Source organism: Luteibacter sahnii, from assembly GCF_034063545.1.
Classification (GTDB): Bacteria; Pseudomonadota; Gammaproteobacteria; order Xanthomonadales; family Rhodanobacteraceae; genus Luteibacter; species Luteibacter sahnii.
On the sequence record NZ_JAQLOK010000007.1, the window covers coordinates 114,991 to 162,942 of the forward strand.

Consider the following 47,952-nt stretch of genomic DNA (forward strand, 5'->3'; position numbering starts at 1 on the left):
GTCGACGCTTGCCGATCCCAGCCAGTGCAGGGGGACCGACGCGATACGACGTCCCCCGGTGGGTTCGAAGTCCCACGCCAGCACGAGGTCAAGGTGACCGTCGGCCAGCCGGTCCAGCAGCTCCGTATTGCGGGCGATGCGTCCTTCGATCCGTACCCGGGGGTGCGCCCGGGCGAACCGGCCCAGTACATCGGGCAGCAACGTCTCACCGAAGTCTTCCTGCAGGCCGAGGCGGATCCAGCCCTCCAGCGACACGCCACGCACGGCGCTGATCGCCTCGTCGTTGAGTTCGAGCAGGCGGCGCGCGTAAGACAGCAAGGCCTCGCCGCCGTCGGTCAACGACAGGCCTCGTCCCGCCTTGCGGAACAACGGCACGCCGGCCTGCGCCTCCAGCTTTTTCAGTTGCGCGCTCACCGCCGAGGTCGACCGGTGGAGGCGCTCGGCGGCACGGGTAAACGAACCGGCGTCGACACCGGTGACGAAGCCGCGCAGGGCATCGAGATCGAACTGGGTGGGTCGCATGATGATCCTGCTTTTCAGGATGATCCATCCTGAAGAATCCGATAGTCAGGATGATGGTGACGGTCGATAGTGACGCCCGTCAATCACCCAACGGAGTTTCGACCATGCCTTTCACCCGCATCAGCCTGCACGCCGGCAAATCGCCCGACTACCACCGCGCCATCGCCGACGCGCTGGACCGCGCGCTCGTGGAGGATTTCGAGGTGCCGGAGACCGACCGGTTCACCCTGTTCCACCCGCACCCGCCGGGCGACCTCATCTTCGACCGGACCTACCGGGGCGGCCCCCGCTCGGACGACTTCGTGCTGTTCCACGTCACCACGGGCCGGACGCGCACCGCCGCCACCAAGGCACGCTTCTTCAAGGGGCTGGTCGACCGGCTGGCCGTGTCGCCGGGCATCCGCCCCGAAGACGTCATGGTGGTGATCGCCAACTCGGCCCTGGAAGACTGGTCGTTCGCGTCCGGTGTGTCCGAGGCGCAGGGGTGACCGGCTGACGTACCCGCCGTACGCAAATCCCGCCTACCGGGCGAGCATCGCGTGGCGTTGTTCGTACCAACGCACGACGTCGTCGGGGAGCAGGTCGCGTGCGCGGATACCGACCGCGTCGTAGCGTTCGATGGCCAGGGCGAGGGTGGCCTCGAGCCGTCCGGCGGGGACACCGTAGACCTGCGCTTCGGCGATAGCGTCATACAGGCGCGCGGCCCAGTCGTAGACGCGGTCGGCATGATCGCTGAGCCGATCGGCGAGCCATGGACGCAGCGGCGCGATCACCGCATGGCCGCCATCCGCGGCGAGCGTGCGAGCCAGCGTAGCGGCCTCCGGCTCCACGCCCTCAAACCATTCGGTGTAACCCGCCGCCGCGTCGCGCACTTCGAGCGGCGCCACGGTGTGTGCCTCGGCGAAACGCCGGTGCAACGCGCGTTCGATGGCCCGCGCGTCGGCGACGGTGTCCACGGCCACCAGCAGGCCGCGGTCGAGATCGAAGAAGGCGTGGAAGCGCCGGTGGAGATCCATGAACCGCTTGAGCGGATCGCGCGCGAAGCCGAGTTTCACCCGATCGTGGTCACGGCAGGGCAGCACGTAGACGAACGCCCTGCCTCGCGAGGCAAACCGCGGCAGCGGCGCGTCAGCCCATTCGCCGGACGCTGCGTTCAAGGGGCCTTGCGTGGCGGCGCGTAGGGCACGAACGGCCCGAGGATCACAAAGCCGCGATAGCCACGGGTGTAACGGTCGATCAGGTCGACGCTGTCCATCTCGCAGAGCTGCGACCCGAACGTGCGGGTCACGAGGATGTCGTCGTCGTCGAGCGAGCTCGCGCCCGACTTCAGCTGGTTGACGTACCAGGTGTTACCCACGCGATAGGCGATGGTGGTCTTGTCGACGATCTGCGTATTGCTGCCCTGAAACAGGCTGATACAGCGCTGCGGGGTGCCCGCGACGCGGCCCTGGGTGATCCGGGCCAGGGAAGCGGCGGGATCGTCCTTCGCGGCCCACGCGGGACCGGCGAGGACGGCGGCCAGGGCGAGGGCGGGCAGGAAGCGCGTGGACAGGCTCATGGCGACAGACGCACGACGAGGAGGGGATGAGTGTAGAACGTCCCACGGCGTCGCGCGTTGTCATGACGGTGGCCGCGCGATCGCGGCCACCGTCATGCCGCTTACTTGGCGTCGGGAACGAGGTTGGCGAGCTTGCCCTTCTTGTCGAACTGGCAGGTGAAGTTCTTCTTGCCATCGATGCCCGCGTCGGCCGTGCCCGCGATCGCATAACCCGAGTCGGCTGCCTGGAGCGGCTGCAACTGGATGTAGTCGTTCTTGACGTCGAACTTCTTCGCCGCCGCGTCGAGGCAGCGATTGGTCAACTTGCCCGGGTCGGGCCGGTCGGACGCGGCGGCGCCGGTGGCGACGGCGAGACCGAGCGAGGCGGCAAGAATCAGGGCGGAATGGCGCATGGTTCTATCTCCGTACGGGGCACTGGGGCCGGGGGGACGTTGCGAGCGGGAGTCTGCCTAGCGATGCCTTGCGGCACGATGAATCGAGGGTTTTCGCCATGGTGTCGTCAACGCGGTGTGAGGACGCTACTGCGCCGGCCCGACCACGGTTTCCGTGGCAGAGCGCTGCGGCGAAAGGGCGGTCGATCGTCGTTACATGAGCATCGCGCGGGCGATCTCGGCCCGTTGCGGCGACGCCATGACCCCGCCACGGACGGGTCGCGGCGCGCTGGTCTCGGGGGCGACGCGTTGGAGCAGGGCTATCCAGTCCAGTACGCGACGCGCGGTGTCGCGGCCGTTGGCGTCGCCGGTGTGGATACCGGTGTTGCCGTGGCCGTAGGGGATGTAGACGTCCAGCACGGTGGCGCGGAACAGGCCGATCGTCGGCACCCCCGCCGCGACGGCCAGGTGCATCACGCCGCAGTCGGCGGTGATGAACACGTCCAGCGCGGCCAGCACGGCGGCCATGCGGCGGATGTCGGACGAGTAATAGCCGGGCCAGCGGGTGCCCAGCATCGACGTGCCATGGGCGGGGATGAGTTCGAGCGTTCGCGCCGTGGGCAACGCCGGGCCCAGGGTGCCCATGAACTCCGCCCACCACGGCGCACCGTAGCGCTTGCTGCCGGTGGCGTTACCGAAGATGCCGATGCGCAAGCCGGGCTCGTCACCGTTCGCCGGGGGAATCAGGGCGTCGACCACCCGGCGGCCTTCGGCCTTCTCCGCGCCGCTGAGGAACAGCCTGAGCGGCGGATGCGCGCGCGAGGTGTCGACCCCGGCCGCCCAGCGCACGAGGTTCACCGGTCGCTGCGCCATGTGCGCGCCCGCGATGGCGGTGGGCGCGGCGTGGGTGAGCACGTTGGTGGGCACGTCGCTGAAGCCAAGCTTGTAGCGCGCGGGCACCAGGCGGGTAAGCGTGCGGGAGAAGCCCGAGCGCAGCACCGGGTCGACGATCATGTCGTATCGGGTACGGCGTATCTTGCCGAGGGTGCGCAGGAACGCGATCGGGTGCTTGAAGCCGCGCCGCGGCAGGCAGAACACCTGGCGCACGTTGAACCAGTCCTCGAACACGTCGTGCGCGATGTCGCCTTCGCTGACGATGTCCACCTCCGCGCCCGGATAAAGCTGCCGCAGTTCGTCGATGAGCGGCGTCAGCAGCAGCGTATTGCCCAGGCGGTGGTTGGGTCGGCAGACAAGGATGCGATAGATGCCTGCCCTCGGCAGCGGTTGCGACGCGGTCATACGGTGCTCCTCGCGTGGCGGGCGAGGTCGGGCAGCACTTTCCTCAGCGCGTTGTCGACCATCGACGGCAGCACGCCGTTGATGCGGGCGAACAGGCTTTCGGGGAAGCCGAGGTAGGCCTCGCTGCGTTCGCGTTCGATCGCCCGGACGATGCTCGATGCCACCCACGCGGGCTCGTCCATGTGCATCATTTTCTTTTCCGCCATGAGGTGCACCGCCGGCGGGTTGAACGCCGTGCGCACGGCGCGCGGCGCGACATAGGTGACGCCGACGCCGGTGCCGTCGAGTTCGCGGCGCAGCGCCTGCGAAAAACCGCGCAGGGCGAACTTGCTGGCGGAGTAGGCGGCGAAGCCCGCGTAGCCGATGCTGCCGAAGGTCGAGCCGACGTTGACGATGCGTCCCGTGCCGCGATCAAGCAGGTCCGGCAGCACCTCGCGGACCATCTGCATCGGCGCCTCGACGTTGACCTGCAACGCCCGGGTGATCATCGCGGGATCCACCTCGTCGAAGAAGCGGAAGTCGAGCACGCCGGCGAGGTTGATCAGCACGTCGAGGCCGCCATAGGCCTGCGTCATGCGCGCCACCGCCGCGCGCCGGGCGGCCGCGTCGGTCAGGTCGGCCTGGATCACGACGGCGTCCATGCGTTGCGTGGCGACGAGGTGTTCGAGGCTGGCCACGGAGGCGTCGGTGCGGCCGAGCAGGCCCAGCCGTGCGCCGCGGGAGGCGAGTTCGCGGGCCAGCTCGCGGCCGATGCCGCCAGCCGCGCCGGTCAGGAGGATGCGTTGTGCGCGAAGGGAGAGGCTCATGGTCAGCGATCCGCGTGGATGGTGTCGATCAGCGTGCGCACCTGCGCCTGGCGCCCCTTGTCGGCGAGCGCCTGGTCGGGGCGGGGCGGGGCGGCGAGCGCCTTGTTCAGGTGCGCGAGGGCGCCGTTGCGGTCGCCGGTGCGGTAGAGGAAGTCGGCGTAGAAGTAATTCGCGTCGAGGCCGTCGGGGTCGATCTGCAAGGCTTTCTCGAGCAGTTCGCGCGCCTTGTCCTTGTCGCCGAAACCCACCGGCCATCCAGGCACCTGGTAATACAGGCTGCCGAGCGTCGTGTAGACCGACCCGTGCAGCACGTCGGGCTGGATCGCCTGGGCCTGCTGGAGCAGGTCACGCGCCCGCTTGGCCATGCCCAGCGCGCCGAGGCCGCCATGCTCGCCGGCATGCGTGGAAAGGATGATCGCCTCCCACACCCGTGGTTCGGCACGCTGCGGGTACTGCGCGGCCAGCGCCGCGCCACGCGCTTCGAGCGCGGTATAGGCGTCGTCCTGTTGCGCCTTGGGCAACGCATAGGTGACGCGCGACCAGTCCTGGGCGAGCGTGCGCAGGGACGTATCCAGGTCGTCCGCGCAGGCCATCGCCGGCAGGGCGGCGAGGCACGCGGCAGCGAGGAGGGCGGTGAACGGGCGCGATGTCATGGCGTGTCTCCCTGGGCGGTGACGGCGTCGATCTGGCGGAAGATGTCGCCGTAGAGGTCGTAGAAGCGGTTCGCGGCGTGGATGAGCGCGGCGCGGTCGTCGTCATCGGTCAGCCGGTCGACCAGGCGTTCGTAGAAGCCGACGTGCTGCACGTCGAGCGCGCCGTGCGAGGCGAGGTAGCGGAACGCGGTCTTGGGCAGGCCGAGCGCGGTCTGCAACGCGCCCGCCGCGCGGGTGGCGAGCGCGGCGCTCACGCCTTCCAGCACGAACACCATGCCCAGGAACGACACCGGGTTGCCACGCGCGATGCCGTCGTGGGCGTAGGCGATCATCATCTCGGTGGCGTGCATCGGCGCGGCTTGCCGATAGTGCTCTGCATCCGCACCGCACGCGGTGAGGTCGTCGAGGATCCATGCGTCGTGGCCGATCTCTTCCTCGATGTATTCCGCCACCGCGGGCATCATCCAGCGCAGCCGCTCGGGCAGGTGGTAGCCCATGCCCATCATCAGCGGCACGGTCTGGCGCACATGCTGGTAGGCCTGGCTGAGGAAGACGACGTATTCGTGCCGGGTCACCTCGCCACGCAGCGCGCGCTGGATGATCGGGATGGAAAGAAACCGTTGGCGGCTCGCGTCGGTGTCGCGGACAAGTCGGTCATGCGTGGACATGCGCGTGCTCTCTTTGGTGGATGGCGGCGAGGACGCCGGCGTAGCGGTGGGCGATCACCGGCCGGTCGAGCGCACCGCCGGGGCGTGCCTGTCCGTTGCCGGCGTGGAAGGGTTCGTCGGCCAGGCACCACGCGCGCAGCCGCGCATAATCGGGAAGCCGTGCGTTGGCCGCCGCGATCGCGGCGCCCACCTGTTCGGCCGACGCGCCGGGCATCGGCACCACGACGGCCACGTTGTAATCGAGACCTTCGCCGAACACCGCGGCCTGGAGTACCGCGCGCGTGGCGACGACCTCGCTCTCCACCCATTCCGGCGACACGTTGCGGCCGTACGCGGTGGCGAAGGCAGCCTTCTTGCGGCCGGTGACGTAGAGAAAGCCGTCGGCGTCCATCCAGCCGAGGTCGCCGGTGTGCCACGCCGTTGGGCGCGGTTCGTACGTGCCGAGGTAGCCGCCGGTGAGCGACCCCGCGACCACGATCTCGCCGTCGTCGGCGATGCGCACGCGCACGTGTGGCAGGGGCTTGCCTACGCTGCCGGGGCGGTCGTCGCCCGGCCGGTTCATGCTGACCACCGACGTCGCCTCGGAGAGGCCGTAACCTTCGTAGACAGGGATGCCCATGGCCCGCGCGCGCAGCACGAGCGGTTCGGAACAGGGTGCACCGCCGACGGCGACGAAGCGCAGCGAGGGCGGCAACGGCGCGCCCGCTTGGGCGGCTTCGACCACCAGCTTCAGCAACTGTGGCACGAGGATCGTCGCGGTGGGCGCGAAACGATGGAAGGCGGCGAGGAACGGGCCCGGGTCGACGCGGCTGGAGCCGCTGAACCCGCACGCCTCCAGCGGCGGCACGAAGGCGGTGGCGCCACGGCTCAGCGGCACGTAGAGGCCGCCGATGTTGGCCAGCAGCGTCGACAGCGGCAGCACGGTGAGGCTGCGGTCCGACGGCTGGGCCGACACCGCATCCGCGAGCGACTGCGTCACCGCGTCCAGCGCCTCGTGCGTGACGCACACGCCCTTCGGCTGGCCGGTGGTGCCGGAGGTGTAGGTGATCTTGCCGGTGTCGAACGGCAGCGTGCGCCGCGGCGGCGCATCGAGCGTGTAGAGGTGCAGTTCGACGTCCGCGACGCGGATCGCCAGGTGGTAGGTGGCGCCGTCCGGCAGCGCGCTGCCCGGTGCGCGGTCGCTGATGAGGAGGTCCGGTGCCGCATCGGCGAACAGGTGTGCCACCTGCGACGCGGTGAAGAAGGTCGGCACGGGAATGGCTACCACGCCGCACGCGGCGATGGCCAGATCGACCACCGCCCAGGCGATGCCGTTGTCCATCATCACCGCGATCCGCTCGCCGCCGATGCGCGCGCCCAGGGCGTCGATGGCCCGGTGCAGCTCGCGGTAGGTCAACGTACGGCGGCCGTCGTTGAGGGCGACCTGGTGCGGCGCCGTGAGCGCGTGGCGCAGGATCTGCTTGATCACGGTGCGCATCAGCCGATCCCCCCGCTCAGGGCACGCGAGGGCGCGTCGGGGTCCGCGCATTCGCGGCTGGCCGACATCAGCGCACGCAGGCGCGGTTGGGCTGTGCCGATGTGCCGGTGCAGCTTGCGATGGCCGGATTCCACGTTGCCCACGCAGACCACCGGCCGGGTGCGGTAGTAATCGCCCCACTGGCTGCCGCCGTCCGCCAGGCGCGAGGCCTGGGCGGGTGCCAGTTCGATCGGATGCAGGCCCAGGCGCCGGAACGCATTGACCAGGGCGCGCGTGGCCGTGAACAACACCCACCGGTAACCGCTCGCGTGCAGGTGTTGCGTGGTGGCGGCGATCACCCAGCGCGCGTCGCCCGCGTTCTCCAGCGCCAGATGACCCACCTCGACCAGTTCGTGACGGGCGATGTGTGCGCCCACGCGCTCGGCGATCAGCCGCTGGGCCGCGTCGGCGAGGTATTGCTCGGAAAACAGAGGGCCGTGGTCGCCGCCCCGGAAGCCGACCACGGCGCGATGCCGCGCGTGGTCGCCGAAGCTCAGCAGCGTGGGGTGGAAGCGCTCGACGGTGGCGCCATACCGGCGGGCGAACACCTGGCGGACGAAGGCCTCGGCGCGCTCGCGTTCCGCGCTCGCGCTCGACAGCACGCGGACCTGCACCGGTTGGCGCAGCTCGGCGAGCAGGGGTTCCACCGCGTCGACGACGCACGGATCGGACGGAGAGGGCGGCAGCGGCTGGGGCATGGGGCATCGCTCGCGAGGGGTGGGTAAGCCCTCTTGAGCGAGATTCGTGCCAGCGGCGCAAGTCTATGAAAGTGTTTCAAATAACGGCGTTTTTACGCCCGTTTCCCGGGCGCCGTTCTTTGCAGTGCGCAGCGATTGTCTGCAAAAAACGTAGGATCGCTCAGGGCGCCGCGTGGCCTGCGCAGGGGTCGGGCGCACCGCCGGTGAGCGGCCAGGGCAGGGCGAGCACCACGTGCACGCTCGCATCCACGTGGCACGAGGCCACATAGCCCACCGCACCGGGCGTGGTCGCCACGAAGCGCACCACGGCATCCTCCGAGCCGAGCACGTAGGGCGGGCTGACGCCCTGGAAGTATTGCTGGTCCCAGTACGCCTGCATGCGCTCGTCCGACATCCGCACGATCGTGCGCGCGAACGCCTCGCGCAGCGGCGACCCGGCCGGCAGGTTTACCGGCGTGAGCTTCACCCCGTCGGCGTCGACGAAGATGCGCTTGAGGTAGACGTTGCGCAGCACGTCCTTGTCGAAGGTCAGGCGCGGCGCACCGGGTGCCGTGATGACCACCAGCTGGAGCGACGCGGCGGTCGCCGGTCCGCCGGTGAGCACCAGCAGGCCGAGGGCGGCGATCCGTACGAGGAGACGACCGTGTCGCATGGCTCAGAACAGCACCGACACCGAGGCCAGCCAGCCGCCGGGCACGATGTCGCCGCCGTGGCCGTTGCGATGCTCCAGCTTGAGCACGAGCCCGGGGATGGGTCGGTAATTGAGCGCTTCGGTGCGCACCACCGTCGTCGTTTCCGGCGACGAGGTGTGATAGCGCTCCACGCGACCGATCAGGTAGAGCCTCGGCGCGATCGGCACGCCCGCCTCGACAAACCCGCCCCGCTCGCTCGACAGGGGCGACGCGCCGGTGCGGTAGATGGCTTCGCCGGTCAGTTCGAGATAACGCGTGGTCCAGGTGAAGTCGATGCCGGTGAGCTGGTAATCGTGTCGCGGCGCGTCCAGCTGGTAGCTGACGTACGACGCACCCACGGCGAGGCTGTCGCCGGCCAGGTGATAGAGCACGCGGCCGCCCAGGGCGTGGCGAAAGTTGTTGCGCGGGCTGCGGTCGCCCGTGTAGTCGGTGAACGCGTCGTCCGCGTCCTCGCCGATGCCCAGCGTCTTGCTGTCGTCGGCGAACACCCAGTAGTCGAGGTCGTTGCCCCGGACGCTCGTCGTGCCGAAGGCCATCGCGCCGGTCGCGTGGCGGGCGAACGCCGCCGACGTGGAGAGCGGCCGCGACACCGTCCAGGTGAGCGGGTCGGCGTGCACGAGGTTCCATTCGCCGATGGGCGTGAGGAACTTGCCCAGGCGCAGCGTCACGGCCGGTGTCGCGTGGAAATCGGCATACAGGCGCTCCACGTCGACCTTCGCCTCGCCGCCCTCCTTCTCCGCGCCGGTCACGTTCACGGTGCGCGAGGTGGCCACCTCGGTGAAGAGTTGCCAGCGGGTGCCGAGGTCCTTGGTGAGAAACAGGCTGACGTCGCGCAGGCTCGACGTGGTGCGCGAGCCGTCCAGGTCGAACAGGTGCACGTCGGCGTAGCCGCCCACGCGCAGGCCGAGCCCCGGGAAATACAGGCCCTGGCCCAGCGTGTACGGGGCGGGCTGCCAGGTCCCCGTGGCGTTGGCGTCGTCCGCCCAGGTGGGCGAGACGGCGCACAGCGCCGCGGCGAAGGCGACCACGCCGAGGCTCGGGAGACGACGCGGATGCCAGCTCATGGGCTTACCTTCAGGGACGAACGCGGACCGGCGAAGGATGGCATAACCCGCGCCCGATTCTGCGACACTGACGGCGGCATTCGACACGCTGACCCGCCTTGACGACCCGATCGGCCCTCTTCCGCCTCCTGTTCTGGACCATGCTCGGCACGATGACGGTCGTGGGCGCGCTGTCGTTCTTCCAGTTCCGCGGGGCCCTGCAAGCGGAGATCGGCGACAACCTCCGCTTCGGCGCCACGGCGATGATGCAGCGCATCGACACCTTCCTGTTCGCCCACGTGGAGAACATGCGCGTGTGGCGCGGCATCGAGGTGATGCAGGACATCCGCGTGAAGGACGTCGACAAGCGCCTGTCCAACTTCCTCGCCAACCTGCGCGCCGGGCAGGACACCGTCTACGACGTGCTCTATTGCACCGACACCCAGGGCCACATCGTGGCCGCGAGCGATGCCGCGTCCATCGGCGGGCAGGCGCCGGTGCTGTCGGACTGGCGGGTGGTACCCGGCGAGGGGTTCGACAACGTATCCGTCGCGCTGGCGCCGGGCGACAACGGCCCGCGCGCCGTCGTGCTGCGCAGCCCCATCCCCAACGCCTTCGGCGTCGGCCCCATCGGCTACCTCTACGCCGTGCTCGACTGGCGGGCCGTGCAGGATCTCCTCGACGCGGCCGTCAACCACGGCACCCGCAGCCTCCTGCTGACCGACCCCACCGGGCGCGTGCTCGGCGCGTCGGCCGCCCTGCGTTCGCGGCCCGTGCTGGCCCGCCTGCGTCTGGACCATTGGCGCCTGCCGGCGTCGGGCGCGGCGTCCTACGTGCAGACCGGCGACGCCCTCGGCGACGGCGACCTCCTCGTCGGCGTGGCTACCTCGGCGGGCTATCCGCCGTTCCAGGGCCTGGGCTGGCACACCCTGATGATCGAGCCGACCACCGTCTCGTTCGGGCCGATCTGGGCGCTGCTGTGGTCGATGGTCGGCGTGCTGCTCGTCACCCTGCTCACCGGCCTGTGGATCGCATCACGGCTGGCCGACCGCATCGCCTCGCCCATCGTCACGCTCACCGTGTTCACCCGGCGCTTCCGCCAGGGCCAGACCGAACCGCCCGCGCTGCCGTCGGGGGCCACCGCCGAGGTCGACGAGCTGCATCACGCCTACACCGACATGATCCACGCGCTGGAGCAGTCGCGCGAGCAGATCGTGCGCGCCGGCAAGCTCGCGGTGGTCGGCGAGATGGCGGCGATCATGGCGCACGAGGTGCGCACGCCCATGGGCATCCTGCGCAGTTCGGCGCAGCTGCTGCAACGCCAGGGCGATCTGGACGAGCGGCAGCGCGAACTGATCGGCTTCATCTTCAGCGAAACCGAACGGCTCAACCGCCTCGTCACCCTGCTGCTGGAATGCGCGCGCCCCAACCCGCCCGACATCATGTCGCACGATCTGGTCGAACTCGTCGACGGCGTGATCGCATTGCTGGCGCCGCGGGCGGAGCGGGCGAACGTGTCGCTTACCCGTGCCGCCGAAGACGGCGAGGTGATCCTGCGCTGCGACCGCGAGCAGATGATGCAGGTGTTCCTCAACCTCATCCTCAACGCGTTGTCGTTCGTGCCCGAGGGTGGGCGCGTGCGCATCAGCACCCATCGCGACGACGACGCTTTGTGGGTCAGCGTCTCCGACGACGGCCCCGGCGTGCCGGTGGAACTGCGCCAGCGCATCTTCGATCCGTTCTTCAGCCGGCGCGAAGGCGGCATCGGCCTGGGCCTCACCATCGTGCAGCAGATCGTACAGGCCCACGGCGGCACGCTGTCGGTCGGTGAAAGCGCGTGGGGCGGCGCTTCTTTCAATCTGCGCTTCGAGAGCGACGAACCGGCATGACGACGAAACGGATACTGGTGGTCGACAACGAGGCGAAGATGCGCCGCATCCTCGAATTGTCGCTCAAGGCCATGGGCCACGAGGTGGCGCAGGCCGCCGACGGCCAGGAAGCCCTCGGCATGATCGACGCCGGCGCCTTCGACCTCGTGCTGACCGACCTGCGCATGCCGCGCCTGGACGGCATCGGCTTGCTCACCGCGCTGCGTGACGCCGACAACGACGTGCCGGTGATCGTGATGACGGCCTACGGCACCATCGAGACCGCCGTCGCCGCGATGAAGGTGGGCGCGGCCGACTACATCATCCGGCCGTTCGAGATGGAGACCATCGAGATGGCGGTCACCCGCGCGCTGACCATGCAGGTCGTGCAGCGCGAAAACCGCTTCCTCAAGGAAGAAGTCTCGCGTGGCTGGGGCGACTTCATCGGCACCAGCGCGCCCATGCAGGCCCTTTACGACCTGCTGCGCCAGGCCGCGCCGGCACGCAGCAGCATCTTCATCGTGGGCGAAACGGGCACGGGCAAGGAACTCGTGGCCCGCGCCGTGCACGTGGCGTCGGGCCGGCGTGGCCTGTTCGTGCCGATCAACTGCGCGGCGATCCCCGCCGAGCTACTGGAGAGCGAGCTGTTCGGTCACGTCAAGGGCGCCTTCACCGGCGCCGTGCGCGACCGCATCGGCAAGTGCGAACTCGCCAGTGGCGGCACGCTGTTCCTCGACGAGATCACCGAGATGCCTGCGCCGTTGCAGGCCAAGCTGTTGCGCGTGTTGCAGGAAGGCGTCATCGAAAAGGTGGGCGGCAACGCCGCCACGCCGGTAGACCTGCGCGTGGTCGCCGCGACCAACCGCGATCCCCAGCAATCGGTCGACGCGGGCGTACTCCGGCGCGACCTCTATTTCCGCCTCAACGTCGTGCGCGTCGACGTGCCCCTGTTACGCGATCGCCGGGGCGACATCCCGTTGCTCGTGGACTACTTCGTGCACAAGTACGCGCTGGAACTCAGCCGCCCCGCCCCCACCCTCTCGCCCGAGGCATTGGCGGTGCTGGAGGCGTATCCGTGGCCGGGCAACGTGCGCGAGCTGGAAAACCTCGTCGAGCGCGCGATGGTGTTGTGCCGAGGGGACACGATCACGGTGGACCACTTACCGGCCGAACTGGCCCCCTCGCGCACGGTAGCTGTATCGGTCCCGCCGTCGCCGACCTCGCCCCCGGTCGACACCGACGATCTCGCCTTGCGTCCCCACATCGATGAACTGGAACGGCGTTTGATCGTGCAGGCGTTGGAAAAGGCAGGGCAGAACAAGTCCGCCGCCGCGCGGTTGCTGGAGATCAGCGAGCGGGCGCTCTGGTACAAGATCAAGCGGCATGGGTTGAGTTGAGGGACGTGCGGGTCGAACGATGCTGCCTTGTCCAAGAGTGCACTGCACGCAGTTGATTGTCAGCGGTAGACAGCTGCCCTAAATTGGCGCAATGCCCGCCCCAACCCCGAACGACCTGTTGACCCTGCTCGGCACCGGCCTGGCCCTCGCCGGGCAGGACGGCCGTATCCAATGGATCAACCCGGCGCTCGGCGAGGCCCTTGACGTCGGTCCGCGCTCGGCGGTCGGCCAGGACATCGACGCCCTCATGCGCGGTGCCGGCCTCGCCGCACATCTCGACCGGGTGCGCGCGGAGCATCGGGGGTTCCACCTGCGTGCCGTGACCCTCGGGTTGGCGCGGGGCCGCGAGTTGCTGGCCGACCTGCTGCTCCAGCCGCTGGACGACGGCCGGGTGATGGTGGAAGTCCACCCGCTCGCGACCGACCTGCATGCGGGTACCACGCCTCTGTCCGCCACGCTGCGTGGCTTCGCCCATGAGGTGAAGAACCCGCTGGCGGGGTTGCGCGGCGCGGCGCAGTTGCTGCAACGGCGCGTGCGCGACGACGACCTGCGGGGACTGGCGGCGATGGTGATCGCCGAGGCCGACCGGCTGGCGGCGCTGGCCGACGGGTTGCTGCGTCATGGCGGTTCGGCGCGCATCGCGCCGGTGAACGTGCACGAATTGCTCGAGCGGCTGGAGCAACTGCTGCTCGCCGAGCCCGATCCTTTGCAACTGCGGCACGACTACGACCCGAGCCTGCCCGACACGCGCGGCGACGGCGACCGGTTGTTGCAGGTGCTGCTCAACCTGGCCCGCAATGCCCGCGAAGCGGGCGCGTCGTCGCTGGTGCTGCGCACGCGGGTCGAGCACGGTGCGCGATTGGGCGAGCGCACCGTGCGCGCGGCGCTGCGTGTCGACGTCGTGGACGACGGACGCGGCGTGGCCGACGCGCTGCGCGATGCGCTGTTCCAGCCGCTGGTCTCCGGACGCCCGGACGGCAGTGGCCTCGGGTTGGCGCTGTCGCGCGAGATCGCGCTGGAGCATGGCGGCGACCTGCGTTACGTGAGTCGTCCGGGCGAGACCGTGTTCTCCCTTTACCTGCCGATGGAGCGCGCGCATGAGTGACATCTGGATTGCCGACGACGATCGCGGCGTGCGCTTCGTGCTGGCCGAGGCCCTGCGTGATGCGGGGCATGCCGTGCGTGAGTTCAGCGCGGGCGATGCGGTGCGGGCGGCGCTGCAGGACGCACGCCCCGCGCTGCTCGTGACCGATGTGCGCATGCCCGGCGAGGACGGCCTGGCGTTGTTGCAGGATCTCACCCGGCGCAACATCGGCCCGGTGATCGTGATGAGCGCCTTTACCGATGTGGCGACCACGGCGGCGGCGTACCGCGCGGGCGCGGCGGATTACCTCGCCAAGCCGTTCGATCTCGACCACGCGGTGGCGACGGTGGAACGCGCGCTGGCGGCGTCGCGCGAAGCCGTGGTGGTGCCGGAGCTGCACCGCGACGGCAGCGGCCTGCTCGGCGAAAGCGCCGCGATGCGCGAGGTGTTCCGGCTGATCGGCCGCGTGGCGGCCAGCGACCTCAACGTGCTGATCACCGGCGAGACCGGCACCGGCAAGGAACTGGTCGCGCGTGCGCTGCACGAGGAAAGCGCGCGCAGCGGCAAGCCCTACGTGGCCCTGAACACGGCGGCGATTCCCTCCGAACTGCTCGAGAGTGAACTGTTCGGGCATGAGGCCGGCGCGTTCACCGGCGCGACGCGACGCCATGTCGGTCGCTTCGAACAGGCCGAGGGCGGCACGCTGTTTCTCGACGAGATCGGCGACATGCCGGTGGCCTTGCAGACACGCCTGCTGCGCGTGTTGTCGGGGGGCGAGTTCTACCGGGTGGGCGGTCGCGAGCCGCTGCGCGGCAACGTGCGCATCGTCGCGGCCACGCACCAGGATCTCGACGCGCGTGTCGCCTCGGGCCAGTTCCGGGCCGACCTGAAACACCGTCTCGACGTGGTGCGCATCGCTTTGCCGCCGCTGCGCGAGCGGCGTGGCGACGTGCCGATGCTGGCGCGGCACTTTCTCGCCCACGCCGCGGCCGAACTCCACCTGCCGGCCAAGCGGTTCTCCCGTGGCGCCATGAAGCTGATCGAGCAGCGCGACTACCCGGGCAACGTGCGCGAGCTGGAAAACCTGTGCCGCCGCCTCGCGGTGATCGCCCCGGGCAGCGAAATCCTCGCCTCCGACCTCGGCGGGCTGCCCGGCCGCGAATCCCGCGGCACCGAGTGGACCGACGCGTTGCGCGCCTGGGCGCACGAGGCGCTGAGCCACGGCGAGCCGGACATCCACGCGCGCGCGCGCGAGGCACTGGACAAGACGCTGCTCGAAGTGGCCCTGGTCGCCAACGACGGCCACCGCCAGCACGCGGCCGCCGCGCTCGGCGTGGGCCGCAACACCCTCACCCGCAAACTCGGCGCGTCGCGCACGCGCCGCTCACCGTGACGGAGCCCGCATGACGCTGCAGATCCGCGCCGCCCGCGTCGACGACGCCGACGACATCGCCCGCTGGAACCTCGCCATGGCGTGGGAAACCGAAGGCAAACGGCTCGATCCGGAGACCCTCGCCCGAGGGGTGCGTGCCGTGTTCGCGGAGCCGCGCCGCGGGATCTACCTCGTGGCGGAGCAGGCAGGGGTGCCGGTGGGGTGCCTGATGATCACCTACGAGTGGAGCGACTGGCGCTGCGGCGACTTCTGGTGGATCCAGAGCGTCTACGTGGCGCCCGACGCCCGGCGAGGTGGTGTGTTTCGCGCGCTCTACGCCGAGGTGACGTCCATGGCCGAGCGCGCGGGCGCGGTCGGCGTGCGGCTTTACGTCGAAACCGGGAACGCGCGCGCGCAGGCGACCTACGCGGGGCTCGGCATGGCGCGTTGCCACTACGCGATGTACGAGGCGATGCGGGTGCCCTGATCGGACGTGGCGGGCGGTGCTCAGTCCGCGACGTGGATCGGGTCGCCCAGGTCGACCTCGGCGATACGCGCTTCGAAGTCTTTCGCCGACGTGGCCTTGCCGAAGAGAAAACCCTGCATCTGCGAGCAGCCGGCCTCGCCGAGGAACTGCGCCTGCTCTTGGCTTTCCACGCCTTCGGCGAGCACCTGCTTGTTCAGGCCACGGCCCATGGTGATGATCGCGCTGACGATGGCGGCGCTGTCGTTGTCCCAGGCCACGTCGCGGATGAAGGTGCGGTCGATCTTGAGCACGTCGACGGGGAAGTGCTTCAGGTACGACAGACTGCAATAGCCCGTGCCGAAGTCGTCGAGGCTGAGCGTGACGCCCAGCGACTTCACGCGCTTGAGCAGGTCGACGATGTGATCGCCGCCTTCCATGACGGTGCGCTCGGTCAGCTCGAGTTCGAGCAGGGTGGGATGCAGGCCCGTGTCGGCGAGAATGCCGCGCAACGCATCGAAGAAACGCGTGTGCTGGAACTGCAACGCGGAGACGTTCACCGACACGGTGAGCGGCCGGTAGAGCCGTGACCACGCCTCGGCCTGGCGGCAGGCTTCGCGCAGGGCCCACTCGCCGATGGGCACGATCAGGCCGCAGTCTTCCGCCACGGGGATGAACTGCTCGGGCGAGTAGACGTCCTGGCCGTCGACCTGCCAACGCAGCAAGGCCTCCGCACCCACCACGCTGCCCAGCTCCACGTCCACCTTCGGTTGGTAGTGCAGGATCAGCTCGTTGCGGGCGAGCGCCTTGCGCAGTTCGAGCTCGATGCGCAGCCGCGCGGTGTTGCGCTCGTTCATGGCGGGGTTGAAGAAACGGTAGCCGTTGCGGCCCTGCATCTTCGCTTCGTACATCGCGGTGTCGGCATGCCGCAACAGCGACTCGGCGACGCGCGCGTCGTCCGGATACAGGCTGATGCCGATGCTGAAACTGATCGCGAGCGCCGAGGCATCCACGCCCACCGCCTGGCGGCAGGCCTCCAGCACCTGCTCGGCCACCGCGGCCGCGTCGTGCGCCGCCTCGATGTGCGGCAGCAACACCACGAATTCGTCGCCGCCCAGGCGGCTCACGGTGTCGTCCGGGCGCACGGCGGCGCGGATGCGCCGGGCCACTTCCTGCAGCAGGGCGTCGCCGGCGGCGTGGCCCATGCTGTCGTTGATCTGCTTGAAGTGGTCGATGTCGACGAAGAGCAGGGCGGCGCGCTGGTTGCGCCGCGACGCCACGGTGATGGCGAACTCCATGCGTGATTGCAGCAGCGTGCGGTTGGGCAGGCCGGTCAGGGTGTCGTGGTGGGCGAGGTGGGCCATCTTCAGTGCGAGGGCGCGCGTCTCGCTCACGTCGTGGAACACCATCACGCCGCCGACCACGTTGCCCGCGTAGTCGTGGATCGGCGCGGCCGAATCCTCGATCGGGCTGTCGAAGCCGTTGCGGTGCAGGAGGATGGCGTCGGTGGCGATACCCACGATGGTGTTTTTCGCCACCGCCGTGCCCAGCGGATTGGCGAGGGGGCGGCGGGTCACCGCGTCGCGCAGCTGGAAGACCTCGTCCATCGGACGGCCCACCGCTTCGTGACCCGACCAGCCGGTCATCGCCTCGGCGATCGGATTGATCGAGGTGATGACCAGATCGGTGTCCGTGGTGATCACCGCGTCGCCGATGGACTTGAGCGTCACCTCGGCCAGTTCGCGTTCGCGAAACAGGGCGTCTTCGAACGCCTTGCGCTCGGTGATGTCCTGCACCTGCGAGATGAAGTAGAGCGGCTCGCCGTGATCGTCGCGTACCAGGGCCACGGTGAGCAGCGCATGCACCACGTGCCCGTCGCGGCGGACGTAGCGTTTCTCCATGTGGAACGACACGCGCTCGCCCGACAGCAGCGACTGTGTCAGCTCGAGATCGGCGGCGAGATCGTCCGGATGCGTGACCTCCTGGAAACCTGACGTGAGCAATTCGCTTTCGGCGTAGCCGAAGATCTCGCACAGCGCGGGGTTGACCTGCAGCCATCGCCCGTCGAGCGCGGCGATCGCCATGCCGATCGCCGCGTGGCGGAAGGCGAGCTCGAAACGGCGCTCGCTTTCTTTCAGTCGCGATTCCAGGCTGCGCTCGGTCGCGCCGTTCGTGGCCTTCGAGGGAGGGACCTGCGGATGCATGGGACGGCCGACGGAGCGATGGCGCTCACTCTAACCGTCCCGCCGGTCGCCGTACATTGGGCGAACGGCCTAAAATCGTCAGTGCAGGGCGGGCGCCGGTGCCGTCAGGTGGTATGCCGCGTCGAGCATCACCCGTCCCAGCGCGTGCACTTCGGCGGCGGCGCCGTAGCGTTCGGCCAGCGCGTCGAGCAAGGGACCGAGCGCGTCGGGCGCCAGGGGATAGCCGTGCGCAAGAATTCGCGCCTTGCCCGGCACCGGTTGGGCGACGGTGATCGCAGCCATGCCCAGGCCCGGCGCCTCGTGGGCGAACAGGGTGGCGCCGGGGAGGGTGGGGTCGGCATCGGCGAGATGCTCGATGAGAAAGGCCTCATCGCGGCGGGCGTCGCCGTCGAGTTGCAGCGGCACCCGATGCGCGTCGAGCAGGGCGGCGTACTGGCGCAATTCGAACAGCGTGCCCGCCAGTTCGTGCGCGGGGCGATCGCCGCGCGTGCCCGATTGGGCAAACCACTGAGCCGGCCCGGGCAGGGTGACCTTGCCCTGCGCATAGCGCAACGGCAGGCCGCGCGAACCGAGCGCGGTTTCTTCCTTGTAGGGCGTGAGCAGGGCCGCTTCGAGCATCGTCCACATCGGCGCGAGGTTGACGTGTTCGTACTGCACGCACGTCAGCGCGATGAGGTCGTCGCGGCTGAGGTAGCGGGCGTGCTCCAGGCGCATGCCGAGGGTGCGCATGAGGAAATCCGCCGTGCGCTCGCCCGCTTCGCCCCGTCCGACCAGTTCGGTTTCGATGGCGGTGGCGAGGTCGTCGGCCTGTTCGGCCGGCGCGAGCAGCATCCACGGGATCAGGCGCATCGGGCCCCCGGCGTAGCGCGCGTCGGGCACCAGCGGCTGCGCGGGCATGTGCCCCTCGTGGGTGCCGAAGGCCACCACGCCACCGGCCGTGGTCACGCGCGGGATGCGCCGGGCCAGTTCGTCGAGCGTGGCGAACACGGGAAACCCGGGGCGCAGGATCTCCACGCCGTCGAACAGCGCGCCGGCCACGGCGAAGCGAGCGGCCTCCACCCCCGGCAGCAGGGCGCGCAGGTCGGCGGCCATGAGGTCGGCCAGGGCCTGGGCCTCGTCACGGGTGAGCTCGAGGCGATCGGGCGCGTCGCCCTCGGCCAGTTCCAGCGCCAAAACGGCCGGGAAGGCGATCAACGGCTCGGTCACGAGGGGGATTCCACAACGGCAGGGGAACGTGATTCTACCATCGTGGCCGCAAAGGCTTTCGCCCGGGGCGGATGCGGGTTAGCCTTGCCGACACGCGTTTCGTCGGCGATCGTCGGCGTCCGTGACATCTTCGGCTTCGAACGGGCTTGCCCGGTCGGGCAAACCCCTTTCGGTTCCGGATAGTCCCTAAGAGCATGGAAAAGACGCAAAAGCGCGTGGGAGTGGTCGGCGGCGTCCGCATTCCCTTCTGCCGCAACAACACGGCCTACGCCGACGTCGGCAACTTCGGCATGTCGGTGAAGGTGCTGGGCTCGCTGGTCGAGAAATACGGCCTCCACGGCGTGGAACTGGGCGAAGTCGCGCTGGGCGCCGTGATCCGCCATTCCTCCGACTGGAACGTGGCCCGCGAGGCGGTGCTCTCGTCGGGGCTGGCGGCGACCACCCCGGGCATCACCACCGCGCGCGCCTGCGGCACCTCGCTCGACAACGCGATCCTCATCGCCAACAAGATCGCCACCGGGCAGATCGAGGCCGGCGTCGCGGGCGGGTCGGACACCACCAGCGACGTGCCCATCGTCTACGGCCAGAAGCTGCGCAAGCGCCTCCTGGCGCTGAACCGGGCCAAATCCCTCAAGGAGAAGTTCGCCGTCGCCACGCGCGGCTTCTCGCTGAAAGAACTCAAGCCCTCGTTCCCCGGCGTGGCCGAGCCGCGCACCGGCAAGTCCATGGGCGACCACTGCGAACTCATGGCGAAGCAGTGGCACATCGGCCGCGTCGAACAGGACCAACTCGCCCTGGCCAGCCACCACAAGCTCGCCGCCGCGTACGACGCGGGCTTCTTCGACGACCTCGTGGTGCCGTTCCGCGGCCTCAAACGCGACGGTTTCCTGCGTCCGGACAGCTCGCTCGACAAGCTAGCCGCGCTCAAGCCCGCGTTCGACAAGACCTCGGGCCAGGGCACGCTCACGGCGGGCAACGCCACCGGCCTGTCCGACGGCGCCGCCGCGGTGCTGTTGGCCAGCGACGAATGGGCGGCCGCCCGCGGCCTGTCGATCCAGGCCTACCTCACCCACGCCCAGGTGTCGGCGGTGGATTTCGTCCACGGCGAGGGGCTGCTCATGGCGCCGACCGTGGCCGTGCCGCGCATGCTCAAGCAGGCCGGGCTCACCCTGGGCGATTTCGACTTCTACGAGATCCACGAGGCGTTCGCCGCCCAGGTGTTGTGCACGCTGCGTGCATGGGAAAGCGACGACTATTGCCGCAACCGGCTGGGCCTGGACGGCCCGCTGGGATCGATCGACCCGTCGAAACTCAACGTCAACGGCTCCAGTCTCGCCACGGGACACCCGTTCGCGGCGACCGGCGCGCGCATCGTCGCCACCCTGGCGAAGATGCTCGAGCAGAAGGGGTCGGGCCGCGGCCTGATCTCGATCTGCACCGCGGGCGGCATGGGTGTGACGGCGATCCTCGAACGACCCTGATCCGTAAAGAGGGTGGCGTCCGCGCCGCCCGCGCAAGGCCCGCATGCTCGCACTTCGTACCAGCACCTCCCTCAGCGCCCTCGGCCTGGTGATCGGCATCGCCGGCACGAGCTGGCTCACCGCGCTCACGTACGAACGCGCGCCGGCCACCCGGCCGCTCGTGGACGTGGTGATGCCCTCGCTTGCGACGAAGCGGAGCGAACCCCGTCCGCCCGCGCCCGTTCGGGCCCCGTCCCGGCCCCGCCTGGAGGCATCACCGGCGCCGGTCGCCCAGGCCGAGGCGGCGCCCGAGCCGCTGCACCCGGTCTACATGCCCTCGCCCCGGTACCCGATGTCGGCGCTGCGCGCCCGTCGCGAAGGCCAGGTGGTGCTCAGCGTCACCGTCACGCCCGATGGCGACGTCACCGAGGTCGCCGTGGGCCGCTCCAGCGGCGATACCGACCTTGACCGCGCGGCCGAGGAGGCCGTGCGCCGCTGGCGCTTCGCCGCCGCGGACCGTCCGGCCCGCTTCACCGCCGAACTGCCGGTGCGCTTCGAACTCACCTCGACGATGTGATCGCACGCCGCGTCGCGTGGGAGCTCAAAGGATGCCCGAGGCTGACGAGCCGAACGCGGTGATCATGCGGGTGTAGATCAGCTTCAGCGAGACGTCCACCTCGGGGAAGTCGCCCACCGCCTCGTAGCATTCGTAAAACCGGGGATCGGTCCAGCGCATCGGGATGCAACCGGGCTTGAGCTCGTAGCTGGTCGCATAGCGGAACGGCCACAGGTCGAAGAAGGGCAGGCGTTCGGAGACGTCGCCGATGAACTCGTTGACCGACGACAGCACGGGGATCGTCTTGCGCCGCGGGCCGATGATCCACGCGTTGCCGGGCAGGGTGTCCTGCATGATCGAGCCGCGCAGCCGGTCGGCGAAGCGCTTGTCGTAGACGATGACGCCCGATTCGGTGTTGTAGTGGTCCGAGCGCGGATCGAAGTTGTGCGTGCCGACCATCGCGAAGGTGTCGTCCACCACGATCGACTTCGCGTGCAGGCCGAAGCGAACGCCTGCCGTCAGCAACGGCGCCGGCCGATGCCGCGCGCCGCGGCTGGCGCGGCTTCCCACCGCGAAGAAGCCCGAGGATTCCGACGGGCCGCCGCCGGGTGCGTAGGCGCCCCGTGAGCGGCCACGCGTCGAGCCCGAACCCGAACCGGCGAGCGCCGTGGGCGGCGGCGGTATCGCCACCTCGGTCGAGCGGCCTTCGAGGGCGTCCGGATCGGCGTTGGACGGATGGGGCTTGAGCTCGTAGATCTCGAAGCCGTAGTCGGTGAGGTAGCGCTTGCGATGCTTGTAGGACATCGCATACACCGCGAAGGCGTCGGTCGAGGCCAACGAGTTGGTCGAGACCACCACGCGGGGCGGATCGGGCCGCTCGTGCAGCGTGGCGAAAATCTTCTTCGCCGGACGGCTCATCACCAGGTAGGGCGTCTGCAGCACGACTTCTTTCTTCGCGTTGCGCACCAGCCCCATGATGTGCCGGGTGAGCGCGCGGGCTTCGCGGCGCTTGGGTTCGTCGGTCTTGCCCGGCATGTCGGAGAGGTATTCCACCCGGTTCAGGCGCAGGGTGGCGGCACCGATGTGTTCGGCCAGCCAGTCGGCGTCCTCCGACTCGGCGAGCAGGTTGGCGACGCGGTCGGGGTGCTCGTACACCGGGGGCGCCCACACGCGCTTGTCGTCGGTGTCGCCGACGATGGCGCGGTTGACGTCGCGCAGGTGGGTCAGCGGCACGGCGCGCTTGTGCTGCCAGAACTTCTCGAAGCTCTGGCTCATCGCCTTCGCGGCCGGTCCGCCCACCATGACGTCGCGATCGACGTAGTCGAAGGCGTCGTCCCAGTCGAAATAGCGGTCTTCGTAGTTGCGTCCGCCGGTGATGCCGATGAGGTCGTCCACCACCAGCAGCTTGTTGTGCATGCGCTGGTTGAAGTGGAAGAAGCAGCAGGCGATGCCGGCGGCGAACTCGATCGGCGTGGTACGCGCGCTCTGGAACGTTGGGTTGTAGAGGCGGATCTCCAGGTGGTCGCTGGCCCGGGCGAGGCCGGCGAGCACGTCGGGATCGCGGAACGAGAACAGCTGGTCGGCGAGGATGCGCACTCGCACCCCGCGACGCGCGGCGCGGATCAGCTCGTCGAGCACGAGCTTGCCTGCGTCGTCCATCTCCCAGATGTAGGTCTGTATGTCGATCTGGCTACGGGCCGCGCGGATCAGATTCACCCGCGCGGCGAGCGCGGACTCGCCGTCTTCCAGCAGCGTGGCCACGTGCACCGGGCGCGCCGCCGTCGACGCGGCATCGGCCTCGACGGCGGCCTCCCTGAGTGGCGACGGCTGCGCGCAGCGGTCGGCCTGTTGGCAGGTGGACTCGCGATCCACCGTCAGCGCCACCACGGCGTCCGCCCGCTGGATCCGCTTTTGCGACAGCGAACAGCCGCCGGCGGCCAGCGTGGTGGCGATCAACAGGAGCATGAGGAGGCGGCGCATGGCGGGGGATTCTAGGCGAGGGGGTGCAACGCCACGTGAGCCCGGCGGCTCAGGCGGCGGCAAGCACGATCGCCAGGCCGAGGTTCACCCGGTCGGACAGGGCGCCCCGGTGGCCGCGCATCTCGAAGTCGGTGCGGTCGATGCTGCCTTCCAGGCGCAGCACGCACCCGGCCATGGCGCCGGGCGTGCAGTCATTGGGGGCCATGCGGAAGCTCACCGGCCGCGTGACCCCGCGAATCGTGAGCGAGCCCTGCACGTCGCCGCCCTGGGTGAGGGTGGCTAACGGGAGGGGCAGGGAGACGAAATGGACGACCGGGTGATGCTCGACGTCGAAGAATTCCGGCGCCAGCACCCAGCGGCGCAGGCGCGCGGATTCCATGCGGATGCTGTCCAGGTCGATCTGCGCGGTGACGGTGGCCGTGCCGGCGGCCCGGGCCACGGTCACGTCACCATGGATTTTCTCGAAACTGCCGCTGACCATGCTGACCCAGAGCAGCCGCACGCTGAAGTCGGCGCGCGAGCGGCCCGGATCGATGCGCAGTTCGGCGGCGGTCGCCAACGGCACCACCAGAAGCAGGACGATCGCCGACAACAGGTGGCGCATGCGCGTGGGCTCAGTTAGGGGGAGACCAGAAGGTGTCGAGTTTGGCGGCGCCCGGTTGCAGGGGGCCGTCGAACGAGAGACGGGCCATGCCGGCCGGCGGCATGCCCCGGTAGTCTTCCGACCGTCCCTCGACGAGGAAGGCCACCAGCTGCTCCAGGCCGGGGTTGTGGCCGACCAGCAGCACGCGATCGACGTCGCCGTGCCGGTCGAGCAGGTCGTAGAGGTCGCCCACCGTGGCGTCGTAGATGCCATCCTCGATGGTCGGCGTCACCCCGGCACCGAGGGCCAGTTCGGCCGTCTCGCGGGTGCGCGCCGAGGGCGAGCAGAGCACGCGGTCGACCGTCACCTTGTGGCTGCTCAGCCACTCGCCGGCGGCCTGGGCCTCGCGGCGTCCATGATCGGTGAGCGGTCGCTCACGGTCGTCTTTGCCGTCCTTGCCGTGCGGCGTCGCTTCCGCATGACGCAACAGGATGAGTTCTCGCATGGTTACCGTCCTTTCGCAGGGGCCACGTGACGTGGCGGGGAGTCGACGCGATGCGGCGTGTCAGCGGCTGCGCTTGATCCAGCGCAGCAGCTTGGTCCAATCGTCCTGGTGGCCGCGCACGTTTTCGGAGTGGTAGTCGAAGATGCCCTTGCCCAGGGCGGTGAGCAAGACGTACGCCTGCGAGTCGCGAAGTTCCGCGACGACGGGAAACGGCGCCCGCTCGGCGAGTTCGGCCAGCGCCGCCTGGCTGGCGTTGGTCCAGGGCTTGAGCCGGTTGCCGACCAGGCCCACGGGCAGCTTGCCGCGCCGCACCCGGCCGATGCCCTTGAGTACGGTAAGGAAGTCGAGGGTCGCGTCGAGGTCGAAGTGGGAGGGCAGCACCGGCACGAGGATCACGTCGGCGCGTTCGAGGTAGGGCTCAAGGTCTTTCTCGTCGACCCCGGCAGGGGTGTCGACGATCACCCGCTGCACATCGTCGCCCAGACGCTCGAATGCCTTGCGGCCGCCTTCGAGGGCGACCACGGCGGGCGCGTTTTCGGGACGCCGCTGGGCCCAGCGCAGGCTGGAGTGCTGGCGGTCGGCGTCGATGATCGCCGTGTGCTTGCCCGTCTGCGCCCAATGCGTGGCGAGCTGGGTGACCAGCGTCGTCTTGCCGCAACCGCCCTTGCTGCTTGCCACGAGCGTCGTAAGCATGCGCGCACCTGCTGGCTAGGATGGCCCTAGCCTACACAACGCGGGCCACGGTCAGAAGAGTTTGGCACGCACCTTCGGCAGCAGCACGAGGATGAGCGTGGCGAGGGGGCCGAGCAGCAGCGACAGCGCCCACCATGCGAGCCCGCTGCGGTTCTTGCCTTGCGCAATGCCGGCGTTGATGAGGGAAAGCGTGCCCCAGCCGACGAAGAAGCCAGCGCGTTCGCTGGCGAGGATGGCGAATTGGTCCATGGTAAGTTCCTGTTCTCTCGCAGGATTGGCTGACGCTGGCGACGGCCCCCACCGACTGGGCAGCGTGCGAAGCCCTGATGGTAACAATGTCTCCTCGTCGTGAAGACCCCAACCCGCAGCTTCCGTTCATGGTGGGACGGTATGCTTGCCGCTTTATGTCATGGAGAGGGTCCATGCGTGGACGCCGCGTTGTCGCCTTGGCCCTGGGTGGGCTGATCTCGCTGTCGGCCGTCGCGGGCCAGCCCTGGCCGGGCGCACCGAAAGGACCGGCGAAAGGCCCGGTCGCCGCCAGCAAGGACCGCACGAAGTCCCTGCTCCAGTTCCAGAAAGACCTCGCCAGCGTACTCGCGCTGCGCACCGAGGCCGAGCCATTGCTGGGCGCCGCGCTGCTCGCGCGCCCGCTGGTCGATCCGCCCGAGGTGCTGAGTTACCACGCGCTGCTCGAGCGCGCGTCGCGCAACGTCGATGCCGGTCCGGCCGTCACCTGGGCGCGGCTGGCCGACTGCGACGCCAAGGCCGGTGCCTGCCCCAACGCCGACGCGCTCGCCGACCTGCAGAAACGCGTGCCTGACAACGCCGCCGTGTGGCTGCTCAAGCTCGGCATGGACGCCCAGACGGGTACCGACAAGGACGCCCGCGCCGACCTGGCCCAGGCCGCCAACGCGAAGCTCTACGACGACTACCTCGGTGGCAGCATGAAGGCGCTCGCCACCTCGGTCAGCCAGTTGCCGCCGCCGCCGGACACGTTCGACGCGTTACAGGGCGCGGGCGCCGCCGGCGTGCAGATGGAGATCGTGTTCGGTCTCGCCGCGGCGCAGCCGCAGCCGGTGTTCCCGGCCACGGCCACCTACTGCGAATCGCACAAGGACGACGCGGGCGTGGTCGCCGACTGCCTGAAGCTGGCGAAGGTGCTGGAATGGGGCAGCAGCCCGCTGGGCCGCTCGCTCGGCCTGCACCTGCGCGAAACGCTGTCGTCGGACGCCGCCGACCAGGCATCGGCGAAAAATGCCCGTCTGAACCTGATCTGGCAGATGCAGCAGTTCGCCCGCCTCCACGCGCAGGCGCAGGGCGACAAGCCCACGGCGCAAAAGCTGCTATCGCTGGCGCGTAGCGGCGGCACCGAGATGAGCGTGGTGTTGGCCTCGCTCAAGGCCTACGGCATCCCGTCCGAGGCGCCGTCCGGCTGGGAGCCGGCCAAGGTCGAAGGCAACCGCTGACTTCGGGTCGCGACCGCCGTCTCAGGCGGTCGCGATGTCCCGGTCGAGTGCATCCAGGCGCGCCCGGATAGCCGGATCGATCGCCAGCGGGCAAGCGGGCGGCACGACCATCGTGCTCTCGCGAGGTACGTCCGCCTGGGGAAGGTCGCGCAGCGCGAGGCGCTGGATGCGCGGTCGCTCCACCGGCAACGTGGCCGCGCGATACAGCACCACGGCGTGGTCGAGCGGATAGTCCCGGGCCAGCACGTCGACGAGCACCTGCCGGTACGCCGCGTCGTGGCGAAGGGTGCCCACCGAGCGGTTGCCGAGCATCCCGACCTGCCACAGCACGAGGTAGGCGGCCGGATCGATCCGGCGACGGTGATAAATGAACTGGCTGGCTTCGAAGTGCTGGCAGCCCACGCTGCCCGGGTCGATGCCGAGGTCGGCGTAGAGGCAGTCCTCCGCCGAGATGCCCGGCTCCATGTGCGCCGCGAAGCCCTCGGCTCGCGCGGTTTCGATGACCTTGTGCGGAGCCCAGGCGAAGATGCCGGGGTGTCCATAGAACACGCCGCATACCCGCTTGCCCGCGCGCACCTCGGCCATCATCACGTCGACCCATTGCCGGTAGGTGGCCGTTCGCGGCTTGCCTTCACCGTAGTACGCCTGGAGGCTGCGCACGTCGTGATGCATGCGTTGCAGCCAGCGCTCCACGATGCCGTCGGACAGGCCGCCGAAGACGACGTCGGCCTGCTCGATATGGCTGCGCGCCAGCGGCGTGAGATGCGAGCCGAGGGTCATGCCCATGCCGACGCAGGCGATGCTGCCGCGGGGGCCTCGATCGGAAACGGAAAGGAAATCGCTCATGTGGTGCCTGCGTGGGAGGCCTGGATGCGAAACGGCCCGGTCGCTCGCGCGCCGGGCCGTCGTTCGGGGGCGATGGGGCCGCCGGGAGCGGACTCAGTCGCCGAGTTGCTCGCGCATGAACTCCGGCTGGGCCAGCGCGCCCTTGTGGATGTCGGCGTTGTAGTACTTGGTGGCGAAGTTCTTGCTGATGGCGCCACGCTCGCGGAAGCCGGAGAGGTCGCCGTCCTTGCGCGCCATGGTGCAGCTCCACCAGCCCGTGGGATAGCACGGCTGCGGGAACGGCAGGGTGCGCACGGCCTTGAAGCCCGAGGTGCGCATGGCCGAACGCATGGCCTTGATCAGCTCGATGTGCGCCAGCGGCGATTCGGACTGCTGCACGAGGATGCCGCCGTGGCGCAGGGCCTTGTGGCAGCTTGCGTAGAACGCAGCGTTGAACAGGCCCTCGGCGGGGCCGACCGGGTCGGTGGAATCGACGATGATGAGGTCGATCGATTCCGGCTCGGCCTCGGCCATGTACTTGATGCCGTCGATGAACAGCAGCTCGGCGCGCGGGTCGTGGTTGGCGTCGCACAGCTCGGGGAAATACTGCTCGGCGAGCCGGGTGACGCGCTCGTCGATCTCCACCTGCGTGGCTTTCTCGACTTCTTCGTGCTTGAGCACCTCGCGCAGCGTGCCGCAGTCGCCGCCGCCGATGATCACCACGCGCTTGGCGCGGGCGTGCGTGAACAGCGCCGGGTGGGTCATCATCTCGTGGTAGAGGAAGTTGTCGCGGCTGGTGAGCATGACGCAGCCGTCGATCACCATCAGATTGCCCCAGTCGGTGGTCTGGTAGATCTCGATGGTCTGGAACGGCGTCTTCTCCGCGTGCAACAGGCGTTCAACGCGGTAACCGATGGAAGAACCCGAGGCCTGGTGGGCTTCGGTGAACCAGCTGAGCTGCTGTTGCGACATGACGCGGAATCCTGGAGTGCGGCGAAAAGGGTCTGGTATCGGCCCATTGTAGCGGCTCCGGGTGACAATGCGGCCCATCCGGTCGGCCGGCCGGGTCGATACACGGATGTCATCGGCCGCCGCTACAATAGGCGGTCTGGTCGGCCCCGCGGCGTGCGAGGCTCCCGGCCGCCAGGCCTGTCCGAGTCAAGGTTCGCCGCTGCGACTGTTCCGCGCCTCCCCTCGGGGGGACACGACACAATCACCTGGAGACCGCCCATGGCGAACTGGACCATCGATCGCGCGAAGCTGACCTACGCGATCCCCCACTGGAGCAACGGCTACGTCGACGTGGCCGGCAACGGCCACCTGACCATCCACCCCCGTGGCGAAAAGGGCCCGACGCTCGACCTGCCCGCCATCGTGGAAGAAGCCACCCGCCAGGGGCTGCGCCTGCCCCTGCTCGTGCGCTTCCCCGACATCCTCGCCGACCGCCTCGCGCGCCTGCAGCAGGCCTTCGCCAAGGCCATCGACGACGCCGATTACGCGGGCGGGTACACGGCCATCTACCCGATCAAGGTCAACCAGCAGCGCGGCGTGGTCGGCGAACTCGTGGCCGCGGGCGAGCACGGCTTCGGCCTCGAGGCGGGCTCCAAGCCCGAGCTGATGGCGGTGCTGGCGCACGCCCGCCCGGGCAGCATGGTGGTCTGCAACGGTTACAAAGATCGCGAATACGTGCGCCTGGCGCTCATCGGCCGCAAGCTCGGCCTGCGCGTGCACATCGTGGTCGAAAAACTTTCCGAACTCGACCACGTGCTGAGCGAGGCGAAGGCGCTCGACGTCGAGCCGCTGCTCGGCGTGCGCGTGCGGCTGGCCTCCATCGGCGCCGGCAAGTGGCAGAACACCGGCGGCGACAAGGGCAAGTTCGGGCTCAGCCCGGGCCAGGTGCTGCAGCTGGTGGAAAAACTCGAGGCCCACGGCCTCAAGCACACCCTGCGCCTCCAGCACTTCCACATGGGCTCGCAGATCTCCAACGTGCGCGACATCGCCGCGGGCATGCGCGAGGCCGTGCGCTATTTCGTCGAGTTGCACCGGTTGGGCGTGCCCATCGACGTCGTCGACGTGGGGGGCGGCCTGGGCGTCGATTACGAGGGCACGCGCTCGCGCAGCTACAACTCGATCAACTACAGCCTGGGCCAGTACGCCGCGAGCGTCGTGCAGCCCCTCGCCGAGGCGGTGGCCGAGCACGGGATGCCGGCGCCGACGATCTTCACCGAGTCCGGGCGCGCGATGACCGCGCACCATGCGGTGATGGTGGTCAACGTCACCGAAGTCGAAGAGGTGCCGCCGGGCGCGGTGCCGCCCGAGCGCGAGGGCGAGCCGGCCGTGTTGCGCCACCTGCGCGAGACGCACGCCGAACTGGATCACCGTCCGCCGCTCGAACTGTTCCACGAGGCACAGCATCATTTCGCCGAAGGCCAGACGCTCTACGCGCTGGGCCAGCTCGACCTGCGCGACCGGGCCACCCTCGACGAGTTGTTCTACGCCATCGCCAATGCCGTGCGGCCGCGCCTCCTGCCCGCCGAGCGCGCCCACCGGCAGGCCCTGGACGAGCTCGACGAAAAACTCGTCGACAAATACTTCGTCAACTTCTCGGTGTTCGAGTCGGTACCGGACATCTGGGCCATCGACCAGATCTTCCCCATCGTGCCGATCGCCCGGCTCAACGAAGAGCCCGCGCGGCGCGGCGTCATCGCGGACCTCACCTGCGACTCCGACGGTCGCATCGACCACTACGTGGACGCCGAAGGCGTGGACGTCAGCCTGCCGCTGCATGCGCTGAAGGAGGGCGAGTCGTACCGCCTGGGCATCTTCATGGTAGGTGCCTACCAGGAAACCCTCGGCGACATCCACAACCTGTTCGGCGACACCGATGCGGTCAACGTGCGGGCCACGGCCGACGGGTACGCGTTCGCGCACGTCCGGCGTGGCGACACCACCGACCTCATGCTCGATTACGTCGGTTACGACCTCAAGGCCCTGCGCCAGTCCTACGCCGACCGCATCGCGGCGGCGGGCATCGACGGCGACGAGGCGCGGCGCCTTGCCGAGGTGCTGGACAAGGGACTGACCGGTTACACCTATCTCGCCGAACACGTGGGGTAACGGCGGCCGACGGGAAGCGTGGTGCGATCCCGTCGATCGCCATCGCTTCCCCGTCCCGTTCACGCCACCGCGTCGCATGTGCAGTCACCTTCCCACGCCTGATGTCCACCTCCCACCAAAACGAGCCTCACATGACCATCAAAGCCGCATTCATCGGCCTGGGCGCGATGGGCGCGCCCATGGCGGGACACCTCCACGACAAGGGGTTATTGGTCGCCGTGGGTAACCGCACGCAGGCCAAGGCCGATGCGCTCGCGGCGCAGCTGGGCGTCACTGCGCCGGGCGATGCCGGCATCGCCTCCGCCTGCGACGTGATCGCGCTGTGCGTGAGCGCCGACGCCGACGTGATCGGCGTGGTCGAGGCATTGGCGCCGTCCCTGCGCAAGGGCAGCATCGTGATCGACCATTCCACGGTGTCACCCGCGACGGCGCGGAAAGCGGCCGACCGACTGCGTGAGGTGGGGGCGGATTTCCTCGACGCGCCGGTGTCCGGCGGGGTGGAGGGGGCGAAGAACGGCAAGCTCTCGGTCATGGTCGGCGGGGATGCCGCCGTGCTGGAGCGCGCGCGTCCCGTGCTCGAAGCCTACGGCGTCCGCATCACCCACATGGGGCCGGTCGGCAGCGGCCAGGCCACCAAGGCGGTCAACCAGGTGCTTGTCGCGGGCATCGCCCAGGCGGTGACGGAAGGCCTGGCCCTGGGCGAGGCGCTGGGCCTGGACGCAGACCACCTCATACCCACCCTGGCGGCGGGCGCCGCCGGTAACTGGTTTCTCGACAAGCGTGGCGCGACGATGCTGCGCGACGAATTCTCGGTGGGCTTCAAGCTGGCGCTGCTGCACAAAGACCTCGGCATCGTGCGCGGCATCGCCGAAGAGGCCGGCACCGATCGCACCATCATCGAGCAGTCGCTGGCCGACTTCGCCCAGCTGATGTCGCAGGGGCACGGCGACGACGACATCTCCGCGCTGATACGGCTCAAGCGCACGTCGTGACCCGCGCCGCGTGCGGGGTGCCGAAAGCCAAACCAAAAACGCCGCTCATTCGAGCGGCGTTTTTGGTTGCGGTTGGCGTGGCGATCTCGCTTAGCTGCCTTCCTTGAGGGCGATGGCACTGATGCCGGCAGCCTGCAGCCGCTGCTTGGTGCTTTCCAGGTCGGTGGCCGACTTGAACGGCCCAAGACGGACACGGTTGTAGGTCTGCGCGCCGACCTTGACCGACTGTACGTTCGCCACGAAGCCCTGCAGGGCCAGCTTGGCCTTGAGTGCTTCGGCGTCCGCCGCGCTGGGGAAGGCGCCTACCTGCAGCAGGTAACCGGAGCCGGCCTGGGCGGCGGCCTGGGCTGGCTGCGATGGCGCGGCGGTCACCGTCTGCGTCGCGGCCTTGGGCAGGTTGGGGTTGGCGGCCGGCGGCACGGCAGTCGCGGGTGTCGGCGTGGCCTGCTGGCTCGGTGCGGGCGGCGGCGTGGCCTGGGCGGTCTGCTTCTGCTGTGCCTCGGCGCTGGCCTGCGCGCGGATCTCGGCATCGGGGATGCGGACTTCCTTCTCCGACAACACCGAGTAGAAGTCGTAGGACGGCTTCTTGGGTTTCTCCGGCTCGGCCTGGTCGGCCACGCCCGGCTCGCTGCCCTTCTGGGCGGTGGCCTGCGGGTTGGGTTCGGGACCGTCCTTCTTCATCGGCATGAGGCTGCCGCGCATGGCCACGGCCATCAGGATGGCGCCCGCCAGGATGCCAATCAGCGCCCAGCCCCAGGCCGGCATGCCGCCGGAGCTGTTGCGGACGGCCTGACGGCCCTTACCCTTCTTGCGTGTTGCCATTTACATGCTCTCCGGGGCGGAAATGCCCAGCAGATCGAGACCATTGCGAAGCACCTGCTGCGTCGCGGCGACCAGCGCCAGCCGCGCGTCGCGAAGCCCGGCGTCGTCGACGATCCACTTCTGCTCGTGATAGTAGCTGTGCAGCGCGCCGGCGAGTTCGCGCAGGTATTGCGCGATCAGGTGCGGTTCCAGAAGCGACGCGGCCGACTCCACCACTTCGGGGTAGCGCGACAGCTCAAACATCAACGCCTGCTCGTGCCCGGTCGTGAGCCGGTCGAGCTTCGACAGGCCCTCGCCGCGGTCGGACGATAGCCCTCGGTCGGCGAGTTCGCGAAAGACGCGACAGGCGCGGGCGTGGGCGTACTGGATGTAATAGACCGGGTTGTCGTTGCTCTGCGACCGGGCCAGGTCGATGTCGAACACCAGCTGCGAATCGGCCTTGCGCGCGATCAGGAAGTAGCGCGTGGCGTCGCGGCCCACCTCGTCGATCAGGTCGCGCAGGGTGACGTACGAGCCGGCGCGCTTGGAGATTTTCACCTCTTCGCCGCCCTTCATCACCGTCACCATCTGGTGCAGCACGTATTCGGGCCAGCCCTTCGGAATACCCGCGTCCAGCGCCTGCAGGCCGGCCTTCACCCGGGCCAGCGACCCGTGGTGGTCGGATCCCAGCTCGGTGATCGCGCGCTCGTAGCCGCGCTGCCACTTGGTGCGGTGGTAGGCCACGTCGGGCAGGAAATAGGTGTAGGTGCCGTCGGACTTGCGCATCACGCGGTCCTTGTCGTCACCGAAATCGGTGGAGCGCAGCCAGAGCGCACCGCCTTCCTCGTAGGTGTGGCCGTGGGCGACCAGTTCGCGCACGGTTTCGTCCACCTTGCCCTCGGTGTAGAGGGATGACTCGAGGTAATAGACGTCGAAGCCGACGCCGAACGCCTTGAGGTCGAGATCCTGCTCGTGGCGCAACGAGGCCACGGCGAAGCGGCGCACGTCGTCGAGGTTGTCCGCGTCCCCGCTCGCGGTGACCGTCTCGCCGTCGGCATCGACGGATGCCTTCGCCAGGAACGCCTGGGCCACGTCGGCAATGTAGTCGCCCCGGTAGCCCGACGCCGGCCAGCCGGCGTCGTCCGGGCCGATGCCCTTGGCGCGAGCCTGGGTGGACAGGGCCAGGTTGGCGATCTGCACGCCGGCGTCGTTGTAGTAAAACTCGCGGACGACCTTCCAGCCGGACGCGTCGAGCAGTCGGCTGATGCTGTCGCCGATGGCGGCGGCGCGACCGTGGCCGACGTGAAGCGGGCCGGTAGGATTGGCGGAGACGAATTCCACGCCGGCCGTGCGACCCTGGCCGCCATCATGGCGGCCATAGCGGTCGCCCTCCACCAGCGTCCGCTCGATTTCGGCGTGGAAGGCCGCGGGGGCGAGGAAGAAATTGATGAAGCCCGGGCCGGCCACGTCCACCTTGCCGACCATCGGCGAGGCGGGTAGGGCCGCCACGAGGTCGGTCGCGATGTCGCGCGGCTTGCGGCCTGCCGACTTGGCCATGAGCATGGCGGCGTTGGTCGCGAAGTCACCGTGCTCGCGACTGCGCGTGCGCTCGATCACGAACGGCGGGACGACGACATCGGACGGCAGCTGGCCTGACTCCCGCAGCGCGTCGATGGCCTGCAGGAGGAGTTGGTTGAGCTCTTGTTTCACGGGAGTCGCGATGCGGACATGGAACCGGCAATCCTATCAGAAAGGGGTCTGGGCACCGCCTGCGAACCTTGTTCCGGTGATGCACAAGCCTGTGGATAACTCTGTGGGCAAGAATGCCGCCCACCCCGTCGCGGCACCGCCATCACCCCGTGACTCCGGTTCGTCACACCTTCGTCCCTTAAAAATCAATGATTTGTGTGAACGACCTGTGGCCGTGTCGCAGCTGTGACGGGCAACTGCGAATCAGGACGAATGTGCATAAGTCAACGGCACCTGGCCGGTAACCTCGCGTTTTCCGGCACGTCATGGCGCTGTCACAGGTGATCGTCACACTTTCCCTCGTGCCCGGTGTCTCCCCGGCCCAAGGCACGACGGGTTATCCAGACCCCTCCCCTCGAAAGGTGACCCATGACGGCGCGAGCGGCACTCGCGCCGTTTTTTTTTCATCCCGAACGCGCGGGGATGCCGCAACGATGCAGGCCTTGCCGCCGGCTCGGACGCCAAGGCCTCCCTGCGAAACGCCCGGGTGCAACGCGCTCTGGCGCCACAAGGTCGCGACAGCCCCACGGCTCGCGGGATCGAACCATCCTCCGGGCCACACGGTTGATCGCCGGGAGGGTGCCCGGACTTCCGTGAAGAACGTTTTTTCGTGTGGCCCGGCATCAGAGCAGCCCGCGTTCGGCCATCGACACGGGCTCGCCGCGGCCGATCACCACGTGATCGAGGACGCGGATGTCGATGAGCCGCAGCGCGTCGACGAGCACGCGCGTGATCTCGCGGTCGGCACGGCTCGGTTCGGCGACCCCGGATGGATGATTGTGGGCGAGTATGACCGCGCAGGCGTGGTGTCGCAGGCAAGCCCGGACCACTTCGCGCGGATAGACGCTGGCGGCGTCGATCGTGCCGCGGAAGAGTTCTTCGTAGGCCAGGATGCGATGCCGGGCGTCGAGGAACAGGCAGGCGAAGGCCTCGTAGGGCAGGTGGCACAGCCGCGCCTTGAGGTAATCGGCGCTGTCGGCGGGGTTGTCCACGCGAGGCAGTTCGGTCAGGCCTTCGCCCAGCGAGCGGCGCGCGAGCTCCAGCGCCGCGACGATGCGCGCGCGCTTGGCCGGCCCCACTCCGCGCACCGCCGGCATGTGATCGGGATCGGCGAGCAGGCGGCCGAGGCTGCCGGCTTTGCTGAGCAGGGTGCGCCCGGTCGCCACGGCATCGTGTCCCGCCGTGCCGTTGCCCAGCAGCACGGCGATCAGCTCGGCGTCGGACAGCGCGGCGGCACCGTGGCGCAGCAGGCGCTCACGGGGTCGCTCGCCCTCCGGCCACTGGGGGATGGGACGGGGACCGAACGTGGCGGAGGGGTCGCCGTCGCGCACCGGGGGGCGGAGCGGAGATGCCGGTTTCATGGGGCTGCGTCCTGTCGAGGCGTAGGCGGATGCCAAGCGACACACGGTAGGCTTGTCACGCGCGGGTGGCGATAGAACGATTCTGAAAAATGCGGCGGATCGTGCGCGCACGCGACCGTCACCGGCGCAATCCGTTAAGCTAGCCAGCCTTTCGCACCCGCGCCGTTTCGCCATGAGCCTTCGCCAGCGTCGCATCCTGATCGGCGTCACCGGCGGCATCGCCGCCTACAAGGTATGCGAGCTCGTCCGGCGCCTGCGCGACCTCGGCGCGGAGGTGCGCGTCGTGATGACCGAAGGCGCCACGCATTTCGTCACGCCGACCACCTTCCAGGCGCTTTCCGGGCAACCGGTGCGGGTCAGCCTGTGGGACGAACACGGCGAGGCGGCGATGGGACACATCGAGCTGGGGCGATGGGCCGAGCGGCTGCTGGTCGCGCCGGCCAGTGCCGATACGCTTGCACGCCTCGCGCACGGCATGGCCGACGACCTCCTCACCACCGTGGCACTGGCGACCGCGGCGCCGGTCTACGTGGCCCCGGCCATGAACCAGCAGATGTGGGCGCATGCGGCCGTGCAGGCCAACGTCGCCACGTTGCGCGCCCGCGGGGTAGCCATCCTCGGCCCGGCCGACGGCGACCAGGCCTGTGGCGACATCGGCTCGGGCCGCATGCTCGAGCCGCACGCGCTGCGCGACGTTCTCGTTGCCTCGTTCGGCGACGGGCCGCTGCGCGGACGCAAGGTCGTGGTCAGCGCCGGCCCCACCTACGAAGACATCGATCCGGTGCGCTTTATCGGCAATCGCAGCTCGGGACGCATGGGGTTCGCCATCGCCGACGCCGCGCGCGAGGCCGGCGCCGACGTCACCCTGGTCGCCGGTCCCGTCGCGCTGGCCACGCCAGCCGGCGTCGCCCGCGTGGACGTGCGCAGCGCGCGACAGATGCACGACGCGGTGCTCGCGGCCTGCGACGGCAGCGACATCTACATCGGCGCGGCCGCGGTCGGCGATTACCGTCCCGAACAGGCCGCCGGGCAGAAACTGAAGAAGCACGACGGCGCGCCGCTGCGCCTTGAGCTCACCGAAAATCCCGACATCCTCGCCGCCGTGGCGGCGCGCCCGAGGCCGCCGTTCCTGGTGGGCTTTGCCGCCGAAACGCACGAGCTGGCGCGTTACGCGCAAGACAAGCTGCGGCGCAAGGGGCTGGACATGATCGCCGCGAACGACGTCGGCGACGGCAGGGGATTCGAAGTGGCCGACAACGCCCTGGTGCTTTATTGGCGCGACGGAAGCGTGTCGCTGCCGCGCATGCCCAAGACCGACCTCGCGCGCCAGCTGGTGGCGCACATCGCCGAACGTTTTCTTTCCGGCCACGGACACGCGACTTGATCGATATCGAACTGAAAATCCTCGACCCGCGCCTGGGTGTGTCCATTCCGTTGCCCGAGCCGGCGACGCCCGGCAGCGCGGGGATGGACCTGCGTGCCGCGCTCGACGAGCCGGTGACGCTGGCGCCGGGGCAAAGCCTGCTCGTGCCGACCGGCCTGTCCATCCACATCGGCGATCCCGGCTGGTGCGCGCTCATCGTGCCGCGCTCGGGCCTGGGCCATAAGCAGGGCCTGGTGATGGGTAACCTCGTCGGCGTCATCGACGCCGATTACCAGGGGCCCCTCATGATCTCCTGCTGGAATCGCGGGCAGGCGCCGGTGGGCATCGCGCCGGGCGATCGCGTCGCGCAGCTCCTGCTCGTACCGGTAGGCCGCGCGCGCCTTCGTGTGGTAGATCAGTTCCAGCCGTCGCAGCGGGGCGAGGGCGGGTTCGGTTCGACCGGCGTGGTCTGATCCAGACGGGAAACGAGAGCATGGCTCGACTTGGGGGAGGGAAGGGGCGACGGGCGCGGGACGACCTGCGTCGGCTGCTGCCGTTGATCGGTGCCACGCTGCTGACCGTCGGCGGTGTGTTCTGCGCGTGGCAGACGTGGCTCATCGCCGACCAGGGCAACGCGATCGAGCGTACCCGCCGCGGGCAGGAGGCTGCCGTTCGCGCTGTGGCCGATCTCGCCCGCGAGCGTGTCGAGCGGTTCCGCGCGGCGGCGGCCGATCCCGCGCTGAAGGCGGGGCTCGACGACCGCGCCGCCACCGCCGTGCGGCTTCGCCAGGTTCTTCACGATGCCCGTCAGGTGGATGTCTACGACGGCGCCCTCGACGAGGTGGTGCGCGCCGATTACCGCCAGTTCGGCTATGCCAAGGCAGCGCAGCTCATGGCGGCGCTCGGCGAAGGCCGGGCATCGCCGATGGCCAGCATCCTGGTGGGGGGCGAGCGATGGCTGACCCTGGTCGAGCCCATCGGCGACCCGGGCAACGTGCGGGCGTGGGTCTGGCTCGCGTATCCGTTCGATGATCTTCGCCGACGTTTCGACCCGGTGTCGGCGGCGGGTGGCCGGCTCGAACTGCACGAAAGCGCCAATGGCGACAGCGCCCCGTTGTTGTCGCACGGCCGGCTTTCGGCCGAGCGCGAGGCCTCTGGGCAACCGGTGCCCGGCACGGCGTTCTATGTGTTTGCGGCATTGCCGGGTGCGTTTATCGTGCTGCCGGATTCCGTGCTGCTCGCGGGCCTGCTGACCCTGCTGGGCCTGGGCGGCGGCGCGTTCCTGGTGTGGTGGCGCTCGCGCCTGCCGATCATGCCCGCCCCCGTGGTGGAGGACGACCTGCTCGTGGCCGACGTGGTGCGCAGGCCGCGCCTGCCGCCCGTGCCCGCGCCGACCGTGGCCCCGGTGCTGGCCGCGCCGGTGGCCCCCGCACATGACGTGGATCCGGCGATTTTCCGCGCCTACGACATCCGCGGCATTGTCGGCGTGTCGTTGACCGCCGACACGGCGCGCCTGATCGGGCGCGCCATCGGCGGCCGGATGCGCGATCACGGGCTACGCGAGATCGTGGTCGGCCGCGACGGGCGGGTCTCCGGGCCCGAACTCGCCGCCGCGCTGGCCGATGGCCTGCGCGCGGCCGATGTCGACGTGATCGACCTCGGCGCGGTCGCCACGCCGCTCACCTACTTCGCGGCGTTCCACCTCGGCACGGGCTGCGCGGTGTCGGTGACCGGCAGCCACAACCCGGCCAACCACAACGGCTTCAAGGTGGTGATCGGCGGGGAGGCGCTAGGCGGTGACGACGTCGCCGACCTCTACCGCCGCATCGCCGACCAGCGCCTGCCCGAGGGTGGCCAGGGCACGTGGCGCGAGCACGCGATCGTCGACGCCTACGTGTCGCGCGTCACTGGCGACATCGCCGAAGCCGACCGTCGGCTGAAAGTGGTGGTCGACGCCGGCAACGGCATCGCGGGCGCCGTCGCGCCGCGCGTGCTCGAGGAGATCGGTTGCGAGGTGGTGCCGCTCTACTGCGACGTCGACGGCACCTTTCCCAACCACCATCCCGACCCTTCCGAGCCGCGCAACCTCGCCGATCTCATCGCCGCCGTGCGCACGGTCGGCGCGGACATGGGCATCGCGTTCGACGGCGATGGCGATCGCATGGGCGTAGTGGGCCCCGGCGGCGAGATCGTGCCGGCCGACCGGTTGCTGATGCTGTTCGCGCGCGACGTGCTGGCGCGCAATCCCGGCGCGACGATCGTGTACGACGTGAAGTGCAGCGCCCACCTGCGCAAGGTGGTGCAGGACGCCGCCGGTGTGCCGCTGATGTGGCGCACCGGCCACTCCCTCGTAAAGGCCAAGATGCGTGAGACGGGCGCGGCGCTCGGCGGGGAAATGACCGGTCATTTCTTCTTTGCCGACGGCAACCGCTGGTACGGATTCGACGACGGCATCTACGCCGCCGCCCGCTGGGTGGAGATGCTCGCCGGCGATCCGGCCGAGCGCAGCGTGGTGGAATGGCTCGATGACCTGCCGCGCAGCGTCGCCACCCCCGAACTGCGCTTGACGATGGCCGAGGGGGCCGCGTCGCGTCTCATGGAGCGGCTTCGCGACGCCGCGGAGTTCGGCGACGGCCGCGTCACGACGATCGACGGCGTGCGCGTGGAATGGAACGACGGTTGGGGCCTCGTGCGCGCCTCGCACACCGAATCGGTTCTGGGCTTCCGCTTCGAGGCCGATAACCCGAAAGCGCTGGAGCGCGTCAAGGCCGCGTTCCGCGAGCGCATTCACGCCCTGGACGACGCCCTGTCGCTGCCTTTCTGAGGATGCGGGCTCAGCGGCCGTTCGGGGTGTCCGCGGCCGCCTTCACGTCGCGGTAGTGCTTGACCTGGGCGTCCATGCCCGCCTTGGCGGCGTCTTTCGCCGCCTGCTGGCGCTGTAGCGTGGCGCGCAGGCCGGCGACCATATCGCGCTGCTTCGCGATGCGGTCGTTGAGGTACGCCGGCACGGGCTGCTTGGCCCGTTCCAGGTCGCCGGCACGGTTGAGCAGGTCTGCGAGGGCCTTCTCCTGTCCTTGCAGGTTCAGCCGCGTGGTGCGCGCGGCCTGCTCGAAGTTGTCGACTTCGGCGTTCTTCGCCACCACGAACGACGCTTCGTCGGGATAGGCGTTGAGCATCTGCGCATCGTCGCGCCGCTGTTGTTCCTGCACCCGGTCGGCGGCGGCCTTCTGGTCGGCCAGCTTGCGGGCGGCGGCACGCTCGTCGGCATTGAGCTGGCGGTCGACGTGGCGCACGACCACGCCCTGGCTGTTGACCACGTCGTAACCGGCCTTCAGCGCGTCGGACGTGAGGCTGTCGCTGAACACGGTGGCGCCGGATGCGTCTTTCCAGCGAAAGCGCGTAGCGCCGTAGTTCGACGCATCGTTCTGCGCCGCGACCGCGGTGCCGAGGCACAGGGCCGCGCCCGCCAGGATGTAACGCACAGCTCGCATGGTATTCCCTCCGTGGGCGGAGTATAGCCAGCCCGCGGCGGGCCGTGACGCGCAAGCGGCAAGCACGCCGATGGGCGTGACGCAATCGCCGTTTTGCTTAGTCCTTTACACCGTAGCGCTCGCGATAGGCGACGAGGCGAGCGTGCTCGGCGGCCAGCTCGGGCCGTTCGCCCGCGTAGGCGAGCACCTCGGCCAGGCGGGCGATGGCGATCACGGGAATACCGAATTGCGCGGCGACTTCCTGGGCGGCGGAGCGCTCGCCCTGGCCGCGCTCCTGGCGATCGAGCGCGATGAGCACGCCCGCGGGCTCGGCGCCCTGCGCGCGGATGAGTTCGAGCGATTCGCGCACCGCGGTCCCCGCGGTCATCACGTCGTCGACGATCAGCACGCGCCCCTTCAACGGCGCGCCCACGAGGGTGCCGCCTTCGCCGTGGTCCTTGGCTTCCTTGCGGTTATAGGCCCAAGGCACGTCGCGCTGCTGCGTGTCGGCCAGGGCGATGGCGGTCGCCGCGGCCAGGGCGATGCCCTTGTAGGCGGGGCCGAAGAGCATGTCGAAGGCCACGCCCGAGCGGACGGCCGCCGCCGCGTAGGCGCGACCGAGCCGGGCCAGCGCCGCGCCGGAATCGATCCGGCCCATGTTGAAGAAGTAAGGGCTCGAGCGACCCGATTTCAGCGTGAACTCGCCGAAGCGGAGGACGTCGCGGGCAAGGGTGAGTTCGATGAATTCGCGCTGGTAGTCGTGCACGTCGTGGTTTTCCTGGGAGGCGTGGAACGGCGGCGGCCACAGCACCGGCTGTGGGCGTTCGGGGGTGTGATGGTACCGCGTGCCGTCGCCGGCATACCCCGCGAGCGTGCCCCATGGCGGGAAACCGGCGAGCCGATGGCGCCGGCCGGGGGGGATGTCGTCGCGCTGGGCATTCCCGCGTAGGAAACGTCCCGGCGAAGCGTCGGCCGTGGGCGGGGTATCATCAGCGTTCGACCGATCCGAAGACACCACCGATGCGCATCATTTCGCTCAACGCCAACGGCATCCGCTCCGCCGCCACCAAGGGGGTGTTCGACTGGCTCCGCCAGCAGGACGCCGACGTGGTCTGCCTGCAGGAAACCAAGGCGCAGGAGTCGCAGCTGAGCGATCCGATGTTCCGTCCCGACGGCCACCACTGCTTCTATCACGACGCCCGAAGCAAGAAGGGCTACAGCGGCGTGGCGATCTATTCCAAACGCGAACCGGACGAGGTCCGCACCTCGCTGGGTCGCGAGGATTTCGACTGCGAGGGGCGCTACATCGAAGCGCGCTACGGCAACCTGAGCGTCGTATCGTTCTACATCCCCTCCGGCTCGTCGGGCGACGAGCGGCAGCAGTACAAGTTTCGCGTCATGGAATGGCTGACCCCGATCCTGCGTGAGTGGGCCGCCAGTGGCCGCGATTACGTCCTTTGCGGCGACTGGAACATCGTCCACACGAAAAACGACATCAAGAACTGGACCTCCAACCAGAAGAACTCCGGCTGCCTGCCCGAGGAGCGGGCCTGGCTCGACCTGCTGTTCAAGGAGATCGGTTGGGTCGACAGCTTCCGCGCCCTCAAGCCCGACGCCGTGGAGTACACCTGGTGGTCCAATCGCGGGCAGGCGCGCGCCAATAACGTGGGGTGGCGCATCGACTACCAGATCGTGACCCCGGGCCTGCGCGAGCGGCTGCGCGACTGCTCGATCTACCGCGACGAGCGGTTCTCCGACCATGCCCCCTTCACGGTCGACTATGCCGACTGACGGCCCGCCGCCGGCGAAGCCCTCCATCTGGCGGGCCTTCACCCAGCCGGCCGCGTGGACGATGGCTTTCCTCGGGTTTTCGTCGGGGCTGCCGTTCCTCCTGGTGGCCGGCACGTTGTCGTACTGGCTCAAGGACAACGGCATCGAGCTGAAGAGCATCACGATGATCGCCAGCGCGGGCATGAGCTACGCGCTGAAATTCCTCTGGGCGCCGCTGCTCGACCACTGGGAGTTGCCGCTGTTCCGCCGGCTCGGCCTGCGGCGCGGCTGGCTGCTGTTTTCCCAGTTATGGGTCACCGGCGGTCTTCTGACCATGGCGGCGCTGTCGCCGTCACGTCTGCCGGCCTTCATCGGCGCGACGCTGGTGGTGGCGTTTTTCGGGGCCACGCAGGACATCGCGGTGGATGCCTACCGCATCGAGATCGCACCGGTGGAAGCGCAGGGCGCCCTGGTGGCGACCTACGCGCTCGGCTATCGCATCGCCCTGATCGTCAGCGGGGCGCTGGCGTTGATTATGGCCGACCACATGCCGTGGCCAACCGTCTACCTGGTCATGGCCGCGACGATGGTCGTGCCGATCGCCACGACGTTTCTCGCCCGGGAGCCCGAGGTGGTCCGTGACATCGCGGATCATTGGGAGGACGCGATGCGCGAGAGCGTCATCGAGCCGTTCACCGACTTCTTCGGCCGCTACGGTTGGGCGCTTGCCCTGGCGACGCTGGCTTTCATCTTGCTGTTCAAGATCCCCGAGCAGGCAACCATCGGTGGAGTGATGGGGCCGTTCTACCGCGACATGGGCTTCGACAAGACCCAGATCGCGGCCGTCACCAAGATCTGGGGCGTGTGGGTGGGTATCCTCGGCGTCTTCGTCGGCGGCGCGATGGTGGCCCGGTGGGGCATGTGGCGAACGCTGGGCCTGGCCATCGTGGTGGCGGGCGTGAGCAACCTGCTCTACCTGTTCCTGCTCCGGCACCCGGGCGACATCGTGGTGCTCACGTTGGTGATCTCGGGCGAAAACTTCACGCTGGGCGTGCTCGGTCCGCCCACCATCGCGTTCCTGTCGTCGTTGGTCAACACGAAGCACACCGCCACGCAGTATTCCCTGCTCAGTTCGCTGGTGAACCTGCCGGGCAAGGGACTGGGCTTCTTCGCCGGGGCGATCGTGATGTCGCTCGGCTATGCCGCGTTCTTCGTCATCACCGTGGTCTCGTTGCTGCCGGCAATGATCCTGTTCGCCTGGCTATGGCGTCGCCATGCCGACCCACCTGGCGGCGCGCCGGCCGACTGACCGCCAGGGACGCCGTCTGCCGTCGGCCGAATGTGTGTAAGATCGGCGCCACAGGGGGCATGCGCGAAGGAGGATACGCCGTGCCGGATATCGTGGTACGACACATCGACGATCAGATGGCCGAGCGGATCAAAAGCCTCGCTCGCGAACGGCGTTGGTCGATCAACGAGGTGATCCTGCACGCGCTGCGGCATGGACTGGGCCTGGGGCCGGGCGACGCATTCAGCGAGATGCTGATCGAGCCGGGCGACATCGCCCACCTGACCGGTGCCTGGGACGCAAGCGAACAAGCGGCGTTCCAGGAGGCCCTGGCGGCGCTGGCGCAGGCTTCGCCCGGCTCACTCGCGGCGGTATCGCGTCGCGACACCACGGCCGAAGACGCGCTCTAGGGCGCGGCGTAGACGGCGCCGAGCAGGCGCGGTCCCCGGGCGCCCGTCACCGTCGGCAGGTTGCCGGGCTCGCCGCGAAGCCGGCGATAGGCCAACCAGGCGAAACCCATCGCTTCCATGAAATCCGGATCGATGCCGAACCTCGCGCTCGACTGCAGCGGACGACGTTCCAGGCGCGCGGCGATGGCTTTCATCAGTGCGGCGTTGTGTACGCCGCCGCCGCACGCGATGACGTCGCGTGCATCCCCCGCGTGCCGCGCGATGGCGTCGCCGATGGACACGGCGCTCAGGGCCAGCAGCGTGGCCTGCACATCGGCCGGCGCCAGGTCGGCGACGCGCGGATGGCGTTCGAGCCAGGCCAGGTGGAAATGCTCCCGGCCGGTGCTCTTCGGGGGCGGCAGCATGAAGTAAGCGTCGTCGAGGAGTTCGGCGAGCAGGTCGGGATCGACCGCTCCCGATGCCGCGAACCGGCCGTCGCGGTCGAAGGCCTCGCCCCTGTGACGCAGGCACCAGGCGTCCATCAGGCCGTTGGCCGGCCCGGTATCGAACCCCGTGACGCTGCCGTCCGGCGTGAGCCGCGTGACGTTGGCGATGCCGCCCAGGTTAAGCACCACGCGGGCGCCCTCGTCGGGGCGTAGCACGGTGGCGTGAAACGCCGGCACAAGCGGCGCGCCCTGGCCGCCGGCCGCGACGTCGGGCCGGCGGAAGTCGGCGACCGTCGCGATGCCGGTGCGCTCGGCGATCACCGACGGATCGCCGATCTGGAGGGTAAAAGGAAGGTCGCCGTCGGGACGATGCCGGAGGGTCTGGCCGTGCGAGCCGATGGCTGTCACCGCCGCCGCGTCGACGCCGGCCTCCGCGAGCACCGCGGTGGCCGCGTCCGCGAAGGCGCGGCCGATGGCGACGTCCAGGCGGCCGTAGTCGTCGAGGTCGAGGCGTTGCTCGTCCTGGGCCACCGCGAGAATGCGCCGGCGCAGGGCGTCATCCCATGGATGCACGAGGCCCGCGACGAGCGCGGGCCTTTGCTGTTCGAAGCGGACCAGCGCGGCGTCGATGCCGTCGGCGCTGGTGCCGGAGATGAGGCCGACGTAGAGGCCGTCCATGGAGGCCATGGCTCAGTCGTCGCTTTTCGCGGTGTCGGCCTTGGCGAGCTTGACGTTGCTGTCGATGCGGTTGAGCCGGGCCAGCTGGGGCGCGACCACCTCTTTCTTGAACTTCGCCATCTGCGCTGCCGGTAACGGTTCCGGCTTGGGCAGGGTGACCGTCTGCGGGTCGCGCTGCACGTTGTTGACGCGGAATTCGTAGTGCAGGTGAGGACCGGTGGCCAGGCCGGTCATGCCGACGTAGCCGATGGTGCTGCCCTGGCTCACGTGCTGGCCGACGCGCAGGTTGGCGAAGCGTGACATGTGGCCGTAGGCCGTGCTGATGGTGGCGTTGTGCTGGATCACCACGAAGTTGCCGTAGCCGTTCATCCAGCCGCGGAACTTCACCACGCCGTCGCCGGCCGCGTGGATCGGCGTGCCGGTGGGTGCGGCGTAATCCACGCCCTTGTGTGCGCGCATCTTGCCGAGGATCGGATGCATTCGGCCCGCGCTGAACTGGGACGAGATGCGGGTGAAATCGACCGGAATACGCAGGAACGAGCCCGCCAGCGGACGGCCCTCCTCGCTGAAGTAGCCGATCTTGCCGTCGCTGTTCTTGAAGCGATAGGCGGTGTAGCGCTTGCCCTGGTTGACGAATTCCGCGGCGACGATGTCGCCTTCGCGCAGGAACGCGCCGTCGCTGTAGACGTCGTCGTAGATGACGGTGAAGCTGTCGCCGACGCGCAGGTCCTGCACGAAGTCGATGTCGTACTTGAACACCTCGGCGAGCTTGAGGACCATCGCCGTGCTCATGCCCGCCTTGGAGCCGGCGCCGAACAGCGAGCTGTCGATCACGCCGTGGGCGAGGTGCTCGCGACGCTGGACGTCACGCACCTGGGTGGTGAGCTGGGGCGACGCGCCGTCCAGGCGCAGGGTGGCGATGGTGGATTCGTCCTGGTCGAAGCGCACGCCCTTGAGTAGGTGGTCGCCGCCGACGAGGAACTGGAACTCCTGGCCCGGCTTGATCTGGTGGAACACCTTCGTACCGCCCGCGCCGTCGATGACGTGCTGCAGGTCGGTCATGGACAGGCCCTGGGCGATGAAGATATCCGCGAGCGTCTGGCCGGGCTGCACCTGCACGGTCTGCCATTCTTCCACCGGGGCGAGCGGCTTGATGCTGGCGGGATCGAGCTTGGGCAGTGCGAGCGGCACGACGGAGTGTTGCGTGAGTGGCTCGGTGATCTTGGGCGATTTCATCGCGCCGGCCCAGGCGGGGATCACCAACGCCGAGAGGATGACGAGCAGGAACGCCGTGCCGGCGAGGATCCAGCGTTCGCGCGACCAGCTCAGCGGCTCGGCCGACGCGTTGCGACTGAACGACCAATGCGCCCGGCTATCGTAGAAGTGCGCGTGGCGCCGCTGGGCCTTGCGGCGGATGGCCTGCTTGCGTGCGCTGTGCGCTGCCCGTTTTACATCACCCATCGTCTTTCGTGTATCCACTCGCCCCGAGGTTGTCGCGTACCATAACGGTCCCGTGCAAAGTCCGTCAACGCCTTTTCCATCAAGGCTTTGCAAGAGATCTTGCGGTTAACGCACAATTAACCCCACGGGCCCTTCACATGAGTGGCAAGGGTGCCCGACCGCCCTTTGTATAGAGAGAAAACATGAACGAGCTGGACCAGGCCCTGGCGCTCATCGCGCGTGGCGCCGACGAGATCATCAAGAAGGACGACCTCGAGGCGCGCCTCAAGCTCGGCAGACCGCTGCGTATCAAGGCGGGATTCGATCCCACGGCGCCCGACCTGCACCTGGGCCACACCGTGCTGTTGAACAAGATGCGCCAGTTCCAGGACCTCGGCCACCAGGTCATCTTCCTGATCGGCGACTTCACCGGGATGATCGGCGACCCCACGGGCAAGAACGTCACCCGCAAGCCGCTCAGCCGCGAAGACGTGCTGGCCAACGCCGAAACCTATGCCGAACAGGTCTACAAGGTGCTCGATCGCGAGAAGACCGAGCTGCGCTTCAATGCCGAGTGGTTCGGCAAGATGGGCGCGGCCGACATGATTCGCCTGGCGGCCCAGCACACGGTGGCGCGCATGCTCGAGCGCGATGATTTCGCCAAGCGTTATAAGGGCGAGCAGCCGATCGCCATCCACGAGTTCCTCTATCCGCTGGTGCAGGGCTACGACTCCGTGGCCCTGAAGGCCGATGTCGAACTGGGCGGCACCGACCAGAAGTTCAACCTCCTGATGGGGCGCGCGCTCCAGGAGCACCACGGCCAGGCGCCGCAGATCGTCCTGACCATGCCCTTGCTCGAAGGGCTCGACGGCGTGGCCAAGATGTCCAAGTCGCTGGGCAACTACATAGGTATCGGCGAGCCGGCGATCGACATCGTCACCAAGACCATGAAAATCGGCGACGACCTCATGTGGCGCTGGTTCGAACTGCTCAGCTTCGAGGTGTCGCTCGACGAGATGGCGCGTATGAAGCAAGAGGTGGCTTCCGGCGTCCTCAACCCGCGCGACGCCAAGCTGCGCCTGGCGCGCGAACTGGCCACGCGCTTCCACGACGCGGCGACGGCGGAGCAGGCCATCGCCGGGTGGCATGCCGTCGTGCGCGGGGAAGGCGACACGAGCCTCCTGCCGTTGACCGACATCCCCGCACCGCAGGAAGGCTTCCGTCTGGCCGCCCTGCTGACCGCCGCGGGCGTAACGCCGAGCAACTCGGAAGCCAATCGCAAGGTGAAAGAGCGCGCGGTGCGCATTGATGGCGAGATCGTGGAGGACGCATCGCGTCTCTTCACCGCCGGCTTCGAGGGCGTGCTCCAGGTAGGCAAGCGAAACTTTGCGCGTATCCGACTGATTTAACGGGTCTTTCAAAAAAAGTTCACAAAAGGGGTTGCAGCCCCTTTTGAAATCCGTATTATTCGCCTCCCCGCTGACACGGAACGCGCTTTGCGAACGGTGTCGACGAGTATCGGTTTCACCAGCCACCTCGAAAAAAAGATTGACGAGGGTGTTGACAGAAACGAAAGATGCTCTAAAATGGGCGGCTCACT

46 protein-coding genes (1 of these 46 only partly in view) are annotated in these 47,952 nt (G+C 68.9%); 18 read left to right on the plus strand and 28 right to left on the minus strand.

Annotated features, from left to right (window positions below; translation table 11 throughout):
- A protein-coding gene (locus PI246_RS16000; protein ID WP_320552316.1) for a LysR family transcriptional regulator crosses the window boundary here: on the minus strand, positions 1-522 show its 5' portion. 393 nt of this gene lie to the left of the window's left edge; 522 of the gene's 915 nt are visible here — the first part of the coding sequence; its start codon is at positions 520-522; the stop codon falls past the left edge of the window.
- Positions 523-626: 104 nt separating this feature from the next.
- Between PI246_RS16000 and PI246_RS16005 the strand changes: the two genes are divergently transcribed.
- The gene (locus PI246_RS16005) at positions 627-1,010 is read left to right on the plus strand and encodes a tautomerase family protein (RefSeq protein WP_320552317.1); all 384 of its coding nucleotides are present in this window, start codon (positions 627-629) and stop codon (positions 1,008-1,010) included.
- Positions 1,011-1,043: 33 nt separating this feature from the next.
- On the opposite strand, the gene PI246_RS16010 is transcribed toward PI246_RS16005, so the two are convergent.
- The 11 genes from PI246_RS16010 to PI246_RS16060 form a co-directional block, all read right to left on the minus strand.
- Positions 1,044-1,679, minus strand: coding sequence for a GIY-YIG nuclease family protein (locus PI246_RS16010; RefSeq protein WP_320552318.1), 636 nt, complete (start codon positions 1,677-1,679; stop codon positions 1,044-1,046).
- Positions 1,676-2,080: a hypothetical protein gene (locus tag PI246_RS16015; protein ID WP_320552319.1), complete on the minus strand. Its 405-nt coding sequence runs from the start codon at positions 2,078-2,080 to the stop codon at positions 1,676-1,678. Before PI246_RS16015 ends, PI246_RS16010 begins: the two co-directional genes overlap by 4 nt.
- A 101-nt stretch (positions 2,081-2,181) precedes the next feature.
- A complete protein-coding gene (locus tag PI246_RS16020) occupies positions 2,182-2,472 on the minus strand; it encodes a hypothetical protein (RefSeq protein WP_320552320.1) in 291 nt (96 codons plus the stop codon).
- Positions 2,473-2,664: 192 nt separating this feature from the next.
- Entirely contained in the window at positions 2,665-3,750 is a 1,086-nt protein-coding gene (locus tag PI246_RS16025) for a glycosyltransferase family 9 protein (RefSeq protein WP_320552321.1), read from the minus strand.
- Positions 3,747-4,556: an SDR family oxidoreductase gene (locus tag PI246_RS16030; protein WP_320552322.1), complete on the minus strand. Its 810-nt coding sequence runs from the start codon at positions 4,554-4,556 to the stop codon at positions 3,747-3,749. Before PI246_RS16030 ends, PI246_RS16025 begins: the two co-directional genes overlap by 4 nt.
- Before the next feature lie 2 nt (positions 4,557-4,558).
- Positions 4,559-5,209 (minus strand): tetratricopeptide repeat protein, encoded by a 651-nt coding sequence (locus PI246_RS16035; protein ID WP_320552323.1) that lies wholly within the window; start codon positions 5,207-5,209, stop codon positions 4,559-4,561.
- Positions 5,206-5,877, minus strand: a complete 672-nt coding sequence (locus PI246_RS16040; RefSeq protein ID WP_320552324.1) for a TenA family transcriptional regulator — start codon at positions 5,875-5,877, stop codon at positions 5,206-5,208. Before PI246_RS16040 ends, PI246_RS16035 begins: the two co-directional genes overlap by 4 nt.
- Positions 5,864-7,354, minus strand: coding sequence for an AMP-binding protein (locus tag PI246_RS16045; protein ID WP_320552325.1), 1,491 nt, complete (start codon positions 7,352-7,354; stop codon positions 5,864-5,866). Before PI246_RS16045 ends, PI246_RS16040 begins: the two co-directional genes overlap by 14 nt.
- Complete coding sequence (locus tag PI246_RS16050; RefSeq protein WP_320552326.1) at positions 7,354-8,091, minus strand: thermostable hemolysin; 738 nt, start codon at positions 8,089-8,091, stop codon at positions 7,354-7,356. The genes PI246_RS16045 and PI246_RS16050 overlap by 1 nt, the downstream gene beginning before the upstream one ends.
- Before the next feature lie 160 nt (positions 8,092-8,251).
- Positions 8,252-8,743 (minus strand): type 2 periplasmic-binding domain-containing protein, encoded by a 492-nt coding sequence (locus PI246_RS16055; RefSeq protein WP_320552327.1) that lies wholly within the window; start codon positions 8,741-8,743, stop codon positions 8,252-8,254.
- Between the two features lie 3 nt (positions 8,744-8,746).
- Positions 8,747-9,847 carry a hypothetical protein gene (locus PI246_RS16060; protein ID WP_320552328.1) on the minus strand — a complete coding sequence of 367 codons (1,101 nt, stop codon included), beginning with the start codon at positions 9,845-9,847 and terminating at the stop codon, positions 8,747-8,749.
- A 98-nt stretch (positions 9,848-9,945) separates the two neighbouring features.
- On the opposite strand from PI246_RS16060, the gene PI246_RS16065 reads away from it, so the two are divergent.
- The 5 genes from PI246_RS16065 (at position 9,946) to PI246_RS16085 (ending at position 16,034) form a co-directional block, all read left to right on the plus strand.
- Positions 9,946-11,715, plus strand: a complete 1,770-nt coding sequence (locus PI246_RS16065) for a sensor histidine kinase (RefSeq protein WP_320552329.1) — start codon at positions 9,946-9,948, stop codon at positions 11,713-11,715.
- Complete coding sequence (locus PI246_RS16070) at positions 11,712-13,091, plus strand: sigma-54-dependent transcriptional regulator (protein WP_320552330.1); 1,380 nt, start codon at positions 11,712-11,714, stop codon at positions 13,089-13,091. Before PI246_RS16065 ends, PI246_RS16070 begins: the two co-directional genes overlap by 4 nt.
- 91 nt (positions 13,092-13,182) lie before the next feature.
- A complete protein-coding gene (locus tag PI246_RS16075; RefSeq protein WP_320552331.1) occupies positions 13,183-14,196 on the plus strand; it encodes a two-component system sensor histidine kinase NtrB in 1,014 nt (337 codons plus the stop codon).
- Complete coding sequence (gene ntrC, locus PI246_RS16080; protein ID WP_320552332.1) at positions 14,189-15,568, plus strand: nitrogen regulation protein NR(I); 1,380 nt, start codon at positions 14,189-14,191, stop codon at positions 15,566-15,568. Before PI246_RS16075 ends, ntrC begins: the two co-directional genes overlap by 8 nt.
- Positions 15,569-15,578: 10 nt before the next feature.
- Entirely contained in the window at positions 15,579-16,034 is a 456-nt protein-coding gene (locus PI246_RS16085) for a GNAT family N-acetyltransferase (RefSeq protein ID WP_320552333.1), read from the plus strand.
- A gap of 20 nt (positions 16,035-16,054) precedes the next feature.
- Here the strand turns inward: PI246_RS16085 and PI246_RS16090 are convergent, their stop codons facing one another.
- Both PI246_RS16090 and PI246_RS16095 read right to left on the minus strand, forming a co-directional pair.
- Positions 16,055-18,214: a putative bifunctional diguanylate cyclase/phosphodiesterase gene (locus tag PI246_RS16090; RefSeq protein WP_320552334.1), complete on the minus strand. Its 2,160-nt coding sequence runs from the start codon at positions 18,212-18,214 to the stop codon at positions 16,055-16,057.
- Between the two features lie 78 nt (positions 18,215-18,292).
- Positions 18,293-19,420: a hypothetical protein gene (locus PI246_RS16095; RefSeq protein WP_320552335.1), complete on the minus strand. Its 1,128-nt coding sequence runs from the start codon at positions 19,418-19,420 to the stop codon at positions 18,293-18,295.
- A gap of 194 nt (positions 19,421-19,614) precedes the next feature.
- Between PI246_RS16095 and PI246_RS16100 the strand changes: the two genes are divergently transcribed.
- Together PI246_RS16100 and PI246_RS16105 are read left to right on the plus strand one after the other, a co-directional pair.
- Positions 19,615-20,901 (plus strand): acetyl-CoA C-acetyltransferase, encoded by a 1,287-nt coding sequence (locus PI246_RS16100; protein WP_320552336.1) that lies wholly within the window; start codon positions 19,615-19,617, stop codon positions 20,899-20,901.
- Between the two features lie 43 nt (positions 20,902-20,944).
- A complete protein-coding gene (locus tag PI246_RS16105; protein ID WP_320552337.1) occupies positions 20,945-21,457 on the plus strand; it encodes an energy transducer TonB in 513 nt (170 codons plus the stop codon).
- Between the two features lie 24 nt (positions 21,458-21,481).
- Here PI246_RS16105 and PI246_RS16110 read toward each other — a convergent pair whose 3' ends face one another.
- Genes PI246_RS16110 through PI246_RS16130 form a run of 5 tightly spaced genes read right to left on the minus strand, consistent with a single transcriptional unit; the run spans position 21,482 to position 25,446 of the window.
- Positions 21,482-23,416, minus strand: a complete 1,935-nt coding sequence (locus tag PI246_RS16110) for a phospholipase D-like domain-containing protein (RefSeq protein ID WP_320552338.1) — start codon at positions 23,414-23,416, stop codon at positions 21,482-21,484.
- Between the two features lie 49 nt (positions 23,417-23,465).
- Positions 23,466-24,020, minus strand: coding sequence for a YceI family protein (locus PI246_RS16115; RefSeq protein WP_320552339.1), 555 nt, complete (start codon positions 24,018-24,020; stop codon positions 23,466-23,468).
- A 10-nt stretch (positions 24,021-24,030) separates the two neighbouring features.
- Positions 24,031-24,504: a SixA phosphatase family protein gene (locus PI246_RS16120; RefSeq protein ID WP_320552340.1), complete on the minus strand. Its 474-nt coding sequence runs from the start codon at positions 24,502-24,504 to the stop codon at positions 24,031-24,033.
- Positions 24,505-24,564: 60 nt separating this feature from the next.
- Positions 24,565-25,197, minus strand: a complete 633-nt coding sequence (locus PI246_RS16125) for a ParA family protein (RefSeq protein ID WP_320552341.1) — start codon at positions 25,195-25,197, stop codon at positions 24,565-24,567.
- Between the two features lie 51 nt (positions 25,198-25,248).
- Positions 25,249-25,446 carry an antitermination protein NusB gene (locus PI246_RS16130; protein ID WP_320552342.1) on the minus strand — a complete coding sequence of 66 codons (198 nt, stop codon included), beginning with the start codon at positions 25,444-25,446 and terminating at the stop codon, positions 25,249-25,251.
- A 173-nt stretch (positions 25,447-25,619) separates the two neighbouring features.
- On the opposite strand from PI246_RS16130, the gene PI246_RS16135 reads away from it, so the two are divergent.
- The gene (locus PI246_RS16135) at positions 25,620-26,663 is read left to right on the plus strand and encodes a hypothetical protein (protein ID WP_320552343.1); all 1,044 of its coding nucleotides are present in this window, start codon (positions 25,620-25,622) and stop codon (positions 26,661-26,663) included.
- Positions 26,664-26,684: 21 nt separating this feature from the next.
- On the opposite strand, the gene PI246_RS16140 is transcribed toward PI246_RS16135, so the two are convergent.
- Both PI246_RS16140 and speE read right to left on the minus strand, forming a co-directional pair.
- A complete protein-coding gene (locus PI246_RS16140) occupies positions 26,685-27,509 on the minus strand; it encodes an SAM-dependent methyltransferase (RefSeq protein WP_320552344.1) in 825 nt (274 codons plus the stop codon).
- A gap of 93 nt (positions 27,510-27,602) precedes the next feature.
- Entirely contained in the window at positions 27,603-28,460 is an 858-nt protein-coding gene (gene speE / locus PI246_RS16145; RefSeq protein ID WP_320552345.1) for a polyamine aminopropyltransferase, read from the minus strand.
- Between the two features lie 258 nt (positions 28,461-28,718).
- On the opposite strand from speE, the gene speA reads away from it, so the two are divergent.
- Complete coding sequence (speA, locus tag PI246_RS16150; protein ID WP_320552346.1) at positions 28,719-30,605, plus strand: arginine decarboxylase; 1,887 nt, start codon at positions 28,719-28,721, stop codon at positions 30,603-30,605.
- A gap of 131 nt (positions 30,606-30,736) precedes the next feature.
- A complete protein-coding gene (locus PI246_RS16155) occupies positions 30,737-31,597 on the plus strand; it encodes an NAD(P)-dependent oxidoreductase (RefSeq protein WP_320552347.1) in 861 nt (286 codons plus the stop codon).
- A 90-nt stretch (positions 31,598-31,687) separates the two neighbouring features.
- On the opposite strand, the gene PI246_RS16160 is transcribed toward PI246_RS16155, so the two are convergent.
- The 3 genes from PI246_RS16160 to radC form a co-directional block, all read right to left on the minus strand.
- The gene (locus PI246_RS16160; protein ID WP_320552348.1) at positions 31,688-32,419 is read right to left on the minus strand and encodes an SPOR domain-containing protein; all 732 of its coding nucleotides are present in this window, start codon (positions 32,417-32,419) and stop codon (positions 31,688-31,690) included.
- Positions 32,420-34,108, minus strand: a complete 1,689-nt coding sequence (gene argS / locus PI246_RS16165; RefSeq protein WP_320552349.1) for an arginine--tRNA ligase — start codon at positions 34,106-34,108, stop codon at positions 32,420-32,422. It abuts the gene before it with no gap.
- Between the two features lie 662 nt (positions 34,109-34,770).
- Positions 34,771-35,508, minus strand: a complete 738-nt coding sequence (gene radC / locus PI246_RS16170; protein ID WP_320552350.1) for a RadC family protein — start codon at positions 35,506-35,508, stop codon at positions 34,771-34,773.
- A 172-nt stretch (positions 35,509-35,680) separates the two neighbouring features.
- On the opposite strand from radC, the gene coaBC reads away from it, so the two are divergent.
- From coaBC to PI246_RS16185, 3 genes are read left to right on the plus strand one after another with little or no spacing between them, the layout of a single operon-like run.
- Positions 35,681-36,892 (plus strand): bifunctional phosphopantothenoylcysteine decarboxylase/phosphopantothenate--cysteine ligase CoaBC, encoded by a 1,212-nt coding sequence (gene coaBC / locus PI246_RS16175; RefSeq protein WP_320552351.1) that lies wholly within the window; start codon positions 35,681-35,683, stop codon positions 36,890-36,892.
- Positions 36,889-37,344 carry a dUTP diphosphatase gene (gene dut / locus PI246_RS16180; RefSeq protein WP_320552352.1) on the plus strand — a complete coding sequence of 152 codons (456 nt, stop codon included), beginning with the start codon at positions 36,889-36,891 and terminating at the stop codon, positions 37,342-37,344. Before coaBC ends, dut begins: the two co-directional genes overlap by 4 nt.
- Before the next feature lie 20 nt (positions 37,345-37,364).
- Entirely contained in the window at positions 37,365-39,695 is a 2,331-nt protein-coding gene (locus PI246_RS16185; protein WP_320552353.1) for a phosphomannomutase/phosphoglucomutase, read from the plus strand.
- 10 nt (positions 39,696-39,705) lie between these two features.
- On the opposite strand, the gene PI246_RS16190 is transcribed toward PI246_RS16185, so the two are convergent.
- Together PI246_RS16190 and pyrE are read right to left on the minus strand one after the other, a co-directional pair.
- Positions 39,706-40,362, minus strand: a complete 657-nt coding sequence (locus PI246_RS16190) for a DUF4124 domain-containing protein (protein ID WP_320552354.1) — start codon at positions 40,360-40,362, stop codon at positions 39,706-39,708.
- 97 nt (positions 40,363-40,459) lie between these two features.
- Positions 40,460-41,107 (minus strand): orotate phosphoribosyltransferase, encoded by a 648-nt coding sequence (pyrE, locus tag PI246_RS16195; RefSeq protein ID WP_320552355.1) that lies wholly within the window; start codon positions 41,105-41,107, stop codon positions 40,460-40,462.
- A 254-nt stretch (positions 41,108-41,361) separates the two neighbouring features.
- On the opposite strand from pyrE, the gene PI246_RS16200 reads away from it, so the two are divergent.
- From PI246_RS16200 to PI246_RS16210, 3 genes are all read left to right on the plus strand, one after another.
- On the plus strand, positions 41,362-42,132 hold the full coding sequence (locus PI246_RS16200; protein ID WP_320552356.1) for an exodeoxyribonuclease III: 771 nt from the start codon (positions 41,362-41,364) through the stop codon (positions 42,130-42,132).
- On the plus strand, positions 42,122-43,420 hold the full coding sequence (locus tag PI246_RS16205; RefSeq protein ID WP_320552357.1) for an AmpG family muropeptide MFS transporter: 1,299 nt from the start codon (positions 42,122-42,124) through the stop codon (positions 43,418-43,420). The genes PI246_RS16200 and PI246_RS16205 overlap by 11 nt, the downstream gene beginning before the upstream one ends.
- Before the next feature lie 80 nt (positions 43,421-43,500).
- Positions 43,501-43,809 (plus strand): hypothetical protein, encoded by a 309-nt coding sequence (locus PI246_RS16210; protein ID WP_320552358.1) that lies wholly within the window; start codon positions 43,501-43,503, stop codon positions 43,807-43,809.
- Here PI246_RS16210 and PI246_RS16215 read toward each other — a convergent pair.
- Positions 43,806-44,921, minus strand: a complete 1,116-nt coding sequence (locus tag PI246_RS16215) for an anhydro-N-acetylmuramic acid kinase (RefSeq protein ID WP_320552359.1) — start codon at positions 44,919-44,921, stop codon at positions 43,806-43,808. The genes PI246_RS16210 and PI246_RS16215 overlap by 4 nt on opposite strands.
- A gap of 3 nt (positions 44,922-44,924) precedes the next feature.
- A complete protein-coding gene (locus PI246_RS16220; protein WP_320552360.1) occupies positions 44,925-46,373 on the minus strand; it encodes an OapA family protein in 1,449 nt (482 codons plus the stop codon).
- Between the two features lie 182 nt (positions 46,374-46,555).
- Between PI246_RS16220 and tyrS the strand changes: the two genes are divergently transcribed.
- Positions 46,556-47,761, plus strand: coding sequence for a tyrosine--tRNA ligase (gene tyrS, locus PI246_RS16225; RefSeq protein WP_320552361.1), 1,206 nt, complete (start codon positions 46,556-46,558; stop codon positions 47,759-47,761).
- Positions 47,762-47,952: the final 191 nt, after the last annotated feature.

Coding starts and splice junctions, on each gene's coding strand:
- PI246_RS16005 (WP_320552317.1), top strand. CDS start 627: ATGCCTTTCACCCGCATCAGCCTGCACGCCGGCAAATCGCCCGACTAC.
- PI246_RS16015 (WP_320552319.1), bottom strand. CDS start 2,080: ATGAGCCTGTCCACGCGCTTCCTGCCCGCCCTCGCCCTGGCCGCCGTC.
- PI246_RS16020 (WP_320552320.1), bottom strand. CDS start 2,472: ATGCGCCATTCCGCCCTGATTCTTGCCGCCTCGCTCGGTCTCGCCGTC.
- PI246_RS16025 (WP_320552321.1), bottom strand. CDS start 3,750: ATGACCGCGTCGCAACCGCTGCCGAGGGCAGGCATCTATCGCATCCTT.
- PI246_RS16030 (WP_320552322.1), bottom strand. CDS start 4,556: ATGAGCCTCTCCCTTCGCGCACAACGCATCCTCCTGACCGGCGCGGCT.
- PI246_RS16035 (WP_320552323.1), bottom strand. CDS start 5,209: ATGACATCGCGCCCGTTCACCGCCCTCCTCGCTGCCGCGTGCCTCGCC.
- PI246_RS16040 (WP_320552324.1), bottom strand. CDS start 5,877: ATGTCCACGCATGACCGACTTGTCCGCGACACCGACGCGAGCCGCCAA.
- PI246_RS16045 (WP_320552325.1), bottom strand. CDS start 7,354: ATGCGCACCGTGATCAAGCAGATCCTGCGCCACGCGCTCACGGCGCCG.
- PI246_RS16050 (WP_320552326.1), bottom strand. CDS start 8,091: ATGCCCCAGCCGCTGCCGCCCTCTCCGTCCGATCCGTGCGTCGTCGAC.
- PI246_RS16055 (WP_320552327.1), bottom strand. CDS start 8,743: ATGCGACACGGTCGTCTCCTCGTACGGATCGCCGCCCTCGGCCTGCTG.
- PI246_RS16060 (WP_320552328.1), bottom strand. CDS start 9,847: ATGAGCTGGCATCCGCGTCGTCTCCCGAGCCTCGGCGTGGTCGCCTTC.
- PI246_RS16070 (WP_320552330.1), top strand. CDS start 11,712: ATGACGACGAAACGGATACTGGTGGTCGACAACGAGGCGAAGATGCGC.
- PI246_RS16075 (WP_320552331.1), top strand. CDS start 13,183: ATGCCCGCCCCAACCCCGAACGACCTGTTGACCCTGCTCGGCACCGGC.
- ntrC (WP_320552332.1), top strand. CDS start 14,189: ATGAGTGACATCTGGATTGCCGACGACGATCGCGGCGTGCGCTTCGTG.
- PI246_RS16085 (WP_320552333.1), top strand. CDS start 15,579: ATGACGCTGCAGATCCGCGCCGCCCGCGTCGACGACGCCGACGACATC.
- PI246_RS16090 (WP_320552334.1), bottom strand. CDS start 18,214: ATGCATCCGCAGGTCCCTCCCTCGAAGGCCACGAACGGCGCGACCGAG.
- PI246_RS16100 (WP_320552336.1), top strand. CDS start 19,615: ATGGAAAAGACGCAAAAGCGCGTGGGAGTGGTCGGCGGCGTCCGCATT.
- PI246_RS16105 (WP_320552337.1), top strand. CDS start 20,945: ATGCTCGCACTTCGTACCAGCACCTCCCTCAGCGCCCTCGGCCTGGTG.
- PI246_RS16110 (WP_320552338.1), bottom strand. CDS start 23,416: ATGCGCCGCCTCCTCATGCTCCTGTTGATCGCCACCACGCTGGCCGCC.
- PI246_RS16115 (WP_320552339.1), bottom strand. CDS start 24,020: ATGCGCCACCTGTTGTCGGCGATCGTCCTGCTTCTGGTGGTGCCGTTG.
- PI246_RS16120 (WP_320552340.1), bottom strand. CDS start 24,504: ATGCGAGAACTCATCCTGTTGCGTCATGCGGAAGCGACGCCGCACGGC.
- PI246_RS16125 (WP_320552341.1), bottom strand. CDS start 25,197: ATGCTTACGACGCTCGTGGCAAGCAGCAAGGGCGGTTGCGGCAAGACG.
- PI246_RS16130 (WP_320552342.1), bottom strand. CDS start 25,446: ATGGACCAATTCGCCATCCTCGCCAGCGAACGCGCTGGCTTCTTCGTC.
- PI246_RS16135 (WP_320552343.1), top strand. CDS start 25,620: ATGCGTGGACGCCGCGTTGTCGCCTTGGCCCTGGGTGGGCTGATCTCG.
- PI246_RS16140 (WP_320552344.1), bottom strand. CDS start 27,509: ATGAGCGATTTCCTTTCCGTTTCCGATCGAGGCCCCCGCGGCAGCATC.
- speE (WP_320552345.1), bottom strand. CDS start 28,460: ATGTCGCAACAGCAGCTCAGCTGGTTCACCGAAGCCCACCAGGCCTCG.
- speA (WP_320552346.1), top strand. CDS start 28,719: ATGGCGAACTGGACCATCGATCGCGCGAAGCTGACCTACGCGATCCCC.
- PI246_RS16155 (WP_320552347.1), top strand. CDS start 30,737: ATGACCATCAAAGCCGCATTCATCGGCCTGGGCGCGATGGGCGCGCCC.
- PI246_RS16160 (WP_320552348.1), bottom strand. CDS start 32,419: ATGGCAACACGCAAGAAGGGTAAGGGCCGTCAGGCCGTCCGCAACAGC.
- radC (WP_320552350.1), bottom strand. CDS start 35,508: ATGAAACCGGCATCTCCGCTCCGCCCCCCGGTGCGCGACGGCGACCCC.
- coaBC (WP_320552351.1), top strand. CDS start 35,681: ATGAGCCTTCGCCAGCGTCGCATCCTGATCGGCGTCACCGGCGGCATC.
- PI246_RS16185 (WP_320552353.1), top strand. CDS start 37,365: ATGGCTCGACTTGGGGGAGGGAAGGGGCGACGGGCGCGGGACGACCTG.
- PI246_RS16190 (WP_320552354.1), bottom strand. CDS start 40,362: ATGCGAGCTGTGCGTTACATCCTGGCGGGCGCGGCCCTGTGCCTCGGC.
- PI246_RS16200 (WP_320552356.1), top strand. CDS start 41,362: ATGCGCATCATTTCGCTCAACGCCAACGGCATCCGCTCCGCCGCCACC.
- PI246_RS16205 (WP_320552357.1), top strand. CDS start 42,122: ATGCCGACTGACGGCCCGCCGCCGGCGAAGCCCTCCATCTGGCGGGCC.
- PI246_RS16215 (WP_320552359.1), bottom strand. CDS start 44,921: ATGGCCTCCATGGACGGCCTCTACGTCGGCCTCATCTCCGGCACCAGC.
- PI246_RS16220 (WP_320552360.1), bottom strand. CDS start 46,373: ATGGGTGATGTAAAACGGGCAGCGCACAGCGCACGCAAGCAGGCCATC.
- tyrS (WP_320552361.1), top strand. CDS start 46,556: ATGAACGAGCTGGACCAGGCCCTGGCGCTCATCGCGCGTGGCGCCGAC.